Annotated in this window: 62 protein-coding genes and 2 tRNA genes (1 of these 64 cut by a window edge); 25 read left to right on the forward strand and 39 right to left on the reverse strand. The window is 64.5% G+C overall.

Going from position 1 to position 53926, the window contains the following annotated elements; all coding sequences use genetic code 11:
• Nucleotides 1-58: 58 nt before the first annotated feature.
• The 15 genes from PXK07_RS14455 to PXK07_RS14525 form a co-directional block, all read right to left on the reverse strand.
• The gene (locus PXK07_RS14455; RefSeq protein WP_274849045.1) at nt 59-262 is read right to left on the reverse strand and encodes an Arm DNA-binding domain-containing protein; all 204 of its coding nucleotides are present in this window, start codon (nt 260-262) and stop codon (nt 59-61) included.
• Between the two features lie 164 nt (nt 263-426).
• Nucleotides 427-501 (reverse strand) — tRNA-Phe (locus tag PXK07_RS14460).
• A gap of 82 nt (nt 502-583) precedes the next feature.
• Nucleotides 584-787: a DNA gyrase inhibitor YacG gene (locus tag PXK07_RS14465; protein ID WP_274849046.1), complete on the reverse strand. Its 204-nt coding sequence runs from the start codon at nt 785-787 to the stop codon at nt 584-586.
• Nucleotides 784-1806: a ribonuclease E/G gene (locus PXK07_RS14470; protein ID WP_274849047.1), complete on the reverse strand. Its 1023-nt coding sequence runs from the start codon at nt 1804-1806 to the stop codon at nt 784-786. The genes PXK07_RS14465 and PXK07_RS14470 overlap by 4 nt, the downstream gene beginning before the upstream one ends.
• Nucleotides 1803-2384, reverse strand: a complete 582-nt coding sequence (locus PXK07_RS14475) for a Maf family protein (RefSeq protein WP_274849048.1) — start codon at nt 2382-2384, stop codon at nt 1803-1805. Before PXK07_RS14475 ends, PXK07_RS14470 begins: the two co-directional genes overlap by 4 nt.
• A 129-nt stretch (nt 2385-2513) precedes the next feature.
• Entirely contained in the window at nt 2514-2732 is a 219-nt protein-coding gene (gene infA / locus PXK07_RS14480) for a translation initiation factor IF-1 (RefSeq protein ID WP_005620785.1), read from the reverse strand.
• A gap of 83 nt (nt 2733-2815) precedes the next feature.
• On the reverse strand, nt 2816-3694 hold the full coding sequence (locus PXK07_RS14485) for a carbon-nitrogen hydrolase family protein (protein ID WP_274849049.1): 879 nt from the start codon (nt 3692-3694) through the stop codon (nt 2816-2818).
• 49 nt (nt 3695-3743) lie between these two features.
• On the reverse strand, nt 3744-4331 hold the full coding sequence (locus PXK07_RS14490) for a GNAT family N-acetyltransferase (protein WP_274849050.1): 588 nt from the start codon (nt 4329-4331) through the stop codon (nt 3744-3746).
• On the reverse strand, nt 4331-4726 hold the full coding sequence (locus tag PXK07_RS14495; protein ID WP_274849051.1) for a ketosteroid isomerase-related protein: 396 nt from the start codon (nt 4724-4726) through the stop codon (nt 4331-4333). Before PXK07_RS14495 ends, PXK07_RS14490 begins: the two co-directional genes overlap by 1 nt.
• Entirely contained in the window at nt 4723-5181 is a 459-nt protein-coding gene (locus PXK07_RS14500) for an arsenate-mycothiol transferase ArsC (protein ID WP_274849052.1), read from the reverse strand. Before PXK07_RS14500 ends, PXK07_RS14495 begins: the two co-directional genes overlap by 4 nt.
• A gap of 3 nt (nt 5182-5184) precedes the next feature.
• A complete protein-coding gene (locus PXK07_RS14505; RefSeq protein ID WP_274849053.1) occupies nt 5185-5664 on the reverse strand; it encodes a UPF0262 family protein in 480 nt (159 codons plus the stop codon).
• Between the two features lie 110 nt (nt 5665-5774).
• Nucleotides 5775-7076 (reverse strand): histidinol dehydrogenase, encoded by a 1302-nt coding sequence (gene hisD / locus PXK07_RS14510; RefSeq protein ID WP_274849054.1) that lies wholly within the window; start codon nt 7074-7076, stop codon nt 5775-5777.
• A 100-nt stretch (nt 7077-7176) separates the two neighbouring features.
• Complete coding sequence (locus tag PXK07_RS14515; protein ID WP_274849055.1) at nt 7177-7656, reverse strand: DUF2948 family protein; 480 nt, start codon at nt 7654-7656, stop codon at nt 7177-7179.
• The gene (gene murA, locus PXK07_RS14520; protein ID WP_274849056.1) at nt 7656-8924 is read right to left on the reverse strand and encodes a UDP-N-acetylglucosamine 1-carboxyvinyltransferase; all 1269 of its coding nucleotides are present in this window, start codon (nt 8922-8924) and stop codon (nt 7656-7658) included. The genes PXK07_RS14515 and murA overlap by 1 nt, the downstream gene beginning before the upstream one ends.
• Nucleotides 8925-8929: 5 nt before the next feature.
• Nucleotides 8930-9136 (reverse strand): hypothetical protein, encoded by a 207-nt coding sequence (locus PXK07_RS14525; RefSeq protein WP_274849143.1) that lies wholly within the window; start codon nt 9134-9136, stop codon nt 8930-8932.
• Between the two features lie 34 nt (nt 9137-9170).
• On the opposite strand from PXK07_RS14525, the gene PXK07_RS14530 reads away from it, so the two are divergent.
• Nucleotides 9171-9245: transfer RNA gene (locus tag PXK07_RS14530), tRNA-Thr, on the forward strand.
• A gap of 381 nt (nt 9246-9626) precedes the next feature.
• On the opposite strand, the gene cynS is transcribed toward PXK07_RS14530, so the two are convergent.
• The 3 genes from cynS to PXK07_RS14545 all read right to left on the reverse strand — a co-directional run bounded on the left by cynS (nt 9627) and on the right by PXK07_RS14545 (nt 12755).
• A complete protein-coding gene (gene cynS, locus PXK07_RS14535) occupies nt 9627-10088 on the reverse strand; it encodes a cyanase (protein ID WP_274849057.1) in 462 nt (153 codons plus the stop codon).
• Nucleotides 10089-10116: 28 nt separating this feature from the next.
• The gene (locus tag PXK07_RS14540) at nt 10117-11847 is read right to left on the reverse strand and encodes a bifunctional protein-serine/threonine kinase/phosphatase (protein WP_274849058.1); all 1731 of its coding nucleotides are present in this window, start codon (nt 11845-11847) and stop codon (nt 10117-10119) included.
• Nucleotides 11848-11927: 80 nt separating this feature from the next.
• Nucleotides 11928-12755: a formate/nitrite transporter family protein gene (locus PXK07_RS14545; protein ID WP_274849059.1), complete on the reverse strand. Its 828-nt coding sequence runs from the start codon at nt 12753-12755 to the stop codon at nt 11928-11930.
• A gap of 915 nt (nt 12756-13670) precedes the next feature.
• Here PXK07_RS14545 and cobG point away from each other — a divergent pair.
• From cobG to PXK07_RS14560, 3 genes are all read left to right on the forward strand, one after another.
• Nucleotides 13671-15077, forward strand: a complete 1407-nt coding sequence (cobG, locus tag PXK07_RS14550; RefSeq protein WP_274849060.1) for a precorrin-3B synthase — start codon at nt 13671-13673, stop codon at nt 15075-15077.
• Nucleotides 15078-15080: 3 nt separating this feature from the next.
• Nucleotides 15081-15308, forward strand: a complete 228-nt coding sequence (locus PXK07_RS14555; RefSeq protein ID WP_274849061.1) for a hypothetical protein — start codon at nt 15081-15083, stop codon at nt 15306-15308.
• 132 nt (nt 15309-15440) lie between these two features.
• Entirely contained in the window at nt 15441-17195 is a 1755-nt protein-coding gene (locus tag PXK07_RS14560) for a diflavin oxidoreductase (RefSeq protein ID WP_274849062.1), read from the forward strand.
• A gap of 91 nt (nt 17196-17286) precedes the next feature.
• Here the strand turns inward: PXK07_RS14560 and PXK07_RS14565 are convergent, their stop codons facing one another.
• From PXK07_RS14565 to ubiA, 3 genes are all read right to left on the reverse strand, one after another.
• Nucleotides 17287-17601, reverse strand: coding sequence for a hypothetical protein (locus PXK07_RS14565; RefSeq protein ID WP_274849063.1), 315 nt, complete (start codon nt 17599-17601; stop codon nt 17287-17289).
• Nucleotides 17598-19601, reverse strand: a complete 2004-nt coding sequence (locus PXK07_RS14570) for an OmpA family protein (RefSeq protein ID WP_274849064.1) — start codon at nt 19599-19601, stop codon at nt 17598-17600. Before PXK07_RS14570 ends, PXK07_RS14565 begins: the two co-directional genes overlap by 4 nt.
• A gap of 61 nt (nt 19602-19662) precedes the next feature.
• Entirely contained in the window at nt 19663-20625 is a 963-nt protein-coding gene (gene ubiA / locus PXK07_RS14575) for a 4-hydroxybenzoate octaprenyltransferase (RefSeq protein WP_274849065.1), read from the reverse strand.
• 12 nt (nt 20626-20637) lie between these two features.
• Between ubiA and PXK07_RS14580 the strand changes: the two genes are divergently transcribed.
• The 3 genes from PXK07_RS14580 (at nt 20638) to PXK07_RS14590 (ending at nt 23408) form a co-directional block, all read left to right on the forward strand.
• Complete coding sequence (locus PXK07_RS14580; protein ID WP_274849066.1) at nt 20638-21363, forward strand: 16S rRNA (uracil(1498)-N(3))-methyltransferase; 726 nt, start codon at nt 20638-20640, stop codon at nt 21361-21363.
• Nucleotides 21364-21442: 79 nt separating this feature from the next.
• A complete protein-coding gene (locus PXK07_RS14585; protein WP_274849067.1) occupies nt 21443-21970 on the forward strand; it encodes a hypothetical protein in 528 nt (175 codons plus the stop codon).
• A gap of 67 nt (nt 21971-22037) precedes the next feature.
• On the forward strand, nt 22038-23408 hold the full coding sequence (locus PXK07_RS14590) for a glutamate--cysteine ligase (protein ID WP_274849068.1): 1371 nt from the start codon (nt 22038-22040) through the stop codon (nt 23406-23408).
• Between the two features lie 113 nt (nt 23409-23521).
• Here the strand turns inward: PXK07_RS14590 and PXK07_RS14595 are convergent, their stop codons facing one another.
• From PXK07_RS14595 to PXK07_RS14615, 5 genes are all read right to left on the reverse strand, one after another.
• Nucleotides 23522-24331 (reverse strand): fatty acid desaturase, encoded by an 810-nt coding sequence (locus PXK07_RS14595; RefSeq protein WP_274849069.1) that lies wholly within the window; start codon nt 24329-24331, stop codon nt 23522-23524.
• 21 nt (nt 24332-24352) lie between these two features.
• Nucleotides 24353-24754, reverse strand: coding sequence for a hypothetical protein (locus tag PXK07_RS14600; protein ID WP_274849070.1), 402 nt, complete (start codon nt 24752-24754; stop codon nt 24353-24355).
• 18 nt (nt 24755-24772) lie between these two features.
• Complete coding sequence (locus PXK07_RS14605) at nt 24773-25117, reverse strand: hypothetical protein (RefSeq protein WP_274849071.1); 345 nt, start codon at nt 25115-25117, stop codon at nt 24773-24775.
• 124 nt (nt 25118-25241) lie between these two features.
• Entirely contained in the window at nt 25242-25775 is a 534-nt protein-coding gene (locus PXK07_RS14610; RefSeq protein WP_274849072.1) for a GbsR/MarR family transcriptional regulator, read from the reverse strand.
• Between the two features lie 138 nt (nt 25776-25913).
• On the reverse strand, nt 25914-26390 hold the full coding sequence (locus PXK07_RS14615; RefSeq protein WP_274849073.1) for a YHS domain-containing (seleno)protein: 477 nt from the start codon (nt 26388-26390) through the stop codon (nt 25914-25916).
• Between the two features lie 335 nt (nt 26391-26725).
• Here PXK07_RS14615 and PXK07_RS14620 point away from each other — a divergent pair, with 335 nt between their 5' ends.
• Entirely contained in the window at nt 26726-27442 is a 717-nt protein-coding gene (locus PXK07_RS14620; protein WP_274849074.1) for a GGDEF domain-containing protein, read from the forward strand.
• A gap of 3 nt (nt 27443-27445) precedes the next feature.
• On the opposite strand, the gene plsY is transcribed toward PXK07_RS14620, so the two are convergent.
• From plsY to PXK07_RS14645, 5 genes are read right to left on the reverse strand one after another with little or no spacing between them, the layout of a single operon-like run.
• On the reverse strand, nt 27446-28051 hold the full coding sequence (plsY, locus tag PXK07_RS14625) for a glycerol-3-phosphate 1-O-acyltransferase PlsY (RefSeq protein ID WP_274849075.1): 606 nt from the start codon (nt 28049-28051) through the stop codon (nt 27446-27448).
• Entirely contained in the window at nt 28051-29361 is a 1311-nt protein-coding gene (gene pyrC, locus PXK07_RS14630) for a dihydroorotase (RefSeq protein ID WP_274849076.1), read from the reverse strand. Before pyrC ends, plsY begins: the two co-directional genes overlap by 1 nt.
• A complete protein-coding gene (locus PXK07_RS14635) occupies nt 29358-29741 on the reverse strand; it encodes a hypothetical protein (protein ID WP_274849077.1) in 384 nt (127 codons plus the stop codon). The genes pyrC and PXK07_RS14635 overlap by 4 nt, the downstream gene beginning before the upstream one ends.
• A 1-nt stretch (nt 29742) precedes the next feature.
• Nucleotides 29743-30276, reverse strand: a complete 534-nt coding sequence (locus PXK07_RS14640; protein ID WP_274849078.1) for a hypothetical protein — start codon at nt 30274-30276, stop codon at nt 29743-29745.
• A gap of 5 nt (nt 30277-30281) precedes the next feature.
• Nucleotides 30282-31262 carry an aspartate carbamoyltransferase catalytic subunit gene (locus tag PXK07_RS14645; protein WP_274849079.1) on the reverse strand — a complete coding sequence of 327 codons (981 nt, stop codon included), beginning with the start codon at nt 31260-31262 and terminating at the stop codon, nt 30282-30284.
• 156 nt (nt 31263-31418) lie between these two features.
• On the opposite strand from PXK07_RS14645, the gene PXK07_RS14650 reads away from it, so the two are divergent.
• From PXK07_RS14650 to PXK07_RS14675, 6 genes are all read left to right on the forward strand, one after another.
• Nucleotides 31419-32195 carry a uracil-DNA glycosylase gene (locus PXK07_RS14650; RefSeq protein WP_274849080.1) on the forward strand — a complete coding sequence of 259 codons (777 nt, stop codon included), beginning with the start codon at nt 31419-31421 and terminating at the stop codon, nt 32193-32195.
• A 13-nt stretch (nt 32196-32208) separates the two neighbouring features.
• Nucleotides 32209-32811, forward strand: a complete 603-nt coding sequence (locus tag PXK07_RS14655; RefSeq protein WP_274849081.1) for a metallophosphoesterase family protein — start codon at nt 32209-32211, stop codon at nt 32809-32811.
• Nucleotides 32804-33424, forward strand: a complete 621-nt coding sequence (locus PXK07_RS14660) for a LysE family translocator (RefSeq protein ID WP_274849082.1) — start codon at nt 32804-32806, stop codon at nt 33422-33424. The genes PXK07_RS14655 and PXK07_RS14660 overlap by 8 nt, the downstream gene beginning before the upstream one ends.
• A 12-nt stretch (nt 33425-33436) precedes the next feature.
• The gene (gene moaB, locus PXK07_RS14665) at nt 33437-33979 is read left to right on the forward strand and encodes a molybdenum cofactor biosynthesis protein B (protein WP_274849083.1); all 543 of its coding nucleotides are present in this window, start codon (nt 33437-33439) and stop codon (nt 33977-33979) included.
• Nucleotides 33980-34103: 124 nt separating this feature from the next.
• The gene (locus PXK07_RS14670) at nt 34104-35567 is read left to right on the forward strand and encodes an efflux RND transporter periplasmic adaptor subunit (RefSeq protein WP_274849084.1); all 1464 of its coding nucleotides are present in this window, start codon (nt 34104-34106) and stop codon (nt 35565-35567) included.
• Nucleotides 35568-35570: 3 nt separating this feature from the next.
• Entirely contained in the window at nt 35571-39020 is a 3450-nt protein-coding gene (locus tag PXK07_RS14675; protein ID WP_274849085.1) for an efflux RND transporter permease subunit, read from the forward strand.
• Here PXK07_RS14675 and PXK07_RS14680 read toward each other — a convergent pair.
• Nucleotides 38963-39415, reverse strand: a complete 453-nt coding sequence (locus PXK07_RS14680; RefSeq protein ID WP_274849086.1) for an NUDIX hydrolase — start codon at nt 39413-39415, stop codon at nt 38963-38965. The genes PXK07_RS14675 and PXK07_RS14680 overlap by 58 nt on opposite strands.
• Nucleotides 39412-40311 (reverse strand): protein-disulfide reductase DsbD domain-containing protein, encoded by a 900-nt coding sequence (locus PXK07_RS14685; protein ID WP_446728384.1) that lies wholly within the window; start codon nt 40309-40311, stop codon nt 39412-39414. The genes PXK07_RS14680 and PXK07_RS14685 overlap by 4 nt, the downstream gene beginning before the upstream one ends.
• 139 nt (nt 40312-40450) lie before the next feature.
• Here PXK07_RS14685 and PXK07_RS14690 point away from each other — a divergent pair, with 139 nt between their 5' ends.
• Entirely contained in the window at nt 40451-41074 is a 624-nt protein-coding gene (locus tag PXK07_RS14690; protein ID WP_274849088.1) for a YqgE/AlgH family protein, read from the forward strand.
• A gap of 213 nt (nt 41075-41287) precedes the next feature.
• Here PXK07_RS14690 and PXK07_RS14695 read toward each other — a convergent pair whose 3' ends face one another.
• Both PXK07_RS14695 and PXK07_RS14700 read right to left on the reverse strand, forming a co-directional pair.
• On the reverse strand, nt 41288-41734 hold the full coding sequence (locus PXK07_RS14695; protein WP_274849089.1) for a DsrE family protein: 447 nt from the start codon (nt 41732-41734) through the stop codon (nt 41288-41290).
• A gap of 220 nt (nt 41735-41954) precedes the next feature.
• Nucleotides 41955-42905, reverse strand: a complete 951-nt coding sequence (locus PXK07_RS14700; protein WP_274849090.1) for an L-threonylcarbamoyladenylate synthase — start codon at nt 42903-42905, stop codon at nt 41955-41957.
• A 154-nt stretch (nt 42906-43059) separates the two neighbouring features.
• Between PXK07_RS14700 and PXK07_RS14705 the strand changes: the two genes are divergently transcribed.
• From PXK07_RS14705 to PXK07_RS14725, 5 genes are all read left to right on the forward strand, one after another.
• Nucleotides 43060-44763, forward strand: coding sequence for an acyl-CoA dehydrogenase (locus PXK07_RS14705; RefSeq protein WP_274849091.1), 1704 nt, complete (start codon nt 43060-43062; stop codon nt 44761-44763).
• Complete coding sequence (locus PXK07_RS14710; RefSeq protein WP_274849092.1) at nt 44763-45809, forward strand: MBL fold metallo-hydrolase; 1047 nt, start codon at nt 44763-44765, stop codon at nt 45807-45809. The genes PXK07_RS14705 and PXK07_RS14710 overlap by 1 nt, the downstream gene beginning before the upstream one ends.
• Nucleotides 45810-45830: 21 nt before the next feature.
• Nucleotides 45831-46328, forward strand: a complete 498-nt coding sequence (locus tag PXK07_RS14715; protein WP_446728383.1) for a DUF6173 family protein — start codon at nt 45831-45833, stop codon at nt 46326-46328.
• Nucleotides 46329-46517: 189 nt separating this feature from the next.
• Nucleotides 46518-46652, forward strand: coding sequence for an aa3-type cytochrome c oxidase subunit IV (locus PXK07_RS14720; protein WP_274849093.1), 135 nt, complete (start codon nt 46518-46520; stop codon nt 46650-46652).
• Nucleotides 46653-46720: 68 nt separating this feature from the next.
• Nucleotides 46721-47302 carry a hypothetical protein gene (locus PXK07_RS14725; RefSeq protein ID WP_342455878.1) on the forward strand — a complete coding sequence of 194 codons (582 nt, stop codon included), beginning with the start codon at nt 46721-46723 and terminating at the stop codon, nt 47300-47302.
• Nucleotide 47303: 1 nt separating this feature from the next.
• Here the strand turns inward: PXK07_RS14725 and PXK07_RS14730 are convergent, their stop codons facing one another.
• Nucleotides 47304-47636 (reverse strand): AzlD domain-containing protein, encoded by a 333-nt coding sequence (locus PXK07_RS14730; protein ID WP_274849095.1) that lies wholly within the window; start codon nt 47634-47636, stop codon nt 47304-47306.
• On the reverse strand, nt 47633-48355 hold the full coding sequence (locus tag PXK07_RS14735) for an AzlC family ABC transporter permease (RefSeq protein ID WP_274849096.1): 723 nt from the start codon (nt 48353-48355) through the stop codon (nt 47633-47635). The genes PXK07_RS14730 and PXK07_RS14735 overlap by 4 nt, the downstream gene beginning before the upstream one ends.
• A gap of 63 nt (nt 48356-48418) precedes the next feature.
• Between PXK07_RS14735 and PXK07_RS14740 the strand changes: the two genes are divergently transcribed.
• From PXK07_RS14740 to PXK07_RS14760, 5 genes are all read left to right on the forward strand, one after another.
• Nucleotides 48419-49324 (forward strand): formate dehydrogenase accessory sulfurtransferase FdhD, encoded by a 906-nt coding sequence (locus PXK07_RS14740; protein WP_274849097.1) that lies wholly within the window; start codon nt 48419-48421, stop codon nt 49322-49324.
• 112 nt (nt 49325-49436) lie between these two features.
• On the forward strand, nt 49437-50072 hold the full coding sequence (mobA, locus tag PXK07_RS14745) for a molybdenum cofactor guanylyltransferase MobA (protein WP_274849098.1): 636 nt from the start codon (nt 49437-49439) through the stop codon (nt 50070-50072).
• The gene (gene mobB, locus PXK07_RS14750; protein WP_274849099.1) at nt 50069-50560 is read left to right on the forward strand and encodes a molybdopterin-guanine dinucleotide biosynthesis protein B; all 492 of its coding nucleotides are present in this window, start codon (nt 50069-50071) and stop codon (nt 50558-50560) included. The genes mobA and mobB overlap by 4 nt, the downstream gene beginning before the upstream one ends.
• Nucleotides 50557-51369, forward strand: a complete 813-nt coding sequence (locus PXK07_RS14755; protein WP_274849100.1) for a molybdopterin guanine dinucleotide synthesis — start codon at nt 50557-50559, stop codon at nt 51367-51369. Before mobB ends, PXK07_RS14755 begins: the two co-directional genes overlap by 4 nt.
• Entirely contained in the window at nt 51366-52622 is a 1257-nt protein-coding gene (locus tag PXK07_RS14760) for a molybdopterin-binding protein (protein ID WP_274849101.1), read from the forward strand. Before PXK07_RS14755 ends, PXK07_RS14760 begins: the two co-directional genes overlap by 4 nt.
• 235 nt (nt 52623-52857) lie before the next feature.
• On the opposite strand, the gene PXK07_RS14765 is transcribed toward PXK07_RS14760, so the two are convergent.
• Together PXK07_RS14765 and greA are read right to left on the reverse strand one after the other, a co-directional pair.
• Nucleotides 52858-53880 carry a hypothetical protein gene (locus tag PXK07_RS14765; RefSeq protein ID WP_274849102.1) on the reverse strand — a complete coding sequence of 341 codons (1023 nt, stop codon included), beginning with the start codon at nt 53878-53880 and terminating at the stop codon, nt 52858-52860.
• Between the two features lie 20 nt (nt 53881-53900).
• Nucleotides 53901-53926 carry the final stretch of a transcription elongation factor GreA gene (greA, locus tag PXK07_RS14770; protein WP_274849103.1) on the reverse strand. Its footprint extends 445 nt past the window's final position, so the window shows 26 of its 471 coding nt (coding positions 446-471); its start codon lies beyond the right edge, outside the window — the gene reads right to left on this strand; it ends in the stop codon at nt 53901-53903.

Consider the following 53926-nt stretch of genomic DNA (forward strand, 5'->3'; position numbering starts at 1 on the left):
TAGATCAGACATGTTACCGCTCGATTTTCGAACCGTGAATCACGCCGCTGGACGGAAATCAATGGGTCCTGACCCTAAGGCTCAGATCAGGGTATTTGCCAAACGAGAGCAACTTCTCTTTACCCATCCAGCGGTACTTGAAACGCCACAGCTTGGAGACGTTCGGATTGACCAACACGAATAAGCCATCAAAGTCGGCCTGCTTAAAGGGCTTTTCTTTGGGCTTCAGCGTGCGGACCTTGACATCGCTTAAAACAGGCATCTGGGGGTGCCCTCATTTCACGACCTCGGCAGTACCCCGATTCATACCCCCATTCAGGGTGGATTAAGCGGGATCGCTCCGGACAAACTCGGACAAAGGAGCCGATGTTTTTGATGAAATTCAGACTATTAGAAGACGTTATAAACCACAAATGGAAGTGATTGTGGTGCCCGGGGGCGGAATCGAACCACCGACACGAGGATTTTCAATCCACTGCTCTACCCCTGAGCTACCCGGGCACGGGAAAGGCTGATCGCCTTGGGTGCAGGCCTTCTATGCCGTGGCGCTGGCGGTGTCCAGAGGGTTTTTGAAAGAAAATCGTCAATGTTTGAAGTGCGATCCCGTTTCGCCCGAGGACAGCGCCTTTTCGGTTTCTTCCAGCGCTTTTTCAATGTCTTCCGGGTCCTGGCTGGGGACCGCGTAGCTGCCGTTCAGCCAGCGCGCCAGGTCGCGGTCGGCGCAGCGTTTGGAGCAGAACGGGCGATAGGTGGGAGTGGTTTCTTCACCGCACAGGGGGCAGCTCATTTCAGGACCTCGCGTAGTGGGATGCGGCCGCGTTTGCGCTGCAGCTCGAAATGGCCAAGGTTGGTCCAGCCGACCAGAACCGTTTCCTCGCTGTCGGCGCGACAGGCCGCGCGCAGGGCGGTTTCAAAGGCGCGGCGGTCCTTTTTCGGCATCGGCGCAAGGTCCAGGACGATCTGACCGCCCAGACCGCGGATGCGCAGGGCACGGGGCAGGGCGCGGGCGCAGGCCATGTTGGCCTTTACTCCGGCCGCCAGAGAGGTATCCGAGCCCGTATTCACGTCCACTGCCACCAGGGCGCGGGTGGGCTCAACGAACAGGAAGGCGCCGCCCGAGAGAGGCTCGCGACTCCCGCGCGCATCCTCCAGCGCATCCAGCACGCCGTGGCTTTCGAACCCTCCTGCTGCGCTTTCTACATCCGCAGGCTCCACCCAGTCACGCCAGGCGCGGATATGCGGGCCGTCGCCCTCGGCGAGGGTTTCCACCTCGGTGCCATGATCGTTCAGCACCTGATCGGCCAGGGTGGCCATGGCGGCGATGTCTTCGGCGACCTCATCCGCGTCGGCGCCATCGCAGGCAGAGCGCAGGATCAACCCGTAGTCGCTGCCCGCCATCACCTCATGGGCGATTTCCAACAGGCGGTCGCGCTCATCCTCGTCCCGGATCGAGCGGGAGACATTGAGACCCGGAGCTTCTGGCGTCACAATGGCGTAGCGGCTCTTGAACAAGAGCTTCTGCGTCACCGGGATGGCCTTGCCCGGTTCGGCGTAGCCGGTGACCTGGACCAGCAGCTGCTGTCCCGGTGCCATCCCCTTGACCTGGCGCAGGAAGGCGGGGCCGTCGGGGGTGGTCAGGAACATGCCGCCCTGACCCTTTACGGGGCGGTCGGCGCGGGCGCGGTAGACGGTGCCGGGGACGGGGGCATCGCCGTCGATCAGGAAGTCATCAAGCTTGCCATCCACCATCAGGGCTGCGGCTTCGCGCCCGTCGATATGGTCCAGAATGATCGTGCGGCCCTTCATGCGGTGGCCTCCTTGTAAAGCGGCCAGCCTGCGGCCTGCAAAAGATGGGCGGTTTCACAGAGTGGCAGCCCGACAATGCCGGTGAAGGAACCGTTGATCCAGGGAATGAAGGCCCCGGCAGGCCCCTGGATGGCATAGCCGCCCGCCTTGCCCTGCCAGTCATCCGTGGCGAGATAGGCGTTCAACTCTTCATCCGACAGGCGCTTCATCTTGACCTGGCTGACCACATCCTTTTGCCAGATGCGGGCGCCCCGGCGCACAGCGACCGAGGTGATGACCCGGTGCCGTCGTCCCGACAGCGCCAGAAGGAACTCGGCGGCCTCCCCGGCGCCCTCGGGCTTGCCCAGGATCCGGCGCCCCAGCGCGACGGTGGTATCGGCGCAGAGCACCACGTCATCGGCATCGGCAGCCACGGCGGCGACCTTTTCACGGGTGACGCGGGCGCAGTAGTCGCGGGGCAGCTCCCCCTTCTTGGGGGTCTCGTCGATGTCCGGCGGGCGCACCGCCTCCGGGGTGACGCCAAGCTGCGCCAGAAGCTCCAGCCGCCTTGGGCTGCCCGATCCCAGAATGAATGCCATGAATGGCCCCTTGCTGTTGCCTGCCGTCAGATGTTTCAAGCCGTTCTAGGAGCAAAGCCCGAAAAACAAAAGCCCGGCATCGGCGCCGGGCTTTGCTTGTCTGGTTTTGCCGAGTGGTCGGACCTGAGCTTACTTGAAGCGGTAGTTGATCCGGCCCTTGGTCAGGTCATAGGGGGTCATTTCCACCTGGACCCGGTCGCCGGCCAGAACGCGGATGCGGTTCTTGCGCATCTTGCCTGCCGTATGTGCGATGATTTCATGGCCGTTTTCCAGCTCGACCCGAAACGTCGCATTGGGCAGGAGTTCCTTCACGACACCGGGAAATTCGAGCGTATCTTCCTTGGCCATGTTCTCTCCATCGTTGTGTTTCCCCGTCAGATTGCGGGGATGCGCTTAAATGGGCGCATTTTGCCAATTTTTCAAGGGCGCAATCACTGCATGGGGCGAATTGTGACAGATTTTACCCTCGGTTCCTGCTCGTCCCAGTGGCTGCGGTTGCGCACAACGCCCGCGCGGCGCACATCGGCAATGGTGGAAAGGTCCACATCGCCATAGGTCCAGCCGGGTTTGCCCAATGTGCCTTCGGCCAGCACGCCGGTGGAGGGGAAGCCCGTGTCAGGCGGGCCGAAGATGCCGCCCATGCCGATGGTCACATCTACCGATTCGGACCAGTCGGCCTGCCCGACCAGCGAGGCCATGGCCGTGACGCATTGGTTTTCCAGCGCCCGCGCCATTGAGCCGATCCTCACCCGCCAATAGCCCGCCAGCGCCTCGGTGCAGGAGGGCACAAGGATGATATCCGCTTCGGCCAGGGCGCGGCCCAAGAGGGGGAATTCGCTGTCATAGCAGATCAGCACGCCGATCTTGCCAAGCGCGGTGTCAAACAGCTTCAGCGGTCCGCCGCCCACGACATCCCAAGGGTCGCGCTCGAACATGGTCATGATCTGCTTGTCCTGGTGATCGCGCTGGCCGGTGGGGGTGTAGAGCTCGGCCCGGTTCACCGGCCGGTCAAAGCCCGCATTGACGGGGGCCGAGGCGCCGAGGATGTGCACGCCGTATTCAGCAGCCAGTTTCAGATGCAGGGCCGCCGCATCCTCCATCCGGTCCGACACGGCATGGAGCGAGCGTTCCAGATCGCGGGCGGCATCTGCCCCATCCAGCGTTGCCAGCTCCATCGCGCCATATTCGGGAAAGACCAGAAGATCGGCGCCTTCCTTGGCGGCATCCCCGACCCAGGAGGCAAGCTTGTCTTCATACTGGGCCCAGCTGTCGAGCCAGTCCATCTGATAGGCGGCGGTGGCGATTTTCATCTACTCTCTCCTGTCAGGCGGCCAGGCCGCCAAGTGTTTCGAGCTGAGCCTACAGATCCCGGATCCAGAATTGTAGCGGTTTGCGGGTCTCACCCGGTTGATCCACGTCTCTCCAGGAGAACTCTGCCACAACATCGGGCAGGGGGGCATAGCCGCGTTTGCGCCAGAAGGGATCGAGCGGGGCATAGTCCGCCGGGCGCAGCGGGTGATCCGCCGGGCGCATCACGCCGCAAAAGGCGGCTTTGCTAAAGCCATGGGTGCGGGCGTGGGCCTCGCGGGCATCAAAGAAGCCGTGGCCTGCGCCCTGGCCGCGATACTCGGGCAAGAGCACCGATTCGGCGCAGTAGAAGACCGTACTCAGGTCGATGCCGGTGCCCGCAAAGGCGGCGGCGAAATCATCGGCGTGATCGGCCAGCGGCGTTCCGGTGGCCGCGCCCACAAGGCGGCTCCCGTCAAAGGCGCCCACCACCACCGCGCGCGGACTGCCACGGTAGCTTTGCATGTAGTCGCGCTCATAGGCGAGGTCGCCATCATAGAGATAGGGCCAGGCGCGGAAGACCTCGATCCTGAGCGCGGCCACATCATCCAGTGCGGCTTCCAGCGCCGCACCTGTCAGAGGCTCGATCCGCAGCGCCATCAGGCGGAGACCTGCGCCACCCAGTCGGCGAGATTGTAATAGGTGGTGACGCGGGAGATCTTGCCGTCCTTCAGATCAAAGAAGGACCCCGCAGGCAGGCGGTAGCTCTGGCCACGCGCCTCGGGCAGGCCTGCGTCGGTTTCCAGGTAGGTGCCATTGACGATGTATTCGGCGGCGGCGCGGGTGCCGTCCTCGCTGGAAAAGATCACCATATCGGTCAGCTCTTCGCGGTAGCAGCGACTCATGTGGTCGCAGAACTCGGCGAATTTCTCGCGGCCCACGCGGATGTTGCCCTCGTTGACGTGATGCGCGACGTCATCCGAGAGGCAGTCGATCATAGTGTCGGTGTCGCCTGCGTTGAAGGCTTCGAAATAGCGCGCAATGGTCTTGCTCATAGCAGCTCCGTCGGTTCGCCCCAGCGGGCCTTGAGGTGTTGAATGATCTGGTTGCGGGTCTGTCGGTAGCTGTCCAGCTTGGCCTCGCGGGTTTCCCCCAGGCCGGTGGGATCCATGATCGGCCAGTATTCGACCTGCAGGTGGAAGAACCGGGTCAGTTCCAGCGCGCGGCGCTGGCTGGCCGGTGACAGCGCCACCACCAGGTCGAAGGAGGACAGATCATCGCCCCATTGCTCCATCTCGTCGAAAGAGCGCGACCGGTGGCGTGACAGCTCGACCCCGATTTCCTGGCAGACGGCGATGCAGAAGCCGTCGATCTCCATGTCATTGTGGACACCGACCGACTGCACATAGGTGCCGGTGCCGTAGAATTTCTTCATGATCCCCTCGGCCATGGGGGAACGGACCGCGTTATGGTCACAGCAGAACAGGATGGACTGCGGCAACTGCTCCACCCGTCAGCCTCCGAAATGCAGGACGCAGATCAGGGTGAACAGACGGCGGGCGGTATCGGTGTCGATCTCGGCCTTGCCGTCCAGCCGTTCCTGCAGGACTCGGCTGCCCTCGTTGTGGATGCCGCGCCGGGCCATGTCGATGGTTTCGATCTGGCTGGGGGGCATGGTTTTGACGGCGGTGAAATAGCTCTCGCAGATCTGGTAGTAATCCTTCACCACCTGCCGGAAGGGCGACAGCGACAGGTGAAATTCGGCCGCCTTCTGCCCGTCTTCGGTGGTGATGTCGAAGACCAGCCGCTTGTCGCGGATTGCCAGCCCCAGATGATAAGGGCCGGGCGGAACCTCGCGGTCGTCGCGGTCGGGGAGGGTGAAGGAGTTTTCCTCGATGAGGTCAAACAGCGCCACCTTGCGTTCCTGCTCGATCTCTGGCGTGGGGGGCGGCAGGTTGCTGTCGTCCAGCTCAATGTGACTGATGCGGCTCATGGAAGCGAGACCTCTTATCCTTGTTCGCATCCTCACTAGCCCATGGGGCGCGGCGCGGCAATGATCTGAGAGAGGCCGCCGCGCTGCGTCACCACGCGTGAAAGGTGGGATCAGTCGTTGAGCGCGTTCAGCCGCACCGTGACCGACAGGCCGTGTGCTTCCAGGCTTTCGCTTTGCGCCAGGGTTTCGGCGGCAGGACCGATGGCGCGCAGGGCCTCGGGGGTCATCCGGGCCAGCGTCGTGCGTTTCAGGAAATCCATCACCGACAGGCCGGAGGAGAACCGCGCCGAGCGCGCCGTGGGCAACACGTGGTTGGGGCCGCCCACATAGTCCCCGATGGCCTCGGGGGTGTATTGGCCAAGGAAGATGGCGCCGGCGTGAATGGTCTGCTGGCTCAGCCCTTCGGGATCACCGACGCAGAGTTCAAGGTGCTCGGGCGCGATGCGGTTCGACAACTCTGCCGCCTCATCCAGGTCGCGCACGGTGATCACCGCGCCGAAGTCGCGCCAGCTGGCGCCCGCGATGGCGCGACGGTCCAGGGTTTCCAGGCGCTTGTCCACGGCTGCGGCCACCGCGCGGCCAAACTCCGCATCATCGGTGATCAGGATCGACTGGGCGCTTTCGTCGTGTTCGGCCTGGCTCATCAGGTCCAGCGCGATCCAGTCGGGGTTGTTGTCCTTGTCGGCGATCACCAGGATCTCGGAGGGGCCAGCGATCATGTCGATGCCCACCTTGCCAAAGACGCGGCGCTTGGCGGCGGCGACAAAGGCGTTGCCGGGGCCGGTGATCTTGTCCACGGGGGCAATGGTTTCGGTGCCATAGGCCAGCGCTGCAATCGCCTGGGCGCCGCCGATGCGGTAGATCTCATCCACCCCAGCCAGACGCGCGGCGAGCAGAACCAGTGGATTGAGCACCCCATCGGGCGTCGGCACGGTGATGGCGAGGCGTTCCACCCCGGCGACCTTGGCCGGAATGGCGTTCATCAGCACCGAAGAGGGGTAAGAGGCAAGCCCGCCCGGCACATAAAGCCCGGCAGCAGAGACCGCCGACCAGCGCCAGCCAAGGGTCGCGCCCGCCGTATCGGTCCATGTGTCGTCCGGCGGCATCTGGCGTTCGTGATAGGCGCGGATGCGTTCGGCGGCCAGTTCCAGCGCCTTGCGTTCCTCTGCGGGCACGCCAGCGATGGCGGCATCCACCTCTGCTTCGGAGATCGCCAGCTTGTCGGCGCTCAGGTTCAGCCGGTCGAACTTTGCAGTCAGCTCGATCAGCGCCGCATCGCCGCGTGCCCGTACATCTGCGATGATATCGGCGACAACGGCATCCACATCCGGGCTGTCCTCGCGCTTGGCGCTGAGAAGCGCGGCAAAGGCGGTTTCGAAATCGGCATCGGATGTATCAAGGAAAACGGGCATCTGGTTTCTCCGGCTTTGCGCAGGGGACATATAGGGCGGCGGGCAGCGGGACAAGCCGCAGGGGCTGGGTGCAGCATTTTGCCCTTGGGGCGAAGGAGGATCAGCCCGCGCCGTGATCGGGCGCCTTGCCCGAAGGCGCGGTATAGGGCCGTGTCACATCGCGCAGATGCAGCTCCAGCGCCTCCACCGACAGGCGGATGGCGCCATCGCCGGCCAGGGTCAGCACCAGATGGCCTGCGCCATCCTCGCCAGGTTCGAACGACAGCGACAGAAGCGACAGCACCAGATCCTTGTCGCCACGATCGACCCCCTGCGAGGCAACGCCCAGCACATTGTCCACCACCAGAAGCGACTGCACCCGTTCATAGGCGCGCGCGCGCCGTTCGGCGGCAGCGCGGTCTTCCCAGCGGAAGCGGTTGATCAACAGGGCAAAGCGGCGCTCGGCGGCCTGCCAGCGCATTTCGGTGACCGGAAAGACCGAATCCTGCACCAGAGCCGAAAGGACCTTCAGATCCTCCTCTTCCTGGGCGCCCAGGTTCAGCGGCGCCTCGCGGCCCTCTTCAAATGTTGCGTCAGCCATCAGTTCCCCTTGATCCGTTCGATCTTGGCGCCCACGCCAGAGAGTTTTCCGACCACATGCTCATAGCCGCGATCCAGGTGGTAGACCCGGTTGACCAGGGTTTCCCCCTCGGCAGCGAGACCGGCAAGGATCAGAGAGACCGAAGCCCGCAGATCGGTGGCCATCACCGGCGCGCCCTTCAGGCGTTCCACTCCGGTCACGGTCGCGGTGCCGCCATGCACATCGATGCGCGCACCCATGCGGGTCAGCTCGGGCGCATGCATGAAGCGATTCTCAAAGATCTTCTCTTCCAGAACGCTGACGCCATCGGCGGTGCACATCAGCGCCATCATCTGCGCCTGCAGGTCGGTCGGGAAACCGGGGAAGGGTTCGGTGGTGACATTCACGGCCTTCACCCGGTCACCCCTGCGGCGCACTTTCAGCCCTGCACCCGTTGCGGTGATATCGACGCCCGCCTCGTCCAGTTTCTCGGCAAAGGATCCGATCAGATCCATGCGTCCGCCCAGAAGCTCTACCTCGCCGCCGCAGATGACCGGCGCCAGCATATAGGTCCCCAGCTCGATCCGGTCGGTCACCACCTGGTGGGTGGCGCCATGCAGGCGATCGACGCCCTGCACCTCGATGCGCGAGGTGCCGTCGCCTTCGATCTGCGCGCCCATCTTGCGCAGGCAGTCGGCCAGGTCGGAGATCTCCGGCTCGCGCGCAGCGTTGTTGATGACGGTGGTGCCCTTGGCCAGTGTTGCGGCCATCAGGATGTTCTCTGTCGCGCCGACCGAGGCAAAGGAGAGATCGATCACCGCGCCTTTCAGCCCGCCCGGTGCCTTGGCATGCAGGTAGCCGTCGCGCAGGTCGATCTCGGCGCCCAGCTTTTCCAGGCCGAAGATATGCAGATCCATCGGGCGCGCACCAATCGCGCAACCGCCCGGCAGCGACACCACCGCCTGACCCAACCGCGCCAGCATCGGCCCCAGCACCAGGTTGGAGGCGCGCATCTTGCGCACGATGTCATAGTCGGCCACGTGATTGTCGAGGTCATGGCTCGACATCGCCTGCACCTGCCCATCCTGCAGGGCAGAGACCTCGGCGCCAAGGGAGCGCAACAGCTCGGTCATCGTCTTGATGTCGCTGAGGCGCGGCGCATTGGTCAGCGTCAGCGGTTCTTCGCTCAGAAGTGTCGCGGGCATCAGCGTCAGACAGGCGTTCTTGGCCCCTGCGATCGGGATCTGACCGCTGAGCGGCCCATTGCCCGTTACCAGAATCGAATCCATCTGCCTTACCCTTCCGAACTGCCTGCGCCAGAGTCCTGTTTGGTCGCACGTGCCTTGGCCTGCGCCTTGCGGCGGGCCATGTTGGCCTTCAGCGCCGCCTTCAGGCGGTCCTCACGACTTGTGGACTGACCACTGGTTTTTGGTGATTTTTTATCTGCCATAAACCTTGTGTAACTTAGTGCGAAAAAACCGTCCAGAATGGTCTTGCGCACCTCTGCGTTTATCCCTAAAAGCCCCCTCACCGGCGCTGCTGTAGCTCAGAGGTAGAGCACTCCCTTGGTAAGGGAGAGGTCGAGAGTTCAATTCTCTCCAGCAGCACCATTTTCCATTATGTATGTGAATGATATGCCCGGCGCCAAGCGCGATGGGTGCCCCATGCCGCGGTTTGCGGCATAGGTCGGGGATAGCCGACGGGAACGGGGCCGGAGCCCCTAGTCACAGGACTCATTTACCCTGCACCACTGGCGCCAAATCCACGAGATATTAGGGGTTTGGCGCGCTCCGTGCATGGTGGCTCTATTCGCAAGCGTTAGAAGCCACTGAGATGAAGTGGATTTGACGTCCTTCGGATGTGACGGAATTTCCGCCTGCTTGCCTCTCAATGCGTTGAAATAGAACCACTATTGCTGCAGCATTGCTCGTGAGTAGGCAAAAATTCTGTCAAACCAGTGGTGCAGGAGTAATGAGTCCTGAGCTTCGGTCCTACCAGGCGTTATAGGCCAGGTATTTTCCGGACATCTCGACCTTCACCCGGTCGCCTTTCGGATTCTCGACGCGGGTGACGGTCATGTCGAAATCGATCGCAGACATGATGCCGTCGCCGAATTTTTCGTGGATCAGGGCTTTCAGCGTCGGACCGTAGACGCCGACAATCTCGTAGAATCGGTAGATGCAGGGATCGGTCGGCACCGCTTGCTCCCAGATCTTGGTCGGGCTTTCCTGCAGAACGGCCGAGGCTTCGGGTGGCAAGCCAAGCGCGCTGACCAGAGCGTCGGCCTTTTCCGCGGGCATGGCGTTCATGCCCATCGCCGCCGAGTGGGTCCAGACCGCAGACATGCCAATCGCCTCGGCGATGCCTTCCCAGGTCAATCCGCCCTGTTTCTTGGCCTGGATGATCATCGCGGTGACGTCTTCGCGGGTCATCGTGGTTGCTACTATGTCCATGAGTTTTCCTTTCGGTTGGGGGAGGGTGTCATCGAGTGGCCAGCAGGACCAGCACGAGGCCAAAAAGCAGAGCCGAAATGGTCTGCCAGAACCGCGTCGGATCGCGTTCCGCCAGGGGGCGTTGGGCGCTGCTGCGGCGTCCCGGCGGCGGCGCGGTCAGGCCCGCATCCAGCTCTGACAGGGCGGCAAATCGCCTGTGGCCAAGCGGATGCGTGGCGCGGCGCAGCGTGTCGTCGATCCAGTAGGGCACCGCGTTTTCACCATCGACCGCCGGGCGATAGCGCAGCCGCGCCCTGTCGCGGCGATTGCAGACACGGGCGGCATCGGCGCCGAAAGGCAAGCGACCGCTCAGCATCTCGTAGATGATCACGCCCAGGGAAAACTGGTCCGAATAGGGGCCGATCTGATCGCCGACGAAATACTCGGGCGCGGTGTATTGCAGCGTGCCGAGGATAGCCTCTGCGGGGTCGGCCTTGCCCTCTTCGACACCCTGCACGCGGGTCGCACCAAGATCGATGATCTTCAGGGTGCCCTCTGTGTCTATCATCATGTTTTCCGGCCGGAAATCCTGGTGCAACATGTCCGTGCGATGAAAGGCACGCAGTCCAAGGATCATCTGGCGGGCAAGGCTGCGCACCTCTGCGATGGACGGCTGCGGGTTGTCGTTCATCCATTGGCGCAGGGTCTGTCCCTCGATGAACTCGGTGACCACATAGAGACCAGAGCGGTTCTCGGGGGCCGGGGCCGCGCGTAGCACATGGGGCGAGCACAGCCTGCGGGCGATCCATTCTTCCATCAGGAAGCGACGCAGCAACACCGGTTCCGATTTCGTCTCGCTGGCGGGCATTTTCAGGGCTACCTTCTGACCATCGGGGGCGATCGCCAAGAAGATATGGCTGCGGTTGTTTTCGTGGATCTTGCGGACGATCCGAAATCCATCAAGCGTATCACCCGGCTCTGGCAAGGGCAGCAGTGGCAGGTCGCCGTCAACCAGATCGGCCAGCGGGTCGGTCTCGGGCAGGGCGTCCACGCGCAGGATCTGCAGGGTCAGGTCGTCGCGGCTGCCCGCCTTGCGGGAGGCTGCGGCAATGCTGGCCGCGGCGTCATCCAGTGTGTCGGCGCCGTTGATCGTGGTGATCACCCCATCGGGGTCCCAGTGATCATGCACGCCATCGGTGCTCAACAGGAAGATGTCACCCGGCCGCAGCTCCACCTGGCGGTAGTCCACGGCCAGAGTGTGATCAAGCCCAAGCGCCCGGTTCAACTGGGGTCCGGCGCCGGGCACCGGGATGACATGATCCTGTGTCAGCGGCTCCAGGCTGATGCCGGAAATGCGCCAGGCTCGGCTGTCTCCGACATGCAGGATATGCGCGTGGTGACCTTTCAGGATCAGCGCGGTGAGGGTGCAGATATGGCCCAGTTCGGTCCGCTCCGGCATGGATCGGCGGTTCAGCCCATGGAGCCAGGCATTGGTTGCCGAGATCACGTTGCTCGCGGCGGTCTGTACGCCCCAGGCATCGGAGGTGGCGTAGTAATCGGTCATCAGGCTTTTGACGGCGATCTCCGAGGCTTCGTGACTGACTGGGCTGGGCGTTATCCCGTCTGCAATCGCCAGGGTCACGCCCTTCAGCCGCAGCGCCTTGCCTTCGGGAACGCTGGCGCCAAAGAAGTCCTGGTTGCGCTTTCCTTTCAACCCGGCCTGAGAAAACTGGCCGAGTTGCACGCAAAGCGTGGATGTCTGGTTTCCGTCTTTGGGCATGGCAAGGCTCTGCATCTGGATCGGATCAGCTTGGCCGCACGGAGGGCGATCCGTGCGGCCGGTTGGCGTGATCGCCCGACTTATTCAGCCGGGACGCCCTTGGGGTCACGTGAAGGGCTGGTCTTGTAGTAGGTCGAGTAGAGCATCGCGCCGACAAAGGTCAGGCCGCCAACGAGGTTGCCAAGAACGGTCGGGATTTCATTGTAAAGCAGGTAGTCGCCCCAGGTGAAATCCGCGCCCATCAGGATGCCGATCGGGAACAGGAACATGTTCACGATGGAGTGTTCGAAGCCCATGTAGAAGAAGATCAGGATCGGCATCCACATTGCCATGATCTTGCCCGAGGTGGAGGTCGACATCATGGCGGCCACAACCCCGGTCGAGACCATCCAGTTGCACATGACCGCACGGATGAACAGGGTCAGCATGCCACCGCCACCGGCTTCGGCATAGCCTACGGTCCGCGAGTGCCCGATGGCCATCAGCTTTTGCCCGACCGCGTTCGGCTCGGTGGTGAACCCCATCGTCAGCGTGACGGTAATGAAGACGGCCGTGGTGAAGGCCCCGGCAAAGTTGCCGACAAACACCAGGCTCCAATTGCGCCAAAGCGCCTTCATGTCGACGCCGGGGCGCTTGTCGATCACCGCCAGGGGCACAAGGGTAAAGACCCCTGTCAGAAGATCGTAGCCCAGCAGGTAAAGGGTGCAGAAACCGACCGGAAACAGCAGCGCGCCGATTATGAAATGACCGGTCTGAACGGCAATGGTGACGGCAAAGGCAGCAGCCAGCGCCAGGATAGCGCCTGCCATATATGCACGGATCAGCGTATCCTTGGTGGACATCAGCGCCTTTTTCGCGCCGGCATCCACCATTTGAGCAGAGAACTCGGCAGGTGTTACATATGACATTTCGGTTCAGTTCCTCTTGTCTGGGTGTCCTGGCCTAAAGGCAGGTTCAGGTTTGGATGACGTGTCTGAATGACAGGGGGCCGCGCTTCAGACGGTTCAGGACGATTTCATCGGTGACAGAACACGCAGATCTTGAGCCCGCTGAACGAGACGACAGCTCGCGCAGGGGGAACGGGCCGCACACTAGTGTGCAAACGCAGATGCTACATGTGTTTCTGGCACGCAGCGCCGTTGCTGCGGAGTTCAGACCGGGCCCGTGCGCAACAATACGTGGGCCTGGTTCTGGCAGTGTGACGCTGACTTCATCGCCAGTCGCAGATCAAGCAGAGCGCGTGGAGATAAGGTCTGTCAAACCATTTTGCCAAAGTGGCCCCGGCAGTTTTTGCCGCCCATACGCGATTTGGTGACATTTTGTGCGAGTTTTGCCGCTGGATGTACAAAAAGTACCGCAGTTTGATGCTGCGGTGCAGAATCGTCGGGACGGATCGCTGACACTGGGCGCCGGTATTTATCGGCTTGCGCGGCGCGAAGGGCGTCAGGAGATGGCCGTTTGCGGAGCGGGCAGGAGCAGGGATTGCCCCCATTCCGATCGCATCTGCGTATTATTCAGCCGCCCACAGGCAGAAAGCACGTATCTGACCGGGATTTTGCATCCGCTGCTTGCCTCAGCCGCGGGCTGTGCTTTGCTTGCCCTAATAAACGCACAGCTCAGCATCCCGGACGACGAGGTCCGACGCAGCAGAGGTGATGCGGCCTGCCCCAGTCGGACAGCGCCGTCCGGTGAATGAGTTGGCAAGTGCCTCGGGCCTTCGGGCGAGCAGCATTGCAGATCTCTCCCCGCGCGCATGCGCGACCTTCAGAAACAACCGTTCATGCGGCTGGACCGCAGTGTTCGTGGATTATGGAACCAGGAAAATGTCTCAAGCCGCGACAGGATTTACCGATGAACAGCAACGCTACCTGATCGACGTTCTCACCAGGCTCAACCTCAATCAGGCCTTTCAGTCGGGTGGCGGCCCCTCCGAACACGAAGAGATCAGCGTTTACGGTGTGCCGCTGGACGACCTAGCAAAGGAAGAGGTCGCGAAATTCAACATGCATCCGCTGGACATGTGGCACATGGTCGAGAAATGGGAGGCCGAGGGCCATCAGGCCGCCGGTCTCGATAACTTTCTGCTGCGCCACCTGGGCTTCTTTGACGTTCGGCCCGCGCAGGAGGGCTATATGATGCGGATGCGCTGCCCCGGGAACATCATACGGGGCGACCAGATAATGGTACTGGGCGACATCGCCAAGGATCACGCGGGTGGCTATGCACATGTAACCACACGGGGCAGCCTGCAACTGCGCGAAATCATGCCCGGCAACGTCATCCCGATTATTGAAAAGATGCAAAGCGTAGGGCTGACCGCGCAGGGCACCGGGGCTGACAGCGCGCGCAACCTGACCCTGTCGCCGCTTGCCGGTTTCGATCCGCTGGAGCTGATCGATCTGCGCCAGCAGGTGTCTCGGCTCAGTCTGCGCATTCTGCGCACGCGGCAATTGCAGGGCATCCCGCGAAAGTTCAACATCTCCTTCGACGGGGCGGGCTATATCTCCTGCGTTTCCGATACCAATGACATCTGCTTTCAGGCCGTCGAGATCGGCGAGAACGATCACGGGATCGCGCCGGGGATCTGGCTGCGCATCGCGCTGGGCGGGATCACCGGCCACAAGGATTTTGCGCGCCGTACCGGGCTGGCCTGCCGTCCCGAAGAAGCGGTCGATGTGGCCGAGGCAATGTTGCGCGTCTTTGTCGCACATGGCAACCGTACAAATCGCGGCAAGGCGCGCCTGAAATATCTGCTGGAAGGGAAGGGTGTCGATTGGTTCTGCCAGATGGCGCAGGAGAAGCTGGACGCACAGGAGCGGGGTGTGGTGCTTACCCGCTTGCCGGACGGCATCGAGGCCCCCCGGATGCCGGTGGCACGTCAGGCCCATATCGGCGTCCACAAGCTGAAGGACGGCTTGAACTACATCGGTGTCGCCCTGGAGTTGGGCCGCATGTCCGCCGAGCAGATGCACGCGCTGGGCCGGATTGCGATGACCCATGGCTGCAATGACATGCGCCTGACGGTCTGGCAGAACCCGCTGATCCTGGGCGTGCCAGACACTGCGGTGGCCGAGGTCCAGCGGGATCTTGCCGCAATCGGTCTCAGCGATGCGGCCAGTGCCTTTGCCGCGGGTGCCGTGGCCTGCACGGGCAAATGGGCCTGCAAGCTGGGGCTGGCCTACACAAAGGCCGATGCGCAATCCATCGTATGCCATCTGCAAAGCAAATAAAGGTTGGACACTCCGATCAACATCCACCTCACGGGCTGTCCGAATTCCTGCGCCCAGCACTATATCGGCGATATCGGCCTGGTCGGCACGACCGCACCGGGGGGCGGCGAGGGCTATAACATCGTGCTGGGCGGCGGGTCGGATACCGATCAGGGGCTTGCCCGGCCGCTGTGTGGTCCGGTGCCCAGCGCCGCGGTCCGTGACATTCTCGATCACGTGGTGGGCCGCTAAATGGCCGAGCGTCGCTCGCAGCAGAGCTTTCTCGATTTCACCCGCAGCTTGAGCGACGAGGAGCTGAAGCGCCTGGTGCCGCAGGGCTTTGCGATCGCCAGTTAACAGAGTGACTGAACCGGATATCCCATCATGACTGCTCAAGACCCCAAAATTCTGGAAAACCTGGCAACCGCGATTGGCCAGGCTCACGGCACCGCCCCGGCGACATTCATCCCCGAGGATGCCCCCTTTGACGAGGCGCAGCGCCACTGGCTGAATGGCCTGCTCAGCGGATTGCACGCGATTGCCTCGGCGGTGGCTGGCGGCGGTCCGGAGGCCGAGGTGGGCACCGCGCTGGCCATTCTCTATGGCTCGCAGTCGGGCAATGCCGAAGCGCTGTCCAAGGATCTGCGCAGGTTCTCGAAAACCCGAGGGTTCGAGGCGACGGTGGCGGCGCTGGATGATCTGCAGATCTCGGACCTTGCGGCGATCAATCACCTGCTGATCGTGGCGGCCACCTTTGGCGAGGGCGAGTCCACCGACAATGCGGTCAAGTTCTGCGCTGCCTTGCTGGACGACGCCGCGCCCGACCTGCCCGCGACGCTGAACTACAGCGTCCTTGGGTTGGGGGATTCCAGCTATGCGGATTTCAACAAGACGGCCAGAGACATCGACCGTCGCCTGGGCGAGCTGGGCGCGACCCGGGCGGCCGAGGCCGTGTTCTGCGATGTGGATTTCGACGATGGCTATGCCGCCTGGCGCGAGGCCGCCCTTGCCAGCGATCCGTTCAAGAGCGCCGCTGGCGCCGCCTCGGCGCCGGAGCCGGTTGCCGCAGGCCCCGCCTTTGACAAGAACCACCCGTTCATGGCCACGTTGACGGTATCAGAGCGGTTGAGCGGTGCGGGATCTGCCAAATGCGTAAATCGTATCGAACTGTCGCTGGCAGGCGCCGGGGCGGATCTGGACTATGCCGTTGGCGACGCCTTGGGTGTCTGGACGATGAACTGCCCCAGGGAGGTGCAGGAGATCCTGACCGCCACCGGCCTGAGCGGGAAGGAGGTCGTCGAGCTGAAAACCGGCCCGGCGCCGCTGCGCGCGGCCTTGCTGACGCGGCTTGACGTGCAGACCGTGACGCCGAAAACGCTCGAGACCTGGGGCGTCGAGCCATCAGCGGGGGATGTCCATCTCATCGACCTGCTGAAAGCCGGGCTGGCGCTGGACGCGCAGGGGCTGGTCGACGGGATGCGCGCCTTGCAGCCGCGACTCTACTCGATTTCCTCCAGCCCCAAGGCGCATCCGGGCGAGGTGCATCTGACTGTGGGCGAAGTGCGCTACGCCATGCATGAGAGCGACCGAAAGGGCGTGGCATCGACCTATCTCGGGGAGCGGCTGCCCGAAGGCGGCAGCATCGGCGTCTATGTGCAGAAATCGGCCCATTTCCACCTTCCCGATGACGACGGGGTGCCGCTGATCATGATTGGACCCGGCACCGGAATTGCCCCCTTCCGCGCCTTCCTTGAAGAGCGCGCGGCGCGCGGCGCCGAGGGGCGGAACTGGCTGTTCTTCGGAGATCAGCACGAGGCCTGCGATTTCCTCTACCGCGAACAGATAGAAGCCTGGAGCGAAAGCGGTGTTCTGGACAAGGCCAGCCTGGCCTGGTCCCGTGACGGGGCTGCAAAGGTCTATGTGCAGACCCTGCTGAAGGAGAACGGCCCCGAGGTCTACGACTGGCTGGAGAAGGGTGCCGCACTCTATATCTGCGGTGATGCCAGCCGTATGGCGGCGGATGTCGATCGCACCCGGCGGGAGATCATTGCGCAACAGGGCGGCAAATCCGATGCGGAGGTCGCCGCCTATATGGAGGCCCTTGCCGCATCGCATCGCTATCAGCGGGATGTCTACTAGGCTGAGGATCAGGCAGGCCGTGTCGCGACCACGTGTCGGCCCCTATTGGCCAGTGGTGACCGACAGTGACCCTGGTGATTGAGGCAGGACCCTAGTGATTGAGGTGGGCGCGCAGCTCTTCGGCTTCGCGCCGGGCGTCGCGCAGACCCTCCATTGCGGCGTTCAGCTCTGCCTCGGTCTGGGTCAGCTGGTTGGTCAGCTCCGCTTCACGCTGCTGCAGGTAGGTGATGGCCTGATCGCGGGTTTCCTCGGCCTCGTGCAGCTCCTGGCTCATGCGGTCCAGATCGGCGACATCGCTTTGGCGCACGCGGGTGAAGCGATGTACCAGCCAGTTTGCGAACCAGCCCATGGCAAAGGCGGCAAACAGGATGATGGCGGTGGTGAGGATGAACTCTGTTCTGTTCATTGGTCCGATGTCTCCTGTTGCGTGTCATCATCTGTCGGCGCGTCTTCCTCGGGCACCCCCTCAGGCGGGCCTTCCGGGGGGCTTGCCTCATCGGGGCTCTCTTCCAGGTCCACGGTGGCCGGCGGGTTTTCGGCGGCGCTGTCCAGCAAGGTTTCTTCCTGGTCGCTCTCGGTGGCGCCCGTCGTGGGCAGCATCAGGCGGAATTCGATGCGCCGGTTGGCTTCGCGCCCCTCTTCCGTGTCATTGGGGGCGATGGGAGTGCTTTCGCCATAGCCGCGCGCAACATAGGTGGAGGTCAGGATCCGCCGGGCGCGCAGTTCGTTCAGCACCGATTGCGCCCGCGCCTGGCTCAGGTTCTGGTTCATCTCCTCGCGGCCTTGGCTGTCGGTATGGCCCTGGATTTCCAGCCGGATCGGGCCGCATTCCTCCAGGATCGCGGCGATCTGATCGAGGATCACGCCACTGTCGGCCTGCACCGTGGCCGAGCCGGGTTCGAAACTGATCTTGCCGGCTTTCATCTGCACCCCGGCCAGTTCCGCCTGGCAGAGCTCCGGTGCCATGGGCTGATCTTCCGGGGCGGGGGGCTCTTCGTAGGTGACGTCCAGCGCGTAGGTCTCTGCCTCGCCGAGCTTGGTCGACAGGAACCGGGCGATCTCTGCCGGGGCGTCCTCGCGATGGCTCATGCCGCGCAGATCCAGGTTGTCCGGGGTCACGGTCACGGCACCCCGTTGCAGGTAAGAGAGCACCTCAAGACCCGCCAGGACCCGCACCGGCCAGTCGGCGGGTAGTCCCTCGGCGATCCGTGTGGCCGTGTAGACGTTGTCCGAGCCGAACCGCGCCCGGGCATAGCTGTCGGCGATGGTGCGGGTGCTGGCGTCGGTGATGCGCCCGCGCAGTTGCACCTGCCCTTCGGGGCTGAGTGTTGCGGTGAACTCCGGCGCCCCCGCTGCGGCGGCGGTCTCCGGCACGGGCAGCACCGCATGCAGGGCAAAGACCTGCGGCAGGGCGGTCTCCAACTCTCCCACCACTTTGTCAAACTGCGCTTCCGGGGTGCCTTCGGCGGCAACCAGGGTGATATCGGCATTGGCGATGGTGACAGACCCCTGACCCAGCGCGGCCAGGCTCTGAATGCTGCGTTCGGCGGCCTCGGCCCATTTGGGCGAGGGAACCCCCATACCGATCACGCAGGTGGCCTCTCCCTCAAGTCCGGCGGCACGGGCGGCGGCCAGGATGCGGGTGCGGCTTTCTTCGCTTTCGGCAGAGCAGGCATCGAAATGGGCGCCGTCCTCGGAAATCAGGAACCGCAGGGTAAAGGGGGTGATCACCGGCCGCGGTGCCGCGATGTCCAGGTTGATGCGGATCTGCGGCGGTGCCATGCGGGCAAGCTGCCGTTCAAAGTTGCTGCGCTCGGCGACACTGTCGGCGATGGCCGTGATCGAAACCGCCCCCGCCGTGACTGAGATCTTGGCGCGCGGCAGCAAAGCCAGGGCTTCAAGCGCGAAACGCATCGAGGCTTCCCACTCTCCCGGCGCGGGGTAATCGGCGGCTTCCAGCAGATCGCGGACCTTCTGGCTGTCCTTCCGGGCCAAATCCTGCAGATCCTCGACCAGGGCCTCGCGAGAGATGGAGAGCGGGATCAGGCCGCTGATCGAGATCCCGCTGTCATTGCGCAGGATCTCGGCGGAAAAGCGCGGTGGTGCCAGACCGGCGGCCGGGGGGACGGTGATGTCGTCAATCACCCGCGCCGCATCGACGACGCTGCCGACCAGGGAAATGGCGGCAAATCGGGTGGCCTCGTCCGGGGCGGTGCCCTGCAGAGTCACGCGCAGCCCGTCGGCGGTCACCTCGGCCCAGTGCATGCCGGTCACATCCAGGGTGCGGCGCACCTCACGCTCGCTGCCACGTTCCACGGCAGTGACGGCGAAACTGGCGGCCACCAGGCTCAATCCCGCCGCTGCAGCGAAGGAGAGGGTCGGGATCAGAAGGGACGACAGGCGCATTGAGACAGCATTCCGCGAGAAGGTTGGGCATTGTCATACAGGCCCAGGCTGGTCGGTTCAATCATGCGAAACTGGCTGCGGCAAAGAAGATGAGCGGAATCAAGCCGGTATCGCGGTTGAGCCGGAAGAGTTGCAGCAGGCGTGGGTTGTTGTCTGGATCAAAGTCCCTCAGCTGCCAGGTCATGTGCCAGCCCATCGCCCAGGGACCGGCAAGCGCCAGCAGCAGGGTGACAAGGCTGGCGTCCTTGCGCGCGGCCATCACGACAGCAAGCGCCATCAGGCTGACGGTGGCCACGATGAAGCGGCGCAGCCAGCGCGGGCTGTTGTCGCCAAACAGGCGGGCGGTGGATTTCACCCCGATCAGCGCGTCATCCTCGGTGTCCTGATGGGCATAGATGGTGTCGTAGAACAGCGTCCAGGCGATGCCGGCCAGATAAAGGACCACCGGCGGCCAGGCCAGCGATCCGGTATGGGCCACCCAGCCCAGCAAGGCGCCCCAGTTGAACGCAAGGCCGAGAAACACCTGCGGCCACCAGGTGAAGCGTTTGGCAAAGGGGTAGACGGCGACGGGCAGCAGCGCCAGCACGCCCATGGCGATGGCGGCCCAGTTGAAGGTGAGAAGGATGGCAAAGGCCACCAGCGCCTGCAGCCCCATCCAGATCACGGCGCCCTTTACCGTGACCTGCCCCGAGGGGATCGGGCGCGAGCGGGTGCGCTCGACCGCGCCATCGAAATCGCGGTCGGTGATATCGTTCCAGGTGCAGCCCGCCCCGCGCATCAGCCAGGCGCCAAAGCCGCAGGCGACAAAGATCCAGGCGTCCTGCCAAACCGGGGTTTCATCCCAGAGGATCGCCAGCGCCAGCCCCCACCAGCAGGGGATCAGCAGCAGCCAGGTGCCGATGGGCCGGTCGGCCCGGCTGAGGCGCAGATAGGGGCGGCTCCAGGCGGGTGCATGGGTGTCGACCCAATTGCCCTTGACCGCATCCGCGACTTGACCATCTGGTGTTGGCGATTGCCCTTGCATATGTAGGACCTCATGACTGCGAAGATCAGACTGTATGTAGAGCACCCCTTGGGGGCAGGGCAAACCATTCCTGTGGACCGCGACCAGGCCCATTACCTGTTCGGCGTGATGCGTCATGGGGTGGGGGGCAGGGTCGCCCTGTTCAACGGGCGCGATGGCGAATGGCTGGCCGAGGTTGCCGAGGCGGGCAAGCGTGGTGGCGCGCTGATCTGCCTTGAGCAGAGCCGCCCCTTGCAGATGCCGCCGGACCTGTGGCTGCTGTTTGCGCCGATCAAGAAGGCGCGTACCGACTTTATCGTCGAAAAGGCCGCCGAGATGGGTGCCGCGCGCATCCTGCCGGTGCAGACAGAGTTCACCAATTCCGAGCGAATCCGCCAGGACCGCTTGCAGGCTCATGCGGTAGAGGCGGCCGAGCAATGCGGCGGCACCTTCGTGCCCGAGGTCGCCGACCTGCAGAAATTGTCGCGCCTGCTTGACCATTGGCCGGAAGTACGCCAGCTGATGTTCTGCGACGAGGCCGAGGTGGGCAATGCGCTGCAACTGGCCGCCGCAAGCCACAAGGGCGCGCCCTGGGCCATCCTGATCGGCCCCGAAGGCGGGTTTTCCGAAGCCGAGCGCAAGCGCCTCCATGCCATGGGGCAATCCCATGTGGTCAGCCTTGGCCCGCGCATCCTGCGGGCGGATACGGCAGCGGTGGCGGCAATGACCCTGTGGCAGCAGGCTCTGGGGGATTGGTGATGGATAAGCGGGGCCGGGCGGCAAAACATCGGCGCGGGTTCACTGTGCCACTGTGCACAGGCAATGCGGAGAGCTGCACATGAGTTTCATCCGACCCGAGGCGCGGGCCACCCTGTGGCGCTGGCGTGAGCTGATCGTGGCGGTGCTGATGCTGCTGATCGGTCTCAAATGGGCCTACACATCCTATGGGTTTACGGCGGTGACCGGCTGGGCGCTGATCCTTGTGGGGCTGGTGCTGGCGGTGATCGGCGCGCAGCGGCTCAGGTTTCGACTGGGCGCAGGCGGACCCGGCATCGTGCAGGTGGATGAGGGGCAGATCGCCTATTTCGGCCCGCTGACGGGCGGCGCGGTGGCCGCGTCCGAGATCGAGCGGCTCAGGCTTGATCACACTTCCAAACCGCCGCATTGGGTGCTGGAACAACCCGGTCAGGCACCGCTGGCGATCCCTGTGAATGCCGAAGGCCATGAGGCGCTGTTTGATGTGTTCGCCGCGCTTCCGGGCCTCAAAACAGAGCGGATGCTGACCGAGTTGCGCAAGGTCGGCGCTCACCTGGTCGTGATCTGGGAGCGCAGTCCAAGCCGCCCATCGAACCAAAGGCTGCATTGACACCGGCGGCTTTTGCCCTCACTCCTGACCGCCGAAACGAGCGAAACAACAGGACGGAGTGTCCGGCATGTCCATTCCCCAGTCCGGCGGCGGGCCGATCGAACGCCACGAACAGATGGCCGAATACCTGGCTTCCGGCTGCAAGCCGCGCGCCGATTGGCGCATCGGCACCGAGCACGAGAAGTTCGGCTATTGCAAGGACACGCTGAAGCCGCTGCCCTACGAGGGGACGCGCTCGATCCTCGCGGTTCTGGAAGGGCTGCGCGACAGCTATGGCTGGTCGCCGGTGACCGAGGGGGGCAATCTGATCGGTCTCACCAAGGATGGCGCCAACGTCAGCCTGGAACCGGGCGGCGCGGTGGAACTCTCCGGCGCCCCGCTGGAGACCATCCACGAGACCTGCGACGAGGTGAACACCCACCTGCGCGAGGTGAAGGAGATCGCCGACAAGATCGGTGTGGGTTTCATCGGTCTGGGCGCCGCGCCGATCTGGAGCCACGAGGAAATGCCGCTGATGCCCAAGGGGCGCTACCGGCTGATGAACGATTACATGACCAAGGTCGGCACCATGGGCCGCGCCATGATGCGCCGGACCACCACGGTGCAGGTGAACCTCGATTTCGCCTCCGAAGCCGACATGGTGCAGAAACTGCGCGTGGCGCTGGCGCTGCAGCCGGTGGCAACCGCGCTGTTCGCCAACTCTCCCTTCTTCGAGGGCAAGCCCAACGGCCAGAAATCCTGGCGTAGCACCATCTGGCGCCACCTCGACGATGCGCGCACCGGCATGCTGCCCTTCGTCTTCGAGGAGGGCATGGGATTTGAGCGCTACGTGGACTATGCGCTCGATGTGCCGATGTATTTTGTCTACCGCGACGGTCAGTACATCAACGCGCTGGGCCAGTCGTTCCGCGACTTCTTGAAGGGCGAGCTGCCCGCGCTGCCCGGGGAAACTCCGACGCTCAGCGATTGGGCCGATCACCTGACCACCGCCTTCCCCGAGGCGCGGATCAAGAAATACATGGAGATGCGCGGCGCCGATGGCGGCCCCTGGCGCAGGCTCTGCGCGCTGCCCGCCTTCTGGGTTGGCCTGATGTACGAGCAAAGCAGCCTGGATGCGGCCTGGGATCTGGTGAAGGGCTGGGATGCAGAGACCCGCGAGGCCCTGCGCGTGGGCGCTGCCGAAAAGGCGCTGCAGGCCGAGGTGGGCGCGATCAAGATGCACGATCTGGCACGGCAGGTGCTGGAAATCTCCGAGGCGGGCCTCAAGGCGCGCGCCCGCGCCGGTGCAGGCGGAATGGTGCCGGACGAGACGCATTTCCTGAGCGCGCTGAAGGAGAGCATCGACAGCGGCAAGGTCCCGGCGGATGAGCTCTTGGAGCATTACCACGGCGACTGGAACGGCGACCTCACGCGCATCTACGCCGAATACAGTTACTGACAGGAAACCGCCGAAGGATTGGAAGGGGGCGCCGCTGAGACGCCCCTTTTTCCTGTTGTCTCGGCTCTTGCGGCGCCTGCAACGCTGGCGCGGGTGGCGCTGCCGCTTGCGGTCTAGGGCGCCTGATCAAGCCAGGGAACCACCGGCTGGCGGGCTTGGGCGTAGCCGGGGACCTGTGCATCCAGCCGGGCTGCAAGATCCGGCAGTCGGCTGACCGGCACCTTGGGAAAGAGGTGATGTTCGCGATGGTAGAACATCAGATAGGCGAGGCGGGCCAGGAACCCGCGCTGGCTCCGTCCTGCCTGTCCGGTCCTGGCCGTGCCCTGATGGGTGATCCAGACTGCAAAGAAGGCGGTCAGACATTGCGCCACGGCCATGGCCGCAAGGTGCAACATCAGGAAACCAGCGCCGCTTGAGACGAAGAGCGCAAGGACCAGGGCAACCCCCAGACCATCGCGCAGCATCCGCAACCGCCATTTGCGACCGCCGCCCTGCCAGCAGTGGCGGATCAGATCGAGCGGAAAGCGCGGACCGTAAAGCAGCACGTCACGGGCGCTCATGTGGCCGCAGTGGCCTTCAAGGTCGCCGGGACCCATGGCGTGGCGGTGGTGTTGCATATGGCTCCAGGCGACCGAGGAATTGCACCCCAGCATCAGAGCGCTGAGCAGATGCAACAACGCGATGTCAAACCGCCGGGACAGGCCGAGATTGCCATGGATCGCCTCGTGGTTCAGGCGCAGGGCACAGAGAAAGAACATGAAACTTGCCAAGGCGCCCAGGGGCCAGAGCGGCGAGGCATAGAGCGCCCAGGACAGCGCCAGCCACGGCAGCGGCAGGGTGAGTTCGATCCCCTTTTGCCATGGGCGCAGGTCCAAGAGGTCTTGCCACGGCACGTGGACGGGAGCGGTCTCGCGGGGGTGCATGTCTTTTCCTTTCTTCAGGACCTATGCGGGGCTTGGGACAGGGGGCTGCGGGGCGGGTTGGGTCGGCCGAGCCGCAGTCATGGCCTCGCGGACCACGGCGCGCAGGGTGGCGACGGCATGGGTAAAGCCAAGGCCCAGGCAGATCGCGGCAAAGCCGAGGGCAGGCAAAAGGCTCGCGATGCCCATCGCGGGCAGCAGGCCCCGGCTTCCACTCGTCAGCAACGGGAGCGCTGCACCGATCAGCCCGACGCCGCCCACGGCGATCATGGCATAGCCGGTGGCGATGGTGACGCCCGCCGCCCGCGCGGCGCGGCCCGACTGCGGACAGTCGCCCAAGATGCTGGCGATCTTGAGGATCATCAGGGTCATGGCGGTGACCATGAGAAGGGCAAGGGTGAGGTAGGTTGCGATTTGAAACAGCATGGTGGGGGTCCTTTCGGATCAGAGGGTTTGTTTGTAGAAATCGCGTTCAAGCCGGGCGTAGAGCACGCCGCTGATGCAGCCCCAGACGGGGGCAAAGAAACAGCCGAAGATAAGGTAGATGCTGGAGCCGTCGACGTTGCCTTTGGTCAGGACAGCAATAAGAAAGATCGGCAGAAAGACTGCCAGATGGGTGACAAAGGCAAGCCAAGCCCAGTCGTAGGGCGTCACCCTGTGCTGTGCCATGTAGACCAACATCACCGGGATGCCGACGATCAGATAGACAGGCCCGCCCATTACGGTGGCAAAGGGCGCTATGATGGTTGGTAACCCGGCGATCCCCAGCAGCAGCGGCCCACCAATCATGGCGATGAAGAAGGCGACCGGGTCTACCAGATGGCGGTTTGCCGCCTTTAGAGGGAATGGAGTTTTCTGACTTGCAGTTATTTCTGTTATTTGTGAAATCTTCGGGCAAAATTTTTTGGCGGATCTAGTCGGATTTTCCGCCGGGCAGGAAACGCACCAGTTTCGATCCCATTTTCAGAACCGCCAGATGCACCGCGCGGGGCAGGCGGGAGAAGTCCATGTACCAGTCGTCGAACATCTGCATCACACGCAGGGTCTCGCCCATGCGCGCCTTGATGACCTTGGGGGTGTTGTCCTCTTCGGCCTCGGCCATGACCTGTTCCAGGGCGCGCAAGGTGGGGGCGAATTCGCGCTCGCGCCGGGCGTCCACCACCGCGTCCACCAGATCGAACATGTCGCGGATCGAGGTGAAATGATCGCGCCGGTCCCCCAGTTGCCGGGAGGATTTGACCAGCCCCTGCGCCTGCAACTCCTTCAGGCCATTGGAGACATTTGAACGCGCGAGATTCAGCGTGTCGCAGATCTCCTCGGCCGTGAGCGCCTCGGGCGAGATATGCAAGAGCGCATGGATCTGAGCGACCGAGCGATTGACGCCCCATTTGGAGCCCATTTCCCCCCAGTGGAGGATGAAGTTCTGCATGGCGGGGGTCAGGTGCATTCGATTGATCCTGTAATTTCTGTAATTTCAGAAAATACAGGATTGCGAGTCGTGTCAATGAAAAACGGCGGCAGGAAATCCTGCCGCCGGGTCTTGCGCGTCCGTGAGTGAGGTCGCGTTGGGGGAGGTGTCGGAACCTTACTGGTTCTGCAGCGCTGCCGGGTCCTTGTCGGCGATGTCGTCCCAGTTGGCGTCGGCCTTCTCGATGAAGCCCGCAACATCACCTTCCCAGCGCTTCTGGATGTCTTCCGCCAGGTTCAGGTACAGCTTGTTGTCGACGATTTTCCACAGGGTCGGGTCGCCGTCGAACTTGAAGCCCATGGCCGCACCGAAGGCGCAGTATCCGCCGTATTCCGGCAGGTAGGCTTCGGGGTTCTTTTCAAATGCAACTTTGTTTTCCTCGGAGGCGAAACGATACAGCGCCTCATTGTGCACCGAGGTGATTTTCCAGTTGCCGGGGGTCGGCTCACCAACGGTGAAATAGGCAACCGGGTCATAGCCCTGCAGCGCCAGACCGGTGGAGGAGGCATTGAGCTCAACGCCTGCCGCCATGGCCGAAGTCGCCAGGGCAACCGAGAGTGCAACGCCGCTCACGAGGGTCTTGAAAGTGTTCATGGTTCCATCCTTTTCAAAAGAGGCCAGGGACGTAATGCTCCCTATTCTGGCCCAGGGGTCGTTATTCTGTGTGCAACCTGTTGCGGCTGTCACAGCACCCATGTGGAGGCAGAGGCGCTCACGTTCAAAACAACTCATTTTGACTGCGCCTGACGTCCATTTGACTTGTTCATGTCCGCACATCACAAGGCCGCGCGACGGCCGTGAGCGCCCCGGTGAAAACTCCGCAGAACGGCCAAAATTGTCGCCTGAACGGACAAGGTTCTGTCAAACCTGAAGAGAGGGTTAACCAATGGATGCTAGAGTTCTGCCGGAGTGTTCGAGCAAGAGTAGCCATGTTGAAGATCCGCACTGATGCCGAAAAATGGCGGTACATCATCGCCGTATCCGCCATGGCGACCGTGCTCTCCGTGCTTTTGACCTGGGTGCTGCTGGGGGACAATCTGACGGTCGATATGCTGCGCGCGGCGATTCTCGGACCCTTGCTGATTGCGCCGCCCGCCTGCCTGATGTCCGCCCGCCGATCGCTGGAGATCTATCGTCTCAACCAGCGGCTGGAGCATCTGCTGGCCCATGATCAGATGACCAACCTGCTGACTCGCAGTCATTTCATGCGCCAGATGCATGAGATGGAGTCGGATTTCAGGGGTAGCTTCCTGATGCTTGATATCGATCTGTTCAAGAAGGTGAATGATACCTACGGCCATCTGGTCGGGGATGAGGTGATCCGCCAGGTGGCCGGGGTGATCCAGGATCATGTGCGCCGGGACGGGTTGGCGGCCCGCTACGGGGGCGAGGAATTCGTGGTTTGCCTGCCGCAACAGGACATGGAGGAGGCGGTCAAGCGCGCCGAAGAGATACGCCAGGCGGTGGAACGGAAGACCGTGAAGGTTTCGGGGGCGAACCTTGGCTGTACGATCTCCATCGGGCTTGGCTATGCCGATGGTCGCAAGACGGTTGAAGAGGTCCTCAAACGTGCCGATGAAGCGCTATATGTCGCCAAGAAACAGGGGCGCAACCGGGTCAGCCTGCCACGGCAGGAAGCGGCCTAGGCCCTACTTCTGGCCGATCTTCGGCTCGGTTCCCGCGCGAAGGCGCGCGATATTCTCGGAATGGCGCCAGAAGACGATCGCCGTCAGCGCAATGGTCAGGGCCACGATCTGTGGCGCGCCCAGCATCATAGCCCAGATTGGCGCCGCCAGCGCCGAAAGCAGCGCCGAGGCCGAGGACATGCGGGTCACCGCCGCGCCCGCCAGCCAGGTTAGGCAGGCCGCCACGCCCACGGGCCAGGCCAGCGCCAGCATCAGCCCCAGGAAGGTTGCAACCCCCTTGCCGCCCTTGAACCCCAGCCAGACCGGGAAGCAATGCCCTAGAAAGGCTGCAAGACCGGCCAGTTGCGCCGCATCCTCGCCAGCCATCAGGCGGGCCAGAACCACGGCGACGGCGCCCTTGCCGCCGTCCAGCAAGAGCGTCAGCAGCGCGGCCAGTTTCGAGCCTGTGCGCAGCACATTCGTGGTGCCGATATTGCCCGATCCGATCTCGCGCAGGTTGCCCAGCCCCATCAGGCGGGTCAGCACCAGACCGAATGGAATGGACCCCAGCCCATAGCCCACAACGGCCCAGAGCAGGAGTTGCACGAGGGAGGTTTCAAGGTTCGGCATCAGTCTCTCCGGAAGACGGGCGTGCCCGCCACATAGGTTGCCAGCACTCTGCCCTGCATCCGCTGCCCGTCAAAGGGGGTATTCTGCGATTTCGACTTCAGCGTGAAGCGATCGAGCACAAAGGGCACATCGGCATCGAACAGGATCAGGTCCGCAGGAGCCCCCGCCGCCAGTCGGCCAGAGGGCAGGCCCAGGCGTTTCGCCGGGTTCAGCGACATGGCCCTGAACAGGGTCGGCAGATCCAGCAGATCGGCATGATAAAGGCGCAGCGCCGCGGGCAGCAGGGTCTCCAGCGCGACAGCGCCGGCGGCGGCTTCCTCAAAGGGCAGGCGCTTGCTCTCCTCGTCCTGCGGGGTGTGCATCGAAGAGATCGTATCGATCAGCCCGGTGCGCACTGCCTCGATCACCGCCAGCCGGTCCTCTTCGGATCTGAGCGGCGGCTTCACCTTGAAGAAGGTGCGGTAGTCGGCAACGTCGAGTTCATTCAGCGTCAGGTGATGGATCGAGGTGCCAGCGGTGATATCGAGGCCGTTGGCCTTGGCGCGTTCCAGCGCGGGCAGGGCGCGGGCGGTGGTGATCTGGTCGGCGTGATAGCGCGCGCCGGTCATCTCCAGAAGCGCGATGTCGCGGTCCAGTCCCATACGCTCGGCCATCGGGGAAACCGCAGGCAGACCGCGCAGGGTGGCGAACTTGCTGCTGCTGGCGGCAGCACCGGCGCTCAGGACCGGTTCCTGCGGGTGGGCAATGACCAGCGCGCCGCAGCTACGGGCATAGGTCAGCGCGCGGGAAAACACCTTGGTATTGGCCACCACGTGATCGCAGTCGGAAAAGGCAACGGCGCCCGCATCCATCAGGAAACCGATCTCGGTCATCTCGCGCCCCTCGCGCCCCTTGGTGAGGGCGGCCATGGGCAACACATTGACCGGCGCATCCGCCTGGGCGCGGCGGGTGACGAATTCCAGCGTTTCGGGGCTGTCGATGGCGGGGCTGGTGTCCGGCCGCGTCACCATGGTGGTGACCCCGCCCGCCGCCGCCGCAAGGCCTGCGGTCTTGTAGCTTTCCTTGTGGCGCTCGCCTGGTTCGCAGACCTTTACGCCGATATCGACGATACCGGGCGCCAGGCATTTGCCGCCGCAATCGACGACCTCGGCCTTTTCGGGGTCAATGTTTCGTGCGCGAAACAGCTGCTCTGCCTGCGTACCCTCGGGCAGGATTTCGGCAATCTGACCGTCCGCCACCAGCACCGCCCCCGGCGCATCCGTTCCGGCCTCGGGGTCGATCAGGCGGGCATTGAGGAAAAGAGTGGTCATGCGCGGGCTCTTTCGATGGCTGAGAGGGTAGAGGCCGGATCGGCCTGGTATTTGATCAGGTGCTTGTCGCCACCCTTGGTGATGACCTGCACATAGCCGCCCATGGAACGGAGCGTTTCGATGTCAGACAGGGGCACGCGGCGTTCGGCCGGGCCGCTCAGCACGCCGCCGGAAATCGTCCAGACCACGGCCAGTTCCTCGCTCGCCAGATACCAGCCGCGAAAGGAGATGGCGGCAAGTCCGCCGATGGCACCGGTCCAGATATGCGGATTGCCTGCGGCCCAGAGGACCCCCATGCCCGCCGCCATGGCAAAGGCGGCCATCCAGGCATGGGCGCGGATATAGGCGCTGCGGTCGGGGGTGAAGGTGATCTCATCCATGTCAGGCCACCAGCAGGTAGAGGACGAGGAAGATCAGCGCCATCACCACGGCAAAGAGCGTGGCGCCGATGCGGCGTGCCTCGGCGCGAGCCTGGCGCGGCGGCAGTTTCGGCGCGGAATAGGGCTTGGCGCTGTCGGTCTGGATCGGCGGCGCGGTCCAGGTGGTGCCGGGGGTGCCGTAGGTGGCAAAAAGCTGGATCTGATCGGCGGGCGTCAGCCGCATCTCGCGCCCGCCAAAGGCACGCGAGCGGATCGCCATCACATGGCCTTCAAGCGCATCAAGGCGCTCCCGGTCCGCCGCGACCTGTTCTTCGGGCACGCCCATGCCCTCGGTCAGGTATCCTGTCAGGCCGATCTCCTCCAGGTCGCTCACCGGGAAGATATCGACCTGCTCCATGTCGAGCATGTCGATCCCCAGCACCTGCGCCAGGGCGCCGGGCTCTTTCAGGAAGGCCGCCTGTTCGGGGCGCATATCGAGCCGGAACAGGCGGATCGCGCCATGTTCGCCCGCGGGAATATGGATGACGCCCTCCATCCGGGTCAGCCCGCCTGTTCCATGCGCTCGGCGCGAAGGTTGCGGGCCAGCAGGTCCATCGCCGCCATGCGCACGGCGACGCCCATCTCCACCTGTTCCTGGATGACCGAGCGGTTGATGTCATCGGCGATGGTGCCGTCGATCTCCACCCCGCGGTTCATCGGGCCGGGGTGCATGACGATGGCGTCGGGCTTGGCCAGCGCCAGTTTTTCGGCGTCCAGCCCGTAGCGGTGGTAGTATTCGCGCTCAGACGGGATGAAGCCGCCGTCCATGCGTTCTTTCTGAAGGCGCAGCATCATCACCACGTCCACATCCTTCAGGCCTTCGCGCATGTCGTCATAGATCTCGGCGCCGAATTCGGCGAAATCACCAGGCACCAGGGTCGGCGGACCGATCAGGCGGATGCGGTTTTCCATCTTGCCCAGAAGGATCAGGTTCGAACGCGCCACGCGGGAATGGGCAATGTCGCCGCAGATCGCGATGTTGAGCCGATGCAGCCGCCCCTTGGCACGCCGGATCGTCAGCGCATCGAGCAAGGCCTGCGTCGGGTGCTCATGCCGCCCGTCGCCCGCGTTCAGCACCGCGCAGTTCACCTTTTGCGCCAGAAGGTCCACGGCGCCAGAATGGGGGTGGCGCACCACCAGAAGATCGGGATGCATGGCGTTCAGCGTCATCGCCGTGTCGATCAGCGTCTCGCCCTTTTTGATGCTGGACGCCTGCATCGCCATGTTCATCACATCCGCGCCAAGACGCTTGCCGGCCAGCTCGAAACTGGCCTGGGTGCGGGTGGAGTTCTCAAAGAACATGTTGATCTGCGTCAGCCCCGCCAGCACGTCCGAGTGTTTTTCGGGGCGGCGGTTCAGATCCACGTAGGTATCGGCCAGATCCAGGATCTCGGTGATCTCATGGGGCTTCAGGTGCTCGATCCCCAAAAGATGACGGGCTGCAAAACTGGGGCCGGGGGCTGCTGGGGAAACATGAGACATGAGGCGGGCTCCGCGCTGTTTGCGCGCTCTTATAGGCGGGGCGGCAAGGTCCGGCAAGGCGCTCCTGTGTCGCTGCAGCCCGCGCGCCTGTTACCTCTTGTCCCGGCGCGCAAGTCTGTGGTTCCGCTTGGCGTCTGGGCAGAGTAGCTTTGCGCCATGGAATCGGCATTGGACTATTACAGCGCCCGGGCTTTGCTGGCCTGGCAGATCGAACTGGGCGCAACCGAGGCCCTGTGCGAAGAGCCTGTCAATCGCTACGAGCTGGAGCAGCAGGCGCCCAAAGCCGCCAGCGATGCGCGGCCCGATGCGGTGAAGCCCGGCCAGATCCAGCGCCCGCCCAAGGTCGACCCGGTGGAGCTTGCCCAAAAGGCTGCGCGCGGGGCGACCGCCCTGCCTGCCCTGCGCGAGGCGATGGCGGGGTTCGATCATTGCGAGCTGAAACGCGGCGCGCGCAACCTGGTGTTCTCGGACGGTCAGGCCGGCGCGCGCGTGATGATCATCGGAGAGGCGCCGGGCCGCGATGAGGATCGCGAGGGACGTCCTTTCGTGGGCCGCGCCGGGCAGCTTCTGGACAAGATGCTGGGCGCCATTGATCTGGCCCGCGACAAGAACGTCTATATCACCAATGTGCTGCCCTGGCGCCCGCCGCAGAACCGCGATCCGCTGCCAGCTGAAATCGCGATGATGGTGCCTTTCCTGAAACGCCACGTTGAGCTGGCCGAACCCGAAGTGCTGGTCTTGATGGGCAATATCAGCTGTCAGGCAGTGCTAGGCAAACGCGGCATCACCCGTCTGCGCGGGGAGTGGGATCAGGTCTGGGGCAAGCCGGTCATTCCGATGTTCCACCCGGCCTATCTGCTCCGCCAGCCCGCCCAGAAACGCGCCGCATGGGCCGACCTTCTGGAGCTGAAGGCGCGGCTGACGGCCCTTTGATGAGACTGAGCCCATGAAAATCCTTGCCTTTTCCGACCTGCACCTGGCCCGCGCCCGCGCCGCTGATCTGGTTGCCGCCAGTGCGGAGGCCGATCTGGTGGTGGGCGCCGGGGACTTCTGTAACGCGCGGCAGGGCCTGGATGAGGCGATGGAGCTGCTCTCGGGCATCGCCGCGCCCATGGTGATGGTGGCAGGCAATGCCGAAAGCGCCGATGAGCTGCGCGCCGTCGCCCCCGCAAACGCCCATGTGCTGCACGGGGAGGGTGTGACTGTCGAGGGCGTGACCTTCTGGGGGCTGGGCGGCGGCGTGCCGGAAACGCCTTTTGGCGCCTGGTCCTGGGACCTACCCGAGGCGGCGGCCGAGGCGCTGCTGGCGCCCTGCACGCAGGCGGATATTCTGGTCACCCATTCGCCGCCCAAGGGGCTGGGCGATCTCACTTCCACCGGTCTCTCGGTCGGCTCCACCGCGATCCGAGCCGCGATCGAACGCCTTCAGCCGCAACTCGCCCTTTTTGGGCACGTGCACGAGGCCTGGGGTGCCAGGGGGCAGATTGGCCGCACCGCCTTTGCCAACCTTGGACCCACGGCCAATTTCTTCGAGGTAGACAATGATTGATCCTTTGACCCTTCTTGCCTTTGTGCCCGCAGCGCTGGCGCTGAACCTCACGCCGGGGGCGGATATGATGTTCTGCCTTGGTCAGGGCTTGCGGTCCGGGCGGGCGGCTGCGGTGGCGGCCAGTGCCGGGATCACGGCGGGCTGTTTCGTGCATGTGGTGCTGGCGGGCTTGGGCCTGGGGGCTGCCGTAGCGGCGGTGCCGGGGCTGTTCGACGTGATCCGCTGGATTGGGGTGGCCTATCTCCTGTACCTGGCCTGGACCACCTTTCGCAGCGGGCCGGTGACGGGCGATGCCCCGGCGGTGCCCGCCGCGCGCGCCTTCCGCTCTGGCTTTCTGGTCAATCTCACCAACCCCAAGGTGATCCTCTTCGTTTTGGCCTTCATCCCGCAGTTCGTGGTGCCCGAGGCCGGACCGGTCCTGATGCAGTTCCTGGTCTTCGGCGCGATCCTTTCCATTGGCGGTTTCGTGATCAACGGCTTGGTCGGGATCTTTGCGGGCCAGGCCGGGCGGCGGCTGATCACCAACCCCGTGGCCGGGCGCTGGCTGGGGCGTATCTCTGGCGGTATCTTCGCGGGCCTCGCGCTGCGGCTCGCCATTCTGGAAAAAGCATGAGGTTCACAAGCCATGTCCCGTATCGATGAGAGCAAGGACTTCATCCCCGTCCGCATCGCCATCCTGACCGTTTCTGACAGCCGTTCGCTGGAAGAGGACCGTTCGGGGCAGGTGCTGGTGGACCGTTTGACCGAGGCGGGCCATGTGTTGGCCGATCGCAAGATCCTGCCGGATGAGCGAGACCAGATCGCCGATCAGCTGCGCGCCTGGGTAGCCGACCCGGAGGTGGATGTTGTGATCTCGACCGGCGGCACCGGCCTAACCGGGCGCGACGTCACGGTGGAGGCGCACCGGGATGTCTATGAAAAAGAGATCGACGCCTTCGGCACGGTGTTCACCATAGTTTCCATGCAGAAGATCGGCACCTCGGCGGTGCAGTCGCGGGCCACGGGCGGTGTTGCTGGGGGCACCTATCTGTTCGCGCTGCCCGGCAGCCCTGGCGCCTGCAAGGATGGCTGGGACGAAATCCTGGGCAAACAGCTCGATTTCCGCCATCGCCCCTGCAACTTCGTCGAAATAATGCCCCGTTTGGATGAACATCTGCGACGGAAGTGATCCGCGCCTGCGTGTAAGCTCGTAAAGGGTATGTTCAGTTGCTATCTTTTCAGGTGGGCGATCGCCCCTGCCTGTGTGTTCGTTTGGGAAATATCGGCAGCATTTGCCACCGGAAGGAAAAGACATGCGGTTTCTGCGGCATAGTTTGATGGGCCTGTTTTTGGCAGCGCTGACGCTGGGCCTGCTGGCCTGGGCGGGATCGCTGGTGATGGGCGCGATTGAGGCACGGATGAATGCCGAGCCGCGCACGCCGCCTGCCCGCGAACGCATCTTTGCGGTGCGCGTGGTGACTGCGGATGAGCAGACCATCGCGCCTGAACTCATCGCCTTTGGCCGCATCGAAAGCCGCCGCACCCTGGAATTGCGCACCGCGCTGGGTGGCCGGGTGACCCATCTTTCCGACCATTTCGAAGAGGGCGGGCGCGTCGATGAAGGCGCGCTTTTGGTGCAGATCGACCCGGCGGACGCGCAGGCCGCGCTGGACCGGGCCGAGGCGGACATGCTGGATGCCGAGGCCGAGGAGCGCGATGCGGGCCGGGCCTTGGTACTGGCCAATGATGAACTCGCCGCCTCGCAGGATCAGGCGGAGCTGCGCCAGAAGGCCTATCAGCGGCAATTGGACCTGGAGGAACGCGGTGTCGGCACCGCCGCGACCGTGGAAACCGCGGCCCTTGCGGCGGCGCAGGCACGGCAGGCGGTGATTTCGCGAAGGCAGGCGGTGTCGCAGGCCGAGGCGCGCGTCGATCAGGCCAAGACCCGCGTCGCCCGGGCCGAAATTGCATTGGAAACCGCCCGGCGTGATCTGGCCGATACCAGCATCACGGCGGCCTTCAGCGGCACCTTGCAAGCGGTGACCCTGGTGGAAGGGCGGCTTGTCTCTGCCAATGAAAAACTGGCCGAGCTGGTGGATCCGGACCGGCTGGAGGTCGCCTTTCGCGTCTCCACCTCGCAATATGCGCGGCTTTTGGATGAGGCGGGCCGCCTAATTGAAGCGCCGGTGAAGGTGATGCTGGATGCCGCGGGGGCGGCGCTGTCGGCCACGGGCACGCTGTCGCGCGTCAGCGGCGCGGCGGGGGATGGGCAGACCGGGCGACTGGTCTATGCCCGTCTGGATGCGGCGCCGGGCTTCAAACCGGGCGATTTCGTCACCGTTTCCGTGACCGAGCCGCCGGTCGAACGCGTGGTGCGCGTGCCCGCCTCGGCGCTGGGCAGCGATGGTGCGGTTCTGGTCCTGGGCGCGGATGACCGGCTGGAGACGCTTCCGGTGGAACTGGTGCGTCGGCAGGGCGACGATGTGCTGATCCGCGGCGCGGGTCTTGCCGGGCGCGAGGTTGTCATGGGGCGCACGCCCCTGTTGGGTGCGGGGATCCGGGTGCGGCCGCTGCGGCTGGGGGCCGATGCACAGGTCGTGGCGCCGGAACCGGAGCTGATCGAACTGACAGAGGATCGCCGCGCCAAACTTGTCGCCTTTGTGGAGGGCAACACGCGCATGCCAGAGGAGGCGCGCAAGCGGGTGCTGGCTAAGCTTGCTGAACCTTCGGTGCCCGCGCAGCTGGTGAACCGTATCGAAACCCGGATGGGGGGCTGATCCATGCGCGATCTGTCCCGGCCCGCGGGCGGTATCCTGAGCTATTTCACCCGTCACCGCACGGCGGCGAACCTCCTGCTGGTGATCCTGCTGGTGCTGGGCGCTGCGGCGATCCCGAACATGCGGGCGCAGTTCTTCCCGGATGTGATCGTCGAGAATGTCACCGTGCGGGTGCAATGGGACGGCGCCGGGCCTGAGGATGTGGACAGCGCCATCGTGCAGGCGCTGGAGCCTGCCCTATTGGCGGTTGACGGGGTCGAGGAAAGCAGCGCGATCTCGCGGGAAGGGCTGGCGACCATCACGCTGGACTTCGAACCGGGCTGGGACATGTCGCGCGCCGCCGATGATGTGCAGACCGCCGTCAGCCTGGTCACCACCCTGCCGGAAGAATCCGAGGAACCGACTGTCAAACGCGGCGCCTGGCGGGATCGTGTGACGGACGTTGTGATCACCGGCGATATCGGCCCGGCGCAGCTGGGCCTGTTCGCAGATGAGCTGGTCGTGCGCCTGTTCGAGGTCGGCGTCACCCGCACCACCATTCGGGGCGTCGCCGCGCCCGAAACCATTGTCGAGGTGCCCTCGGCTTCGCTGATCACCCATGATGTCAGCATGTCCGAGATCGCCACGGCAATCGCGGCTGAAGTGACTGCCGATCCCGCAGGCGATGTGACGGGCGCCAATGCCCGCGTGCGCACCGGGCGCGAGAAACGCAGCCCCGATGAGATCGCCGGGATCGTGCTGCGCACCAATGCGGATGGATCTGTGCTGACCATCGGCGATGTTGCGCGGGTCCGGGTCGAAGGCGTGGACCGCGCGCGATCCTACTTCGTCGGCGACAGCCCGGCCATGTCGATCCGGGTGGACCGCTCGGACCAGGGCGATGCCATCGGCATTCAGCACACCGTGGAAAAGGTCGTTGGCGAATTGCAGCAGAGCCTGCCGCAGGGGGTCAGCGCCGACCTGATCCGCACCCGGGCAGAGGCGATCTCGGATCGTTTGAACATCCTGGTCGACAACGGTCTGATGGGGCTGGGCCTGGTGCTGATCCTGTTGTTCCTGTTCCTCAATGTGCGCATCGCCTTCTGGGTGGCGGCGGGCATTCCGGCGGCGATGTTTGCCGCCGTGGCGCTGATGTATGCGGCCGGGCTGACCATCAACATGGTCTCCCTCTTCGGGTTGATCATCACGCTGGGTATCGTGGTGGATGATGCCATCGTGGTGGGGGAGCACGCCGATTTCCGGGTGCGTCGCCTGGGCGAAACCCCGGTGCAGGCCGCCGAGAATGCCGCTCGACGCATGGCGATGCCGGTCTTTGCCGCGACCCTGACCACGATCATCGCATTCTTCGGATTGACGTTTATCGGCGGGCGGTTCGGCGATCTGATCCGCGACATCCCCTTTACGGTGATCGCGGTGCTGGCGGCCTCTTTGGTGGAGTGTTTCCTGATCCTGCCCAATCACATGGCCCATGCCCTGGCGCATGGACAGCAGCGGCATTGGTACGACTGGCCGAACCGGGCGGTGAACAGCGGTTTCCGCTGGCTGCGCGACACCCTGTTCCGCCCGCTGATGGCTCTGGTGGTGCGGGCGCGCTACGTGGTGCTGGCGGGGGCTGCGGTGATCCTGGCCAGCCAGTTGGCGCTGTTCATCGGCGGCGATGTGAAATGGCGCTTCTTCAACGCGCCGGAGCGCGGATCGGTCACCGGCAACTTTGCCATGGCCGAAGGCGCTACCCGCGAAGACACGCTGGCGATGATGCGCGAGATGCAGCGCGCCACCGAGGCTTTGGGGGCCGAATATGCCGAACGCTATGGCCGCAACCCGCTTGATTTCGTCATGGCCGAGGTCGGTGGCAATGCCGGGCGCGGCCTGTCCGGCGTCGATGCCAAGGACGAGGATCTCTTGGGCGGCATCTCGATCGAGTTGATCGACGCGGATCTGCGGCCCGAGTATTCCAGCTTTGCCTTTGTGGCCGAGTTGCAGGACCGGGTGGAACGCCACCCGATGGTCGAGACGATCTCCTTCCGGAGCTGGCGCTCGGGGCCGGGGGGCGATGCGCTGGATGTGCAGTTCTACGGCGCCGAGGTGCAGACCCTGAAAGCGGCCTCCGAGGATCTGAAGACCGCTGTCCTGCGGTTCCCCGAGGTCTCGGCGGTGGAGGACAACCTTGCCTATGACAAGGAAGAGCTGATCCTGGATCTGACCCCGCAGGGGCAGGCGCTGAACTTTACCATCGACAGCCTGGGCCGGGCCCTGCGCGCGCGGCTGAACGGCATCGAGGCGGCCACCTATCCGGAGGGGCCGCGCAGTGCCACCATCCGCGTGGAACTGCCGGAAGGCGAGCTGACGGCGGATTTCCTGGAACGTACCCTGATGCGGGCGCCGAACGGCAGCTACGTGCCCCTGGCCGATATCGTCTCGGTCAGCCAGCGCAGCGGCTTTTCCACCGTGCGGCGGGAAAACGGCATTCGGGTGATCAGCGTCACAGGCGACATTTCCGAGGACGACCCGGCGCGCGCCGAAGCGGTGATCAAGGCGCTGGAAGAAGAGATTCTGCCCAATATCGCCAGCGAACGGCAGGTCGAGTGGCGTCTGTCCGGTCTAAGCGAACAGGAAGACACCTTCCTGTCGGAGGCGGGCACCGGTCTGATCCTGTGCCTCACGGGCATCTACCTGGTGCTGGCCTGGATCTTTGCCAGCTGGACGCGGCCCCTGGTGGTGATGGCGATCATTCCCTTTGGCCTGGTGGGCACGATCTGGGGCCATTACATCTGGGAGGTGCCGCTCAGCATGTTCACGGTGGTGGGCCTTCTGGGCATGACCGGGATCATCATCAACGATTCCATCGTGCTGGTGACCACCATCGACGACTACGCCAAAGAGCGCGGGCTGGTGCCGTCGATCATCGACGGCGCGGCGGACCGGTTGCGGCCGGTGATGCTGACCACGCTGACCACGGTGCTGGGGCTGGCGCCCTTGATGTACGAAAGCTCGCAACAGGCGCAGTTCCTGAAACCGACGGTAATCACCCTGGTCTACGGGCTTGGCTTTGGCATGTTCCTGGTGCTGCTGGTGGTGCCTGCGCTGGTGGCCGTGCAGCGGGACGCCTCGCACCCGCTGGCCTCGCTGCGGCGGGCGCTGCGCTCACGCGGGCGGGCGCATACGCGGGGTCTGCGCGGGTTGATCGTGGGGTCTGGTCTGGCGCAGCTGGGCTGGCTGGCCGTGACGATGGGCTGGGCCATGGCAACAGGCGCCTTGCATCCGATGCTGCGCGGTGTGTTGTCGGGCGTCGCCCCCTCCCTTGCAGGGATGGATCCCATCAAGGCGGGGCTGGTCCTGTTCCTGATCGGATCGGCGGTGCTGGCGCTGGTGACCTATCTCGTGGGGGCGCTCATTCACGCCATGAGATCGCGCCAGCGGGACCGGGCCAGCAGGGCGACCTCGGCCACCTGATCGATCAGCTCCAGCCCGCTGGCAGAGAGGCTGTCGACGGCGACCCAATCGGCCTGCAAGGCATCGTCGTCGGGCGTCGGCGTGCCGGTCACGTAATCGCAGAGAACCGCCGTCAGCAGGTAGTGATGGGAAATACCCTCGGCTCCGCCCGCAGGGTCGGGCAGGATCACATCCACATTGGTGAGATATTCCAGCGGGCGGGCCTGCACGCCGGTTTCCTCGTGCAATTCACGCGCAGCGGCCTCCAGCGCGGTTTCGCCCCATTCCACATGGCCGCCGGGAAAACCCCACCAGCCCGCGCTGGGGGGATTGCGGCGCTGAACCAGGATGACGCTGTCACGGCCCGCAACGCGGCGGCACACGACCGCCAAGGCGCCCAAGACCGGGCGGCTCATCCGGCGTCACAGCCCTGGATATCGACCGCATGGTTTTGGCCCAGAACGGTGATGCGCAGGGTGGAGCGATCAATGGCCGCGGGGCTGTTCTGCGTGGCAGGCAGAAACTCGGTACTGGCAAGAAGGAAGCCGCCGCTGCGCCGGGCGCTGGTCTCTCCGGCCACCAGATGAGGGGTGCCGGGCTCGATCACGGCGAGCTCCTCTCCGCCGGCGCTGGGCATCTGGATGCGCGCCTCGACCTTCAGCCCGTAGCGGCCGGGGGTCAGCGAACAGGTGGCGGAGGTGACCCCCGCCTCGGCCGCCGAATAGGGGCGCGAGGCCAGAGCCGCCACAATGGCCGGGTTGCGCCGGGCCTCGGGCTGAAGCCGGTGGTCGAACTTCAATTCGGAGGGCACGCAGACATCCTTGCAGATGCCCAGTTCCATGCGCCCCTTGAGACGGACCGGTTTGCCGGGCTGTTTCGGTGTGATCTCGACCGGCAGAATGACCTGGTCGTGATAGCCGATGGTGCGGTACCCCGCAGACATGAAGACCTCGGGCGCGGGCCAGGTCATCTCGACCGCGCCGATATTGCGCGACCCCCGCCAGGAAAACCGCGGCGGAATGCCCGCATCGCCTGGCGTGCGCCAGTAGGTCTTCCAGCCCTCCGACAGGGTCAACCGCAGGGCCCCCATATAGGTGCCCCGGCTGGTGAGCCCGCCATCAAGGATTTCGATCTGCACAAGATCCGACGGCGCCAGCGCCTCTGTGGCCTCTGCGGCATGTCCCAAGGGCGCCAGCGCAAGGAGGGCGAGCAAGGTCGCAGCGGCGCGGCGCCTGCGTGGCGTGTTCAGGACGCGGCGGAGCAGGGGCGCGGCGCTGGAGGGCCGCTCAGGAGCGTGGGGAGGTTGCATGATCATCATAATACCATAGATGCGTATTCTATGAGTAAATGCCAAGTCACGAAGCGGTCAGAATGTGCCTGGCCGGGCTGCATCAATGTCGCAGGCGGGTCTTTGCCGAGCCGCGCCCTTGCACCAACTGGCCGCGGGTTGCATGCTGGCCCCATGCCGTTTGGGTCGAACCGGCCGGTCCGCACAGCACGCAGACAGAAAGACAAACGAAATGGATCTTACAGGTAAACTCTTGATCGCCATGCCCGGCATCGGCGATCCGCGGTTTGAACATTCGGTGGTGTTTCTGTGCTCGCACAGCGAGGAGGGCGCCATGGGGCTGATCGTGAACAAGACGGCGCCGGAGGTAAAACTGGGCAGCCTTTTGGAGCAGTTGGAGATCAAGGCGGACCCCGAAGCGGCGGCGCTGCCGGTGCGTTTCGGTGGCCCGGTGGAGACACAGCGGGGCTTTGTGCTGCACTCGGACGAGTATGAATCGCGGGTAAATTCGCTGGAAATACCCGGGGGATTCGCCATGACGGCGACGCTGGACATTCTGGAGGATATCGCCGAGGGGCGCGGTCCGGACAAACTGACGGTGATGCTGGGCTATGCGGGTTGGGGGCCGGGGCAGCTGGAGGGCGAGATCGTCGCCAATGGCTGGCTGACGGCTGAGGCCAGCGCGGAGCTGCTCTTTGACATGGCGGATCTGGACAAATGGGAAGCAGCACTCAGATCCCTGGGGGTTGATCCGGTATCCCTCTCAGCCAGTGCCGGGACCGCCTGATTGGGCAGGGAGGTCGACCGCAAAGGGCGCGCTCCCGCGCCTTGCCGCGCCCATCACAGATGGGCGGGCACGCCTTGGGCCTGGCGCCGCGCTGATGCGCGGCGCGGTTGCGTTTCTGGGCGGCCCGCTGCCTGATCGCTACCGGATCACCGGCCTTCGCGCACAGTGGCCAGCTTTGCGGCGGCGCAGCCAAAGGTCGCCTGAAGGCACCTGTCAGGGGCGGATGTAGGAGAAGCCCTGCTCCTGCAATTCCACCAGGCGGACAACGCCGGAAGGTACGATCGACGCCTCATCCATGAGGGCAACCTCCTTGCCGGCCTTCTCACTCATCTTGCGGTGGGTGTTGCCGCAGGCGGAGAAGGAGAGCTGATCGATTTCCAGGCTCATGGCGGAAATGCGATCCGCGACGGGGCTTTTGCCTGGGATCAGCATGTTGAGGCCGGGGCCATAGGCAACCACTTCGACCACGGCAGTATCGCCCTGGGACATGTAGTAGTTCGTCAGGTTCTGCACGTTGTTCAGCGCCATGTTCATGACCTTGGGGTCGTTCTGGTTCACGTGAACCGCGACGTGATGGATCTTTCCCTCGGCCAGGGCCTCGCCTGTCCAGCCCGCGCCAAGTCCGGCTGCTAGGACCGCAGCCGCCAGTAGATGTTTCATGATGTTCCTCCCTATAGTGAAGTTAGGGTAGTCCGGTTCTGGCTTCATGCATAGAGACTGACGAATATGTGAATGCATTCTTCGGGGCAGGCTCTAAGGGCTGCCCTCGCCTGTGCCGCAACCGCGCCGCGCGCCCGCGCGGCGCCGGGCCCAACCCTGAGGGGCATATCTCATATGTCCCGAAAGGGGCGGGAGCAGCCCGATCTGGAATGGAGTGCCGTCAGTCCCGTGGGGCCGCGGCCCGGCGCAGGCGGTCGTTGATCGCAACACCCAGCCCGCGATCGGGGACAGGGGCCACGGCGATCGGCTGGCTCAGGGCGTCCAGCCGGTGCAGGTGATCAAAGAGATTTGCCGCTGCTTCGGACAGGTCTCCGGTTTCCGAGAGGTTGAGATCGCAGGTCATGGGGCCAAAGCCCAGCAGGACTTCTCCCTCCAGGGCCGACTGCGCCTCAAGCCGGACGCGGGCCTTTGGCGCATAATGCGACAGGAGCTGCCCCGGCGCTGTCAAGGGGTCGGCTGCATTGCGCTGCGCAAGGGGCTGGCCGATAACCGCTTCGATCTCCTCTGCCGCCAGACCGCCGGGCCGCAGCAGGACAGGTTCCGGTCCGGCCAGGCCGAGAATGGTCGATTCCACCCCGACACCGCAGGGTCCATCATCCACCACGGCAGCGATCCTGCCCTTCAGACCGGCCAGCACATGGGCTGCGGTTGTGGGGCTGATGCGACCGGAGGGGTTGGCAGAGGGCGCCGCCACCGGTCCGCCCACATGGGCAAGCAGGCGCAGGGCGGTGGGATGGGCGGGCACCCGTACCGCCAGGGTCTCAAGCCCCGCCGTCACGAGGCTGGAAACGCCATGGCCCGCGCGCAGGGGCAGCACCAGGGTCAGCGGGCCGGGCCAGAAGGCCGCTGCCAGCCGCTCGGCCATATCGCTCCATTGCACCAACTCTTGCGCCGTCGCGACCGAGTGCACATGGGCAATCAGAGGATTGAAGCTGGGGCGCCCCTTGGCCGCATAGACCGCCGCCACAGCCGTGCCATTGCGCGCATCGGCGCCAAGGCCATAGACGGTCTCGGTCGGGAAGGACACCAATTGCCCCGCCTTCAACAGCTCGGCGGCATGGATCAGATCCTGATCCGAGGGGCCGAGGATTTCCGTGATTTGGCTGCACATGGCGGGTGACGCGGCGTTTTGGTTGATTCAAAAGGGCGAGTGGATAGGTAATCCAACAGGCCGCGAGATATAAGGGGCCTCGTATGTGTTGCCAAGTCTGGGTTAAGACTGTTGCGCAGATGAGAGCACCCAAGAGGACCCCAAGAGGACGCCAATGACCTTCCGTTCCCCCGTTAGCGAGTATGAATTCCTGCTCAACCATATCATCGGTTTCGACCGGGTCGCCGCGACCGAGCGGTTTAGCGAGGCCTCGGACGACATGGTCTCTGCCATCCTGAACGAGGCGGGCAAGATGTGCGACGAGGTGATGGCGCCGCTGCAACGGCCGGGCGATCTCAACCCGGCCTATCTGGAGAACGGTGTCCTGCGCACCTCGCCCGGCTTTGCCGAGGGCTGGAACGCCATCGCCGAGGGCGGCTGGATCGGCATGAGCGCGCCGCAGGAACATGGCGGCATGGGGTTGCCGATGACCTTGACCTCGGCGGTCAACGAAATGATGTCGGGGGCCTGCCTGTCGCTGCAGCTGGCGCCCTTGATGAGCCAGGGCCAGATCGAGGCGCTGGATCACCACGCTTCGGACGCGCTGAAGGAGCTCTACCTGCCGAAACTGATTTCGGGCGAGTGGACCGGCACCATGAACCTGACCGAGCCGCAGGCCGGATCGGATGTGGGGGCGCTCAGCTCCAAGGCGGAACCCAATGGCGATGGTACCTATGCGGTCAGCGGCCAGAAGATCTTCATCACCTGGGGCGACAATGATTTCGCCGGGAACATCTGCCACCTGGTGCTGGCACGGCTGCCCGACGGCGCGCCGGGCACCAAGGGGATTTCACTGTTCCTGGTGCCCAAGTATCTGCCGGATGAGAATGGCGCGCCCGGCAAGGCCAACAGTCTCAAGGTGGTCAGTCTCGAACATAAGCTGGGCATCCACGGCAGCCCCACCTGCGTGATGCAATATGACGGTGCCACCGGCTGGCTGGTGGGCAAGGAACATGGCGGCATGGCGGCCATGTTCACCATGATGAACAATGCCCGTCTTGGTGTCGGCGGGCAGGGCGTCGGCGTCGCCGAGGCGGCCTATCAGCAGGCGCTGGCCTATGCGACAGAGCGCAAGCAGGGCAAGACGCCCTCGGGGACCATCGCCGATCATGCCGATGTGCGCCGGATGCTGATGGAGATGAAGGCGGATGTCTTTGCCTCCCGCGCGATCCTGCTGTCCTGCGCCCAGGCCATCGACATGGCTGCGGCGACACAGGAGCCTGAGTGCGCCGCCCGCGCCGCTTTCCTGACGCCGATCGCCAAGGCCTTTGGCACCGATACCGGGATCCGGGTCGCCGAAACCGGGGTGCAGGTGCATGGCGGCATGGGCTTCATCGAGGAAACCGGCGCGGCGCAGTTCTGCCGCGACGTGCGGGTGACCTCGATCTACGAGGGCACCAATGGCATCCAGGCCATGGATCTGGTGGCGCGCAAGATGATGGATGGCGGCGAGATGGCCAACCGCCTGATGGACGAGATCGAAGAGCAGGCCGAACGCGCCCGCCAGGTCTATCCCAATATGGCCGAAGCCGTCTGGCAGGCCTGCGAAAGCCTGCGCGAGGCGACCGACTGGCTGGTGGCGCAGGAGGATCTGCAGAACCGCTTTGCCGGGGCGGTGCCCTACTTGCGCGCCTTTGCCCGGGTGCTGGGCGGTCATTTCCACCTGATGGCGGCGATGGCCGATCAGGGCGGCGCGCGCGAAAAACTGGCACGCTTCTACATCAAGCGGATGCTGCCCGAGCATGCAGGTCTGCTGCAACACGCACAGGAAGGCATCGAAGGTGTCATGGCGCTCACGCTTGAAGAGTTGGCAAACTGATGGCCTCGGTTCCCGAAGTCGGCCCGCGCACCCCCTGGGAAGAGCCGCCCGCATTGGGTGAGGCGATCGAAGTGGCCGAGGGTGTCCTGTGGATGCGCCAGCCGCTGCCGATGAAGCTGGATCACGTCAATGTCTACGCCTTCGACGAGGGCGACAGCTGGACGGTGGTGGATACCGGTTTCAACATGAAGAAAAGCCGCGGGATCTGGGAAAGCCTGATGGCCGGTCCCTTGAAGGGCAAGCCGATTTCGCGCGTGGTGGCGACCCATCATCATCCCGATCACATCGGTCTGGCGGGCTGGTTCCAGTCGCAATACGGCGCGGAGCTGGTCACCACCCGCACCGCCTGGCTGTTCGCCCGCATGCTGACCCTGGACGTGCAGGAAACCTGGCCCGAGGAAACCCTCGCCTATTACCGCAGCGCAGGCATGGATCAGGAGATCTACGACCAGCGCGTCGCCGAGCGGCCCTTCAACTTTGCCGATACGGTCTATCCGATGCCACTGGGCTTTACCCGGATCAAGCAGGACGATGTCTTCCGCATGGGCGGGCGCGATTGGGACGTGCATATGGGCAATGGCCACTCGCCCGAACATGCCACCTTCTGGAGCCGCGACGACAATCTGGTGATCACCGGCGATCAGATCCTGTCCTCGATCAGCCCCAATATCGGTGTCTATGCCACCGAACCGATGGCCGATCCCCTGGGGGAATGGCTGGAGGCCTGCGAACGGCTGGCGCCGCTGGCGCGTCACGACCATCTGGCGCTGGGCGGGCACAAGCTGCCGTTCTCGCGCCTGCCGCTGCGCATGCGCCAGCTGATTGACAACCACCATGGCGCGCTGGAGCGCTTGATGGATCACCTCGACACGCCGCGAACCGCCGCCGAATGTTTTGCGCCGCTGTTCAAGCGGAAAATCGGCGCGGGCGAATACGGGCTTGCGCTGGTCGAGGCGGTGGCCCATGTCAACCATCTCTACCACACGGGCCAGGTGAGCCGTGACCAGCGCGAGGATGGCGCCTGGCTTTATCAGCGTAAGGGCTAGGCCCAGAAAAGGCGGGCATTGATGGAACGCAAGATCCACAGCAGCATCGAGACCAGCGCCGAGATGGCCGAGGCGGCGGTCCTGCCGCAGGTGCATGAGGTCCATTGCGACCCGGGGCCAGGACAGAGCAGCCCGAAACTGCCCAAGGCGATGCAGCAACCGGCCGATGCGAAAAGCCCCGCCCGCTGGGCCTATGAGCGGATCATCCTCTATATCAAGAACTTCGAGGAGCAGCTCGACAGCGAACAGGAAGTCGCCATGGGCTTTGCCGGCGGCGAGGCCGGTGTCATGCGGATCGAAGGTATGGGCTATTTCGACCCCGATATCGTGACCTTCTACGGTTCGGACAGCGCGGGCACCCGCACCCAGCTGGTGCAGCATGTGACGCAGCTGAACGTGATGCTGCGCGCCCTGCCCAAGGCACGCCCCGAAACCCCGGCCACCCGCATCGGGTTCCGGCTGGCCCGGGATCTGGAAGAGCACCGCGATCCGGAAGAGGGGCGCGATTCGCAAGGCTGAGCCCAGCCTGCCACGGCACCGGATCTCGGTCTTGTGCCCGCCTTTTGTCAGGCTCATACCAAGGCGATTGCATGGCAAATGCGCCGCAGGGGCGATGATTTTCGCAGGGATGCGCCCGATTGACGTCGTGACAGGGCGCATGAAATCCAGTATCCACGGGCAAAACATACGCGAATAGGACATCGACACATGGCTGAGCACAAACACGGTTCCATGGATACCACCGTTCAGGAACAGACCTACTCCGGCTTCATCACCTTCACGGTCCGCTTCTGCATCTTCCTCGCAATCTTTGCGGTCTTCCTGGCCGTTTTTGCGACCTGATCCAGGGTAGTTTCATGCGTAAGTCGGTGCTGCGTCTGGCGTGTCTCGCGTCAGTCGCGGGAAGTAGCATGATGTTGGCTGGCTGCTCTGAGCAGCCCCAGCCCAATGCCGACGAGGCGACCCTTCAGCGGGTCGCCTATAGCCATCCTGCTCCGCCTTCGTTGACCCTTTATACGATGGTGAACAATCGCACCGGGGCGGGCGGGCATACATCCTTGATGGTCAATGCCTCCGAGCGGGTGATCTTTGATCCCGCCGGATCCTTCTATGCCGATGTCGTGCCCGAGCGGAACGACGTGCTTTACGGGATCACCCCGGCGGTGGAGCGGGCCTATCGCGGGTCTCACGCGCGCAGCACCCACCATGTGATGGTGCAGGAAATCCCGGTGACGGCAGAGCAGGCCCAGCTGGCCTACAATCTGGTGGTCAGCAATGGCCGGGTGCCCGGTGCCTATTGCGCCAATGCGACCGCCTCGGTCCTGAAGAAGATCCCCGGCTTCGAGGATATTCAGGTCACCTTCTACCCGGTGAAACTGGCCGATCAGATCGCCCGGTTGCCCGGCGTGGAAACCAACCGCTACTATGAGAACGACAGCGCCGACCTGCAGGTGGGCCTTGCGCGCAACAATGCGATCCTGAACGGCGGTTAGATCAGCCGCTGAAATAAAGCAGCAGAACGAAGGACGCCGCTCCGGTGCCCATCGCCAGGAGCACGTGTTTGGTGAAATACCCCACTGCCAATGTGATCGCTGCCACCGCCACATGGGGCAGGCTGGGCGTACCGCCCGTCGGCGCGGGCCAGGCCACCAGCGGGGTGACCAGCGCCGGGATGATGGCCACGGCGGTATAGCGCAGGTGTCGCATCAGCCAGTCCGGCATGGCACGACCGCCGACCAGACCGATAAAGGCAAAGCGCAGCAGGTAGCTGCCCACGGCCAGCCCGATGATGACGGTCCACAGCGTTATAGGGTCCAGGGTGTTCATGCGCGGTTCTCTTTCAGGCGTCGTTCCAGCCACAACTCGGCCTGAGCGCCAGCCATCATGCCCGCAAGGCCCGCAACGATCAGGCCCAGGTTATAGGGCAGGGCGGCGGCGGGCAGGGCGGTCACCACGGCGACGAAACAGGCTGCCAGATGGGCAGGCGTGCGCAGCATCGGCCCGATCATCGCGAGAAAGGCCAAGGGCAGCACGAAATCCAGTCCCCAGCTTTCAGGCACCTGCGCGCCGATCAGGGCGCCGATGATCGTGGCCACCATCCAGCCCGGCGCCACCAGCCCGTTGGTGCCAAAGAAATAGGCCATGCGCTCGGGCACGGACATCTCCGGTTCGCTCTCGAATTTCACGATCGACAGGGCATAGGATTGATCCACCGTGAAATAGGCGGCAATGGCGCGCTGCCAGAGCGGCGCCGCGCCCAGATAGGGCGTGAGCGAGGCCGAATACATCGCCACCCGCAGGTTCACCGCCAGCGCCGAAATCAGCACGATGAGAATCGGTGCATTCTCCTGCATCAGCTGCAGGGCGGTAAATTGGGCCGATCCGGCAAAGACCGCCAGCGAGAAGGTCAGTGCCTCAGGGACAATCAGTCCCGCTTCGGCTGCCAGCACCCCGAACAATAGCCCAAAAGGTCCCGACACCAGGACAAAAGGCGCGCCATCGCGCAGACCTCTCCAAAAGGCTGATTTCACTGTGGTGGTCGCCATGTGCCCGTCCTAACTTGTGGCCGTCCTGAAGTGCGCCGCACCAATGGGCTGCCGCACAGGCCTATGGGGGATCGGGGAGGTTTGCAATTGGCAAAAGCCAAAGAACACGAAGACTATATCATCGCGCCTGCGCCGCAGAACGCGCGGCTGACCCGTGCCGTGACCGGCGTTGACCACACCGGCGCCACCAGCGAGATTTCCGTGGTCGAGGAGCGCCCGCTCACCATCTACCTGAACCGGCAGGAAATCGTCACCGCGATGACCATCGGGGATTATCCGGAATACCTGGCGCTCGGCTTTCTGCGCAATCAGGGCATGCTGCGTGACGACGATGTGATCACCCGCGTCGATTTCGATGAAGAGCTGGAAACCGTGGTGGTGCGCACCGAGGTGGAGACCTCCTACGAGGAAAAGCTGCAGAAGAAGACCCGCACCTCGGGCTGCGCTGTGGGCACCGTCTTTGGCGACATGATGGAGGGGCTGGAGGATGTGCGCCTGCCCGCCACCCCCGTGCGTACCTCCTGGCTTTATGCGCTGGCGCATAAGATCAACCGCACCCCGTCGCTCTATCTGGAGGCAGGCGCGATCCACGGCACGGTGCTGTGTCACCAGGATCGCCCGCTGGTCTATATGGAGGACGTGGGCCGCCACAACGCGGTGGACAAGATCGCGGGCTGGATGCTGTCCACCGGCAGCGATCCGTCGGACAAGATCCTCTACACCACCGGGCGGCTGACCTCGGAGATGGTGATCAAGACGGCGATGATGGGCATTCCGGTGTTGGTCTCCCGCTCGGGCTTTACCGCCTGGGGGGTAGAGATCGCCCGCGAGCTGGGCCTCACCCTCATTGGCCGGATGCGCGGCCAGCGGTTCATCTGCCTGTCTGGCGAGGACAGGCTGGAGCGTGACGTGGATCCCGCAGCGATGCCGCAGGAAGACAAAAAACATCGCAGGAAGAGCGCGGGATGAGTGCAACGACAGGGCAGGGACCGTCCGCGGGCGGAAGCGAAGCGCCCGCCCATGGGGGGCGGACGGGCGCTGCCCGGCCTGTCGTCCGAACAAGATGGAAGAGGACACCGGCATGACCAAACCCCTCGGCGTGATCCTTGCTGGCGGTCTGGCCACCCGTATGGGCGGTGGTGACAAGGGGCTCTTGCACATCGGCGGGCATAGCCTTCTGTCCCGCGTGATCGATCGGCTGTCGCCGCAGGTGGCGGGCGTCGCGCTCAATGCCAATGGCGACCCGGACCGCTTTGCCGATCTCGGTCTGCCGGTGGTGGCCGACAGCATCGAAGGCTTTGCCGGGCCACTGGCGGGCGTGTTGGCCGGGCTCGACTGGGCCGCCGAACAAGGCGCCGAAGCCATCGTGACCGCCGCCGCCGATACGCCCTTCTTTCCGACCGATCTGGTGGAGCGGCTGGTCGCGGCCTCGGCGGGGCAGGCGTATCCGCTGGTGCTGGCGACCACGCCGCGCACCGGGGAGGAGCTGAAATCCGGCGGGCGCAGCCGCGTCAATCGCCACCCCACATTCGGCCTTTGGCCGGTGGCGCTGCGCGATGATCTGCGCGCGGCGCTCAATGACGGTCTGCGCAAGGTTGTCTTGTGGACCGATGCCCACGGCGGGCGCGAGGCGCTGTTTGACGCCGACCCTTTTGATCCCTTTTTCAACGTGAACACGCCCGAGGATCTGGCGCGTGCGGAAAGATTGCTGACATGAAGATTTACGGAGTGACCGGCTGGAAGAACGCCGGAAAAACAGGCCTGATGGAGCGCCTGGTGGCCGAATTCTGTGCCCGCGGCCTGACGGTTTCCACCCTGAAACATGCCCATCACAGCACCGAGGTGGACCGGCCCGGCACCGACAGTCACCGCCACCGCGAAGCGGGTGCCTCGGAGGTGCTCTTGGCCTCGCCCAACCGGGTTGCGATCATGCAGGAGCTGCGCGGCGCGCCGGAACCTTCGTTCACCGAGCTCTTGTCCCGGATGCGCCCCGTCGATCTGGTGCTGGTCGAAGGCTTCAAGCGCGAGCCGCACCCCAAGATCGAAGCCTATCGCACCAGTGCGGGCAACCCGCTGATCGCTCCCGGTGATCCTACGATCCGGGCTGTGGCCGCTGATATCTCCCTTGATCTGGACCGGCCTGTCTTCGACCTGGATGACACAGGCGCGATTGCCGATTTCATCGCCGGTGAACTGGGCTTGTGACGGGGTTTGATACCTTCGCGATGGTGGATTGGTCCGGCGGCAACGATACCGGAGCCGCCCCGGGCAAGGATGCCATCTGGGCCTGTGCGGCCAATTCCGGGGGCGCTGACGACCCTCGGTATTTTCGCAACCGCCAGCTGGTCGAGGACTGGCTGTGCGATCGTATCGAAACTGCACTGCATCTCAACGAGCGGCTCTGCCTGGGCTTTGATTTCCCCTTTGCCTATCCGGCGGGCTTTGCCAAGGCCCTGACCGGGCAGACGGATCCGCTGGCCCTGTGGGACTGGTTCGAGGCGCGGATCGAGGATGCGCCGGGGGCCAACAACCGCTTTGATATCGCAGGTGAGATCAATCGCCGCTTTGGCGGGCAGGGGCCGTTCTGGGGCAATGGGCTGAAGCACGACATAGACGGGCTGCCGCGCACCAAGCGCAGCTACCGAAACCCCTTTGCCGAGCGGCGCCGGGTGGAACAGGTGACACGGGGAACCTCCACCTGCTGGCAGATGTCCGGGGCCGGATCCGTGGGTGGCCAGGTGATGATGGGGCTGCCTGTCCTGGCCCGTCTGCGCCGCCGCTTTGCGGGCCATGTCGCTGCCTGGCCTTTCGAGCCTTTGGACAGCCCCGTGGCCCTGGTCGAGATCTGGCCATCCCTGACGGTTTCAAAGGCGCCGGATCATTGGATCAAGGATGCCTGGCAGGTGCAGCAGGTGGCACTGGAACTCGCCCGCCGCCCTGTGGCAGAACTGAACCGGATGCTTGATGTCACAGCGCCCGAAGAGGGCTGGATCCTGGGAGTGGAGCCGATATGACCTTGAAACCGCCCCCCTTGCGGGATGATTGCTTCGCCCTGCCGGCCGGGGTGCAGTGGACCCCTGTGGACGAGGCGCTGTCCCTGCTGCGCGAGCGGTTGCAGCCGGTCACCGGCGAAGAGATCCTGTCGCTGGATCAGGCGGTGGGCCGGGTACTGGCACAGGATGTGGTGGCGCGGCGTTCGAACCCGCCGCAACCCAATACGGCCGTCGATGGCTACGGATTTGCCGGCCCCGTGCCCGAGGGCGCCCAGGTGATGGACCTCGTGGATGGCCGGGCCGCCGCGGGCGTGCCCTATGCGGGGGCGGTTCCTGCAGGCCAGGCGATCCGTATCCTGACTGGCGCCGCCCTGCCCGAAGGGGTCGATACGGTGATCCTGGAAGAAGATGTCACCAGCGACGGGCGGCAGGTCGCCTTTCATGGTCCTTTGAAGCAGGGCGCCAACACCCGCCGCGCTGGCGAGGATGTGGCGGCGGGCGATGTAATCCTGCCTGCGGGCCGGGTGGTGACACCGGCCGATCTGGCTCTGGCGGCCGCGACGGGCCTTGCGGAGTTGCCTCTGCGCAAGGCGTTGCGTGTCGGCGTTCTTTCCACCGGGGACGAGCTGCGCGAGGCGGGGGAGGCCGCCGGGCTGGGTCAGATCTATGATGCCAACCGCCCCATGCTCTTGGCGCTGCTGGGGCAGATGGGGGTGGTGCCGGTCGATCTGGGGCGTGTCGGCGATGATCGCGCCGCTCTGCGGGCCCGCCTGGATGCGGCCTCGGATCAGGCTGATCTGATCCTCACCAGTGGCGGCGCCTCGGCGGGGGATGAGGATCATGTCTCGGCGCTGCTGCGCGAGGCGGGCGCCATGCAGGAGTGGCGTATCGCCCTGAAGCCCGGTCGCCCGCTGGCGCTGGGGCTGTGGCAGGGGGTGCCGGTCTTCGGCCTGCCGGGCAATCCGGTCGCGGCGCTGGTCTGCACGCTGATCTTTGCGCGCCCCGCCATGGGGCTGCTGGCGGGCGCCGGATGGCAGGAACCGCAAGGTTTCGAGGTGCCTGCGGGTTTTGAGAAGCGCAAGAAACCGGGGCGGCGGGAGTACCTGCGTGCCCGGATTCGCGATGGCCGCGCGGAGGTGTTCAAATCCGAAGGTTCCGGACGGATCAGCGGTCTCAGTTGGGCCGAGGGGCTGGTGGAGATCGGCGATGGGGCGGCCCATATCCGGCCCGATGATCCGGTGCGCTTCCTCCCCTATGGCAGTTTTGCCCTCTAGAGAGCGGTGTCCGTTTGGCGGGGCGCTCCCGCCCGTTCAGTTTCATTGCAGGCAATGATCTTCACGGTTGGGCCGGGCGCCCTGCGGTGCAGGGCGTGGGACGGTTGCAGCCGCGCCGCGCATCGCGCGGCGCCGGGCCCAACGGGAGAGCGGCAATCACCTGATTGCTGCGATCCGGGCGGGAGCCTGCCGATTGTCGGCAAGACGCCTATGTCGGCGATTGCGGTGAAAAGGTTCAGTCGAAGGTGCCCGCGACACGGCCCACCAGCATGAAGGCGCGGGCGGTGCGGGTGTCGCCAAGGGCCGAGATCTCGCTATCGCTGGCCTCGCTCTCGAATTCGGTGAACATCTGGTCAAAGCGGCGCAGGAAGTGATGCGCCGCATCGCGGAAAATCGGGTCCTGCTTCATTCGGGCCGCCGTCAGCGCCAGCGAGGTCCGGTCCCGGATGCCGCCAAGGGCCGCCACTGCCCGGCCACGGGCGCCCTGCGCGAACTGGCGCCAGATCTCGGGGCGGGCCATGTCGGGGCGCAGGTCATCCATGTAGATGCCGTCCTGGCTGAGCAGGGTCAGCACGTCCTGCGCGGCCTGAATGACCTGGGCCGCCTTGCGATCCCTGAGCGCGGCGCGCAGGGCGGAGAACCCTTCTTCGTCCTCGGCGGTTTCCGGGAAATTGAGCGCGCGGATGAATTGGTCCAAGGCCAGCGGCGGGCTCATCTCGTCCGAGGGCGTGCCAAGCGCCAGCGTGCCCTGATCGGCGGCGGCCATCTGAGCGGCTTCGGCGGGGATCGCCGGGCGCGGGGCGCTGCGGCGGCTGCTCTGGAAGGTGGCCAGCGCGCTTTCGGTCTTGCGCGTCGCCTCGGCGATTTCCTCAAGCTTCTTGGCCACCGAGGGCTCTGCCACCGCCGAGGCCTGTTGCGCGTGGGTCAGGTAGCTGTGGCGCAACCCGTCGATGGCCGAGTGCAGGCGCTGGGTCTCGGCGCGGATGATCCGCACCGAGCGCAGCAGCATGGCCCCCACCCACACAAGAGCCACCGGCAGGACCACCGCCAGCGCGCCCAGCACCCAGTTGGTCCAGGCGGCGATGCCCGCGCCATCTTGCGGGATCAGCAGGTAGGCCGCCAGTGCAGCCAGAAGCCACAGCACCGCCAGCAGGATGGCGATCGTCTCGGCGCCGCCAAGGGCCGGGGGCGCCGATTGCTCCAGCGTGCCAAAAGACTGGCCGGTGGCGGGTTTCTTGCTGGGATCCTGTGCGGTCATGGCGGGCAGGGGCTCCCTTGTCAGGAATAGACGATACTCAAAATCT

This window comes from Phaeobacter sp. QD34_24 (assembly GCF_028890115.1).
Lineage (GTDB): Bacteria > Pseudomonadota > Alphaproteobacteria > Rhodobacterales > Rhodobacteraceae > Phycobacter.

Coding starts and splice junctions, on each gene's coding strand:
- PXK07_RS14610 (WP_274849072.1), bottom strand. CDS start 25,775: ATGCACCTGACCCCCGCCATGCAGAACTTCATCCTCCACTGGGGGGAA.
- PXK07_RS14715 (WP_446728383.1), top strand. CDS start 45,831: ATGGAACGCAAGATCCACAGCAGCATCGAGACCAGCGCCGAGATGGCC.
- PXK07_RS14580 (WP_274849066.1), top strand. CDS start 20,638: ATGACTGCGAAGATCAGACTGTATGTAGAGCACCCCTTGGGGGCAGGG.
- PXK07_RS14700 (WP_274849090.1), bottom strand. CDS start 42,905: ATGTGCAGCCAAATCACGGAAATCCTCGGCCCCTCGGATCAGGATCTG.
- infA (WP_005620785.1), bottom strand. CDS start 2,732: ATGGCCAAGGAAGATACGCTCGAATTTCCCGGTGTCGTGAAGGAACTC.
- PXK07_RS14725 (WP_342455878.1), top strand. CDS start 46,721: ATGATGTTGGCTGGCTGCTCTGAGCAGCCCCAGCCCAATGCCGACGAG.
- moaB (WP_274849083.1), top strand. CDS start 33,437: ATGTCCCGTATCGATGAGAGCAAGGACTTCATCCCCGTCCGCATCGCC.
- PXK07_RS14515 (WP_274849055.1), bottom strand. CDS start 7,656: ATGGCTGACGCAACATTTGAAGAGGGCCGCGAGGCGCCGCTGAACCTG.
- PXK07_RS14650 (WP_274849080.1), top strand. CDS start 31,419: ATGGAATCGGCATTGGACTATTACAGCGCCCGGGCTTTGCTGGCCTGG.
- PXK07_RS14695 (WP_274849089.1), bottom strand. CDS start 41,734: ATGAAACATCTACTGGCGGCTGCGGTCCTAGCAGCCGGACTTGGCGCG.
- PXK07_RS14735 (WP_274849096.1), bottom strand. CDS start 48,355: ATGGCGACCACCACAGTGAAATCAGCCTTTTGGAGAGGTCTGCGCGAT.
- PXK07_RS14645 (WP_274849079.1), bottom strand. CDS start 31,262: ATGTCTCATGTTTCCCCAGCAGCCCCCGGCCCCAGTTTTGCAGCCCGT.
- PXK07_RS14660 (WP_274849082.1), top strand. CDS start 32,804: ATGATTGATCCTTTGACCCTTCTTGCCTTTGTGCCCGCAGCGCTGGCG.
- PXK07_RS14620 (WP_274849074.1), top strand. CDS start 26,726: ATGTTGAAGATCCGCACTGATGCCGAAAAATGGCGGTACATCATCGCC.
- PXK07_RS14655 (WP_274849081.1), top strand. CDS start 32,209: ATGAAAATCCTTGCCTTTTCCGACCTGCACCTGGCCCGCGCCCGCGCC.
- PXK07_RS14470 (WP_274849047.1), bottom strand. CDS start 1,806: ATGAAGGGCCGCACGATCATTCTGGACCATATCGACGGGCGCGAAGCC.
- PXK07_RS14760 (WP_274849101.1), top strand. CDS start 51,366: ATGACCTTGAAACCGCCCCCCTTGCGGGATGATTGCTTCGCCCTGCCG.
- PXK07_RS14490 (WP_274849050.1), bottom strand. CDS start 4,331: ATGGCGCTGCGGATCGAGCCTCTGACAGGTGCGGCGCTGGAAGCCGCA.
- PXK07_RS14670 (WP_274849084.1), top strand. CDS start 34,104: ATGCGGTTTCTGCGGCATAGTTTGATGGGCCTGTTTTTGGCAGCGCTG.
- hisD (WP_274849054.1), bottom strand. CDS start 7,076: ATGCCCGTTTTCCTTGATACATCCGATGCCGATTTCGAAACCGCCTTT.
- PXK07_RS14690 (WP_274849088.1), top strand. CDS start 40,451: ATGCTGGCCCCATGCCGTTTGGGTCGAACCGGCCGGTCCGCACAGCAC.
- PXK07_RS14455 (WP_274849045.1), bottom strand. CDS start 262: ATGCCTGTTTTAAGCGATGTCAAGGTCCGCACGCTGAAGCCCAAAGAA.
- mobA (WP_274849098.1), top strand. CDS start 49,437: ATGACCAAACCCCTCGGCGTGATCCTTGCTGGCGGTCTGGCCACCCGT.
- PXK07_RS14600 (WP_274849070.1), bottom strand. CDS start 24,754: ATGCTGTTTCAAATCGCAACCTACCTCACCCTTGCCCTTCTCATGGTC.
- murA (WP_274849056.1), bottom strand. CDS start 8,924: ATGGATTCGATTCTGGTAACGGGCAATGGGCCGCTCAGCGGTCAGATC.
- PXK07_RS14710 (WP_274849092.1), top strand. CDS start 44,763: ATGGCCTCGGTTCCCGAAGTCGGCCCGCGCACCCCCTGGGAAGAGCCG.
- PXK07_RS14720 (WP_274849093.1), top strand. CDS start 46,518: ATGGCTGAGCACAAACACGGTTCCATGGATACCACCGTTCAGGAACAG.
- PXK07_RS14590 (WP_274849068.1), top strand. CDS start 22,038: ATGTCCATTCCCCAGTCCGGCGGCGGGCCGATCGAACGCCACGAACAG.
- PXK07_RS14705 (WP_274849091.1), top strand. CDS start 43,060: ATGACCTTCCGTTCCCCCGTTAGCGAGTATGAATTCCTGCTCAACCAT.
- plsY (WP_274849075.1), bottom strand. CDS start 28,051: ATGCCGAACCTTGAAACCTCCCTCGTGCAACTCCTGCTCTGGGCCGTT.
- PXK07_RS14740 (WP_274849097.1), top strand. CDS start 48,419: ATGGGGGATCGGGGAGGTTTGCAATTGGCAAAAGCCAAAGAACACGAA.
- mobB (WP_274849099.1), top strand. CDS start 50,069: ATGAAGATTTACGGAGTGACCGGCTGGAAGAACGCCGGAAAAACAGGC.
- PXK07_RS14540 (WP_274849058.1), bottom strand. CDS start 11,847: ATGCCCAAAGACGGAAACCAGACATCCACGCTTTGCGTGCAACTCGGC.
- PXK07_RS14585 (WP_274849067.1), top strand. CDS start 21,443: ATGAGTTTCATCCGACCCGAGGCGCGGGCCACCCTGTGGCGCTGGCGT.
- PXK07_RS14765 (WP_274849102.1), bottom strand. CDS start 53,880: ATGACCGCACAGGATCCCAGCAAGAAACCCGCCACCGGCCAGTCTTTT.
- PXK07_RS14545 (WP_274849059.1), bottom strand. CDS start 12,755: ATGTCATATGTAACACCTGCCGAGTTCTCTGCTCAAATGGTGGATGCC.
- PXK07_RS14675 (WP_274849085.1), top strand. CDS start 35,571: ATGCGCGATCTGTCCCGGCCCGCGGGCGGTATCCTGAGCTATTTCACC.
- PXK07_RS14475 (WP_274849048.1), bottom strand. CDS start 2,384: ATGGCATTCATTCTGGGATCGGGCAGCCCAAGGCGGCTGGAGCTTCTG.
- PXK07_RS14640 (WP_274849078.1), bottom strand. CDS start 30,276: ATGGAGGGCGTCATCCATATTCCCGCGGGCGAACATGGCGCGATCCGC.
- PXK07_RS14570 (WP_274849064.1), bottom strand. CDS start 19,601: ATGCGCCTGTCGTCCCTTCTGATCCCGACCCTCTCCTTCGCTGCAGCG.
- ubiA (WP_274849065.1), bottom strand. CDS start 20,625: ATGCAAGGGCAATCGCCAACACCAGATGGTCAAGTCGCGGATGCGGTC.
- cobG (WP_274849060.1), top strand. CDS start 13,671: ATGTCTCAAGCCGCGACAGGATTTACCGATGAACAGCAACGCTACCTG.
- PXK07_RS14635 (WP_274849077.1), bottom strand. CDS start 29,741: ATGGATGAGATCACCTTCACCCCCGACCGCAGCGCCTATATCCGCGCC.
- PXK07_RS14495 (WP_274849051.1), bottom strand. CDS start 4,726: ATGAGCAAGACCATTGCGCGCTATTTCGAAGCCTTCAACGCAGGCGAC.
- PXK07_RS14680 (WP_274849086.1), bottom strand. CDS start 39,415: ATGAGCCGCCCGGTCTTGGGCGCCTTGGCGGTCGTGTGCCGCCGCGTT.
- PXK07_RS14595 (WP_274849069.1), bottom strand. CDS start 24,331: ATGCACCCCCGCGAGACCGCTCCCGTCCACGTGCCGTGGCAAGACCTC.
- PXK07_RS14605 (WP_274849071.1), bottom strand. CDS start 25,117: ATGATTGGTGGGCCGCTGCTGCTGGGGATCGCCGGGTTACCAACCATC.
- cynS (WP_274849057.1), bottom strand. CDS start 10,088: ATGGACATAGTAGCAACCACGATGACCCGCGAAGACGTCACCGCGATG.
- PXK07_RS14560 (WP_274849062.1), top strand. CDS start 15,441: ATGACTGCTCAAGACCCCAAAATTCTGGAAAACCTGGCAACCGCGATT.
- pyrC (WP_274849076.1), bottom strand. CDS start 29,361: ATGACCACTCTTTTCCTCAATGCCCGCCTGATCGACCCCGAGGCCGGA.
- PXK07_RS14465 (WP_274849046.1), bottom strand. CDS start 787: ATGAGCTGCCCCCTGTGCGGTGAAGAAACCACTCCCACCTATCGCCCG.
- PXK07_RS14615 (WP_274849073.1), bottom strand. CDS start 26,390: ATGAACACTTTCAAGACCCTCGTGAGCGGCGTTGCACTCTCGGTTGCC.
- PXK07_RS14505 (WP_274849053.1), bottom strand. CDS start 5,664: ATGAGCCGCATCAGTCACATTGAGCTGGACGACAGCAACCTGCCGCCC.
- PXK07_RS14485 (WP_274849049.1), bottom strand. CDS start 3,694: ATGAAAATCGCCACCGCCGCCTATCAGATGGACTGGCTCGACAGCTGG.
- PXK07_RS14730 (WP_274849095.1), bottom strand. CDS start 47,636: ATGAACACCCTGGACCCTATAACGCTGTGGACCGTCATCATCGGGCTG.
- PXK07_RS14565 (WP_274849063.1), bottom strand. CDS start 17,601: ATGAACAGAACAGAGTTCATCCTCACCACCGCCATCATCCTGTTTGCC.